Here is a 54676-nt window from a genome sequence, read left to right on the forward strand (position 1 = left end):
CGTAACTGCACCGGCCCGGACGCCACCGGCACCCGCCTGACACCGAGGTCGCCGTCACCGTCGGTGGCCCGTGCCCGGCAGGTCATCACCGGTCCGCCACCGTGGGCGGGACCTGCCGGGGCGACGGGCTGGCGCACGGACGGGCTTCCTGGTCACGGTCCGGGGGTGGACATGGGGCCGGGCCAGGCGTTTGTGCCTGGCCCGGGGTGAAGCGTGGTGTCGGTCGGTTACTGGGTGGGGGTCTCCGGCGGCGTGGGGGTGTCGGTGGGAGAGCCGGTGTCCGACGAGGTCGCGGTCGGGGTCTCGGAGGGGAGGTCCGTCGGCGGCGCGCACGTCGGGAAGTCCGTCGGTGCGCCCGTGGGGACGTCCGTCGGTACGTCGGTCGGCACGTTTGTCGGGTTGTCGGTCGGGACGTCCGGCGTCGGGGTGGGGGTCGGGGTCGGGGTGTCGGTCGCCGGTGGGGCGGCCTGGGCCTGCGCCTCCGGCATCTCCGGGGTCTCCGAGACCGAGGTCGACGGCGTGGCGGTCGGCGGTTCGGGGGGCGGGAGGGTGTCCGTCGGCGGGGCAGGCTGACAGGTGAACGTCACCGTCTCGGTCGGCCCCGGCACGGTCACCGTCGGGCCGGGCACGGTCACGGTGGGACCGGGCTGGGTGACCGTGGCGGTCACCGTCGCCTGCTCGGTCACCGTGGACGTCACGGTCGCCGTCGCGCTCGGCGCGGCCGTGGCGGTCGGCGAGACCGTCACGGTGCGGGTCGGCCAGGGCAGCGGCTGGACCTTGACGGCCGGCTTGCCCCTCGCCTTGTACGTGCCCTTGCCCAGCTTCTTCGTGGTCGCCCCGGCCCCGGTGGTGACGGGGACCTGGGCGGTGGCGCTCTTGCAGGACTTGCTCCTGCACACCTTCTGCTTCACGGTGAAGCGGGCCGCACCCTCGTACTTGACGGATACATTCAAGTACGAGACGCCCTTCTTCTTGACCACCTTCGTCGTGGCGGTGTAATCCCCGACCGTGGGCGTCGCCGTGGGTGTCGCCGTCGGTGTTGCCGTCGGGGTCGCGGCGACGGGTAACGCCACCTGCGCGCCGGAGGGAGAATCGGTGGATCGTAGGGGATCGGTGGCTGATGTCTGGGTGATCGCGACTCCGCCGGCTCCGGCCAGTGCAACGGTGCCGAGCAGCGCGCCCAGGATGGAAAATCTCATAATCCTGCTCTTGTGGGAGATTTCAGGACGCAGATCATTATTCCGACTTGTCAAGATTGGTCAAGACTGAGACGCATGAACAGGCGCTATCGGTTCCGGCGGGTGGTGAACTATCTGAACCTCGCCACCCCGCTCGGCCTACTGATCTCGATCGTCGGCGGCGCGGCCCGCCAACCCGGCCCCGACGGGCTCATCCTCGCCTTCGGCTACCGCTACCGCTTCCCCGTCGCGGGCGCGTTCACGGTGGGGAACGTCGTCCTGACCAGGCACAACTGGCTGGACGACCGGCTCATCCGGCACGAAGGACGGCACGCCACCCAGTGGGCCTGCTGCGTCGGGCTGCCGATGCTCCCGCTCTACATGCTGGCCATGCTGATGTCGGTGGTCGTGTGCGGGCATCAGGCGTCGTACAACGTGTTCGAGCGGCTGGCCGACCTCGACGACGGTGGATACCCGCGTGCCCCCGTGTGGTGGCGGAGGGCGCGACGGCATAACGGCTGACCCAATCCCGCGTCCTCAAAGTTTCTCCTGGGGGAGGCCGGGTCTGAGCCGGCCCAGGGCGATCGCGACGATGGCGAGACCCGAGATCGCGCCGGCGGACGACACCGACGCCGTGGACGGCCCCACGACCGCGACCCCGGCCACGGCCAGGCCGGACACCAGCGCGGCCACTGCGACGTACGCCCAGGTGGCCAGGCGTACGGCCCTCAGCCGCGCGCCCTCGGACGGGAGCGTGCGGGACAGCAGCCAGGACAGGGCCGGCAGGAGGAGCACCCCGTGCATGAGCACGGCGTGGGCCGGTTTGAGCGCGGTGGCCACCGTGTAGGCGAGCTGCTGGTTGCCCGTCACCACCTCGACCACGCCACGGGCGATCATGATTCCGCCGAACACCATGGACGCCAGCAGCGTGGCGAAACCGGCCCGCACGGCCAGCCGGGTGCTCGGGGCGACCTCCGGAGCCGGGCGGAAGGCGGCGATCGTCATGGTGATCGCGATGACGATGAGCGTGACGCCGAACGCGGCCAGCGTGCGGGCGATGGCCGTGTCGAGGGGGGTCTCCATGTTGAAGTGGGACGGCACCCCGCGCCACGCCTGAAGGGTGATCAGGGCCACCTCGACCGTGGAGGCCACCGCGAACGCCCCGAGGACGAGGGGACGGGCGCGCAGCCGTAACCACTGGGACACCCAGGTCAGGGTCAGCACGCTCAACCCGAACGACACCCCGAACGTGAACGGCTTGCGCCACGACACGGCCCCCTCCCACGGACCGCCCGCCACGACGAGCACGCCCAGGTGTGCCAGGCCCACGAGCAGGAGGAAGACCCCGACGGAGTACCAGAGGCGATCGGAGTACCGGAGGCGAGTCATGCGGCCATGCTGACAGCGGCGGGTTCGCCTGCGCGTCGGACCACGGTCTGGCCTTCGACTACAACCACGGTCGTACATCGGACGCGCCGACCGGAACTCGCGCCCCCGGACGCACGAGCGGGGTGCCGACACTCAGGCGCGGCCCAGGGTTTCGGTCCCGCCGCCCGGAACTCGCGGTCGGGAGGCGCGGCTCGCGGAACTCGGGCGGGAAATGGGTGCCGGCCCCGGGGCGGGGGCCGGCGCGGTGGGTCAGGGGGTGAGGGTGAGGGTGTGGGTGGCGGCGTTCTTGACGGACTCGGGCTTGGAGTACATCGGGAGGAGGTCGCCTCGGGCCCAGGATTCGGCCTGGTCCCAGTAGTTGTCGTGGAAGGCGTGTCCCGAGGCGCCCGTCAGGTTGATCCAGCGGGACTTGTCCAGGTCCGACAGGTCCACGACCATGCGCATCGACGGCACCGCGGTGACCCCGTACCCCTTCTGCACGTTCCACCCGGTCGCGTTCACCGCGTCCTTGTTGCCCGGGACGGCGAACGGGCCGCGGTTGAACAGCGCCTCCACCGGCGCGAGGCCCGAGGTGCCGAGCGTGCCGTTGACCAGTTCGAGCTGGTGCAGATCGCCCCACTTCCAGGACTTGACGTCCGTGCCGAACAGCTCGGACAGCTCCTGGTACGCCGAGGCCATCGCCTGCCGCAGCATGTCGTCGCGGGTCTCGGTGAGGTTCTTGGTGGTCACGTCGTCCCAGAAGGGGTCCTCGGGGGCGGTGAGGAGGTTGGCGACGACGTCGTACCAGCGGTCGCCGCCGGCGGGCCACACCTGCTCGGGAAGGTCGTCGTCGAACGTGAGCATGAGCAGGTGCCGCCACACCGCGTTGTAGTAGGCGGCGGGCGCGGAGTCGAGCCCCTGGGAGTGGTCCCAGTTCCGGAGCAGCTCGCGGGCCTGGCGGGCGGACCCGGCCAGGTCCACCTGCAGCAGCGCGGGCACCAGCGTCTCGGCGAACTCGTTGGAGGTGTCCTGCTGGATGTCCGACATCGTCCCGGCGTCGATCTTGCCCTTCGCGATCGCGTTCTCGACGAGCTCGCGGATGCGCTGGGAGCGGTAGCCGTAGGACCAGTCCTTGGTCAGCAGCGGCTTGTAGCGGCGGGGGTCGATGACGGCGTTGTTGGCCGTGACGATGAACCCGTCGGCCGGGTCCTCCAGCGTGGGGAGCTGGTCGTAGGGGATGGGCTCGGCCTTCCAGTCGTACTCGCCCGTCCAGCCGGGCACCGGCCAGGTGCCGTCGCCCTTCTCCCGTACGGGGATGCGCCCGGGCGCCTGGTAGCCGATCTTGCCGCTGGTGTCGGCGTAGATCAGGTTCTGGGACGGCACCTCGAACAGCGCCGCCGCCGACCGGAACTCGGGCCAGTCGCCCGCCTTGTTGAGCGCGAAGATCGCGTCCACGGTCCTGCCAGGGGTGAGCGCGGTCCATTGGAGCGCCACGGCGTTCGCCTCGCCGCTGGGCCGGGCGTCCTCCATCACCTCGTTGATCAGCGGACCGTGCCGGGTGCTCTTCACGGTGATCGTGACGGGGTCGCCGCCCGCCACCTTGATCTGCTCCTGCCTGGTCTCCAGCTTGACCTGCTCGCCCTTGTACAGGTACGTGTCGCCGTCCACCTTCTCCAGGAAGAGGTCGGCCACGTCGGGACCGAGGTTCGTGAACCCCCACGAGATCTTGTCGTTGTGCCCGATGATCACGCCGGGCACGCCGGAGAAGGTGAACCCGGTGACGTCGTACGGGCACTTCGCGGACAGCGTCCTGCAGTGCAGCCCGGCCTGGTACCAGACGGACGGCATCTGCGGCGACAGGTGCGGGTCGTTGGCCAGCAGCGGCTTGCCGCCGGTGGTGTGCCGGCCGGAGACCACCCAGGAGTTGGACCCGATGCCCTCGCGCTCCTCGCTGCTCATCGTGCTCGGCACGGCGTCCAGCGTCGCGGCGGCCTGGGAGAGCGCGCGCACGCCGCCGGTCTGCGGCTCGGCCCGCTGGTCGTAGCGGCCCTGGGAGAGCGCGCCCTCGCCGACGATCGGGGCGTGCCGGTCGTACGGGTAGCCGGGGTAGAGCTGGTCGACGCGCTCCTTGGGCAGCTTGGTCAGCGCCAGGGCGCGGTCGATCTCGTCCTCCATGTTGGAACGCAGGTCCCAGGCCATGGCCTTGAGCCAGGCGACGGAGTCGACCGCGGTCCACTTCTCCGGCCGGTAGTCGCCGTTCTGCAGCTTGAGCACCGAGTATTCGAGGCTGCGGTCGGAGGCGTTGGGGTTGGCGTCCAGCCAGGCGTTCACGCCCTTGGCGTACGCGGCCAGGAAGTCCTGGGTCTGCCGGTCGAGGCCGGGCAGCTCCTGCTCGGCCACCCGGCGCCAGCCCATGGTCCGCAGCGCCTTGTCGTTGCCGAGCGTGGCCTTGCCGAACAGCTCGGAGAGGCGTCCGGCGGTGGTGTGGCGGCGGAAGTCCATCTCGAAGAACCGGTCCTGGGCGTGGACGAAACCCTGCGCCATGAACAGGTCCGCCGAAGTGTCGGCGTAGATGTGCGGAATCCCCGATTTATCGCGATAAATCTCTACTTTGCCGGTTAGGCCGGGCAACCGCAGCGTCCCGTCCAGCTGTGGGAATGATTTCCGTACGGTGTACACCAGGACCCCGGCCAGCACGATCGCCAGCGCGAGAAGCACGGTCAACACCCGGGCGAACCACCGCAAAGGCCACGGCATCCACGCAAAGGGTCTCACCGATACCTCCATCTTGCCGAACTGGAACAAGTCTGGCAGTACCGGCTCACTGCTCCGGCCGTTTCAGGTGGTCGGAGCGCCTTGGGCGGAGTTGCTCCCGATCAGAGGGCCCAGCTCTGCCCCTCGGGCGTGTCGGTGACGCGGACCCCCAGCTCGGCCAGCTCGTCCCGCAGCAGGTCGGCCGCCGCCCAGTCGTTCGCCTCCAGCGCGCGGTCGCGCCGCTCCAGCAGCTCACCGGCCCCGGCGGGCAGCCCCCGGGGCTTGCCGATCTCCGTGGACAGGTCGAGCGCCAGCACCTGGTCCAGGTGCAGGAACGTCTCGAACTTCGACCCGGGCGCCACCGACTCGTCCCGCTCCAGCTCCCGCAGGATCCGCAGCGCCGCCGGGGTGTCCAGGTCGTCGTCGAAGGCGGACTCGACGCGCTCGGCGTACGAGGAGGCCATGGGCGCGCTGGGCGACTCCGACCACTCGGCCACCCGCGCCCGCCACCGCCGGACCGTGCGGTCGGCGGCCCGCAGGACGTCCCAGGTGAGGTCGAGCCGCTGCCGGTAGTGGTGCTCCAGGAACGCCAGGCGCGCCGCCAGCGGGTCGAGCCCGGCCGCCACCACGTCCGGCAGCAGCACCACGTTCCCCGTGGACCCGGCCGGCTCGCGCCCGTCGAACAGCAGGCTCCCGCCGTGCACCCAATGGCGCACCACCTCGTGGCCGGTCGCCGCGTCCGACTGGGCGCGTACGTCCTCGTGGTGCGGGAAGCGCAGGCCGGCGTCGCCGAGGTGGAGGTCGATCCGTTCGCCGAGGTGGCGCAGCGACATGGCCGAGCACTCCACGTGCGGGCCGGGCAGGCCACGCCCCCAGGGTGCGTCCCGGCCCTGGTCGTCGTCTGCGGGTAGCCACAGGGCCCAGCCGGACGGCTCGCCGGGCTTGACGTCGTCCAGACGCTTGCCGGAGATCTCCCCGTACGTCGGGAACGTCCGTACGTCGAAGTTCACCGAGCCGTCCGGCGCCGCGTACGCGTGCCCCCGCTCGACGAGCCTGACGATCAGCTCGATCATCGCGTCGACGGTCTCGCTGGAACGCGGGCTGTGCTCCGGCGGCCGGAGGTTGAGCGCGGCGGTGTCGCTCCTGAAGTCGTCCTCGTGGCGGCGGACCAGGTCGGGCCCAGGACCTTCCCCGGCGAGCGGCCAGAGGTCGGTGACGTTGCGGCACGCCACGACCCGCGTACGCCGCCGCTCCAGCACCCTCCTGACCAGGTCGGACAGCACGTACGTGCGCAGGTCGCCCAGATGGGCGCGGCGGCCGGGCGCCGGCCCGCACGTGTACATGCGCACCGCCCGCCCGCCCGCGAGCTCCTCGACCTGCCTGGCCCGGGTGTCGTGGATCCGCAACATCACCCGAGCCTAGCCCTCACCCGCCGAGGAAGCCGAGGATGTCCCTGTCCCCGCGCTCGCGGAGCCTGGCCAGCACCTCCTCGCGGGTGGCCGTGTCGGGCATGCCGATGCGGGCCCCGATCAGCCGCAGGCCCTCCATCTCCGAGTGCACCGGAGCGGTGTAGCCGATGAGGTAGAGCGCCCGGTTCAGCGGCGGCATCGCCACGGCGGCCGCGGGCAGGTAGCGGGTCAGCAGCTCGCCGCCGTCGGAGACGGTCAGGAACACGTGGTCGCCCTCGCTCGCCTTGAAGTCGGCCAGCACGTTGCGGATCGACCCCATGGTCGGCTGGTTGTGCCAGCTGATCACCACGTCGCCCGACGGCGTCGAGGCGGTCAGCGAACCGCCGGGAGCCATGCCCAGGTAGGCGGCGAACCCCGTCGGCAGGGGCGAGCCCGAACCGCGCAGGTGCTCGGCGTTGACGTCCACGCGGTGCCACCAGCGGCCGTCGCGGGAGCGGAAGCTGCGCCGCGTCTCGGAGACGTCCTTGCGCGGCTGGTACGGCTCCGACTCCCCGGTGGGCGACGTGCCGGCCACCCTGATCCAGCCCCGCTGCGTGCGCTCGAACCCCGGGCCGCCCGAGTAGGCGCGCACCGAGCTCTCGCTCACGTCGTAGCGGGAGGTCAGGTTCGTCACGATCGTGCTCACCGAGGCCTCGCCGCCGGCCCGCTCGATCTCCCTGGCGATCATCTCCCTGATGCCCAGGTACTCGTCGCCGCCCCACCTGGTCAGCCCGTACTTGTTCCGGTCCACCCGGCGGAAGCGCTCGTCGGCGGTGAGCTGGTTGCGGATGCCGACCAGGCTGTAGTCCTCGCCGATGCGTTCCTGGATCTCCTCGGGCGCCAGCGGCGTGCCCGCCACCGCCAGCACCGCCTCGGCCTTCTCGTTGATGCTGCGCGGCCAGGGCACCACGTGCCGGCCCAGCACGCGAAGCTGCGGCACGGCCAGGATCCACCGCTCGGCGACGTCTTCACGGACGCCGAGCTGGGCCACCATGGACACCGCCTCGCCGAGCGGACGCGGCCCGTCGGCGAAGAGCTGCCGCGTCTTCTCCCGCAGTTCGTCGGCCCCGCCGGAGACCAGCCATCCGTCGGCCTGCTCGTAGCCGGTCAGCAGCGTACGGACGAACCGCCACGCGGGGATGCCCAGCGTGCGCAGGTCGCCGCGGTGCCACGGGACGGCGGCCGCGAGGTCGTCGGCCGGGACCGCGGACCCCAGCCTGCCCCTCAGCCACGCCACGTGCGCCACCAGCGCCGCCGCCTCCGGCGAGCCCAGCCACGCCTCCACGTGGTCGCGCAGGTCACGCTCGATCTGCCTGATCCGCTCGCGCGTGACCGAGAAGCGCTGCGCCAGCTCGTCGAGCGTGGCGCGCTGCGCCGCGTAGAGCCGGTCGCGGGCGATGGCGCGCTGCCGCTCGTCGAGGGCCGCGAACACCGCGTCGATCAGCTCGGGCAGGGGCTTGTCGGGCCCGGACGGGGCGGGCACGGCGGCGGGCGCGGGTTCGAGCAGCCGCTCGAACACACCGCTGAACAGCTTCTGCACCACGTCCTTGCCCAGCGACTCCGGCGTGCGCTCGGCCTCGGCGGGGTCGCTGAAACGCAGCAGCGGCAGGATGTCGCCGAGCAGCAGGTGCCCCCAGCAGGCCACGGCCAGATCGGCCAGGTGACCCGCCACGGTCTGCGTCCCGACGATCGCGCACGCGCGGTCGAGGGGGATCGCCTGCCACCAGGCCTCGGGCAGCTGGGGCTCCTCCACGATCGGCGCGATCTGACCAGGGGAGGTCCAGCGCAGGGGTGGCGCGAGGTCGCTCAGGCTGAGGTTCATTGAGGTCCAACCGGCAAAGGGAAGATATCCGCAGTTCAGACTATGTGATCAGGGGGACAGAAATGGGCTCCCCCTTCCGGAATGCGAGATATAGAGCATCGTTCGGGCCCGTGTGCAGGCGACGAACAGTATGCTCCGCTCGCGTTGCAGCGCTCGGGCCCGCGCGGCGGGCTCCTCGGGCAGCGACCCGGGCACCACGCCCTCCGCCACGCCGACGAGTGCCACCCGGTCGAACTCCAGCCCCTTGAGATGCTGGAAGGTCGCCACGCGCACGTCCAGCCCGTCCAGGGCCTCGCGGGCGGCGCGGGCCAGCGTGGGGGTGCGCGCGCCGACGGCGATCTCGCCCTCCGGCACGCCGTCCGCCAGCCAGCCGCCGACCGTGGTGCGCAGCCCGGCCAGTTCGGACTCGGGCGTGTCGTAGGACCGGATCACCGGCCGCCGGCCGTTGTGCGTGGCGCGGTAGCCGTACAGCTCGGCCACGCCCTTGACCAGGCCGTTCGCCGGGCCGCCGCCGCGCAGCCGGACCACGTAGGACAGGATCTCCTGCGGCAGCCGGTAGGAGATGCGCAGGTCGTGCTGGACGGCCGGGATGCCCACCGCGCCGAGCGCCACCCGCGTGTCGGTCACCCGCTGGTGCGGGTCGCCCACCACGAAGAGGTCGTCGTGCGCGTGCGGCGCCGCCGCCCGCAGCAGCCGCCACTGCGCCGGGCTGATGTCCTGCGCCTCGTCCACCACGATGTGCCGGTACGGCTTGCGCCCCGGTTCCACGTCGTCCAGCAGGTCGCCGGTCGTGATCGACAGCAGCCTGATCGCCTCGTCGGTGAGCTGGGCCAGCGACCGGGCCCCCGGGCCGACCAGGGGAGGACGGCGTCCCTCCGCGTCGGTGACGATCCGCATGGCCAGGCGCTCGGCGTTGTCCACCTCGACGCGCTTGCGCACGCTCTCGTCGTCGATCAGCACGTCCAGCCGGCCGGACAGCTCCTCGGCCAGCCCCTGCGAGAACGTCACCAGCAGCACCGGCCCGCTGCCGCGCGCCGCCAGATAGGCCGCCCGGTGCAGGGCGATGATCGTCTTGCCGGTGCCCGCGCCGCCCACGACCAGCACCGGCTGCTCGTACCGTCCGGTCCTGGCCAGCCGGTGCTGCGTCGGATGCAGGAACGTGCACCAGTCCGGTGCCCCGAGCACCCGGTCGAGCTCCACCTTGTCGCCCGCGAACACCGCGCGGTCCGGGCTGCGCAGCAGCGCCGCGTGCAGGTCGTCGGGGTCGATCGCGCCGGGCTCCTCGTCCCGGGCGCGCCAGTTGTCCAGCTCCCGCCACGCCTCCGACAGCGTGCCGCCCCGGGCCAGCACGGCCAGCGGCGCGTGCTGCGTGGGCGGCAGCAGCGGTTCGAGCGCGGCCACGTCGGCCTCGGTGGAGATCAGCCTGACCAGGGGCAGCGCGTGCACGTCGATGCCGAGCGCGAGCAGGTCGCCGTCGCATATCTGCTCGAACAGCCGCGACGGGCGGGCCGACCTGCGTAAGGCGGGCTCGACCCGTTCCAGGGTCTCGGCGTCCCACTCCTCGACGACGCCGATCACCGGGTTGACGCCGTACCGGTGCCGCTGGGCGTACGACCAGGCCTCGGGGTCGGGACGTACGGACAGCAGCCAGTAGACGTCACGCTGCCGGACCACCACGCCGCGATGCCCGTCGGCCAGGCGCAGCGTCGCGACCTTCGCGTCCCGGCAGCCCCGCACCCGCTCGGGATGCGGGGCTCCGGACACGTTCAGCAGGAAACGGCGCAGCGCGACCACGGCGTCCCTGCGCACCGGCTGAGCCAGTGCGCCGAGCTCCCCTGGGAAGTCAGGGCCGATCGCGAGCCGCGGCACGGGCGGTCAGTCCAAGAGGGCGAGCAGGTCGCGGTCGCCGCGTTCGCGGAGCCTGGTGAGCAGGTCCGGCAGCCCGACGGGGCCGGTCAGGCCGATCCTCGTCGCGATCACCCTGGCCGCCTGGTCCCGGGTGCCGCCCGGCGCCGTGTAGCCGACCAGGCGCAGCGCCTTGGTGATGTTCTCGGCGTTCTGGGCGGCGACCGGCAGGTGACGGGCCCGCAGCACGCCCTCGTCCGACAGCGTGAGGAACAGGTGCCCGCCCTCCTTGGCGCCGACGTCCACGAGCAGGCGCTCGATGGACTCCAGCACCGGCCTGCCGTGCCAGGTCATGGTCAGCTCGCCTGCCGCGCTCCTGACCGCCCTGCTCTCGCCGGGGGACAGGCCCAGGTAGGCCGCGAAGCCCGTCGGGAGGGCACACTCGCCGCCGGCGAGCTGCTCGGCGGTCACGTCGATCCGCAGCCACCAGCGTCCGTCCGGCTGGCGGAAGCAGCGCCTGGTCTGGGAGACGTCCTTGAGCGGCTGGTACGGCTTGTTCTGCTCCCCGCCGTTGGCCTCCACGGGCGGCGGCGGGGCCGGCGTGAACGCCTGGAACTGCGGCGGGCCGGGCGGGGGCGGAGGCGGCGGCAGGGGAGGTGGCGGCTGCATCGAGCCGAACGCCGAGTGCGGCTGCTGGAACTCCGCCGGCGGGCGGGGCTGGGCGGTCTGCGCGGGCAGCGTCGCCAGCACGAACTGCCAGGCCGGGACCTCCAGCGCGCGGATCTCCCTGGCGTGCCAGTCGGCCGCGCCGATCAGCTGCTCCTTGGGGGCGGCCGGGCCCAGCGTCCTGCGCAGCTCGTCCAGGTGAGCCCGGTACGGCGCGGCCTCCTCGCTGGCCAGCCAGTGGTCGAGGCGGACGCGCAGTTCCTGCTCGGTGGCGGAGATGTCGGCCGGGGGGACGGCGAACAGCTTGGCGAGCTGGTCGACCGCCGAGGGCTCGTCGGTGAAGACCCGGTTCTGCGCCACGGCCCAGCTCTTGTCGTCGAGCCCGGCGAACGCGGCCTCGATCAGCTCAGGCAGCTCCTGCCCATCCGACCCATCGGCCTCACCCTGGGAGTCCGCCACGGCGTCCTCGCCGTGAGCCTCAGGCTCCGCGACCTCGGCGGGCTCCTCTTCCACCAGGGCTTCAGGGACCTCCAGGTGGTCGGCGGGCGCTGCGGCCTGGGCCGGCTCCTCCTCCACCAGGGCTTCAGGGACCTCCGGGTGGTCGGCGGGGACCTCGGGCTCCGCGGCCTCGGCGGGCCCCTCCTCCACCGAAGCCTCAGGGACCTCCAGGTGGTCGGCGGGCGCCGCGGCCTGGGCCGGCTCCTCTCCCACCGAAGCCTCAAGGACCTCAGGGTGGTCGGCGGGCTCGGGCCGTTCGTCGTGATCGTCCGGCGCGGTCGCCTCCACCGGCTCAGGCGCGGACTCCGGCTCGCCACCGACGCCCTCGGCCTCCAGCGCCGCCTCCAGCGCGGACGCCTCCTCGGCGGCGGCCTCGGGCGCGGGCTCATCGGCGGCGTCGAGCACGGGCTCTGGTTCGGGCCGAAGCCCCTCCTCGACGACCGGCTCGGAGTCGGCGTCGAGCACCGGCTCACCGTCGCGCCCCGCACCCTCGTCAGCGGCCCCCTCGTCAGCCAGGCCCGCGGCAGCCACGCCCTCCTCGGGCGCGTCCTCGCCGAACGGGCCCTCATGAAGCGCGGCCTCGGCAATCGCAGGCTCCGGGGCGGGGTGCTCGGCGCCGTGCGGCGCGGGCGTCCGGGGAAGGTCCGCCTCCGCGGAGGCCGGAGCCACCAGCCCCGCCGGTACGTGCGCCTCCACCTGTCGCCCACCCGCGTACGGATGCGCGAGCCGTACGAGCACCGCCCCGAACAGCGTGTTGAGCACCGGCCGAGCCTGGATGAACGGCTGGTCCACCAGCTCCCGCCCGGTCAGCGAGAGCAGCCCCACCCACGACCCGGCGCGGTCGAGCGCGATGGCGACGGCGGGTTCGTCGGCCTCGTCCGGGTCCAGGACGTGCAGAGCCGGCAGGACGTCACCGACGGCGGCGGCCGGCCAGTGCTCCAGCGCGATCTCCGTCAGCAGCTCGCCCAGCGACTCCGGGCCGATGGCCGTGAGCACCAGCGGCATGGGCAGGCTTCGCCACCACGCGTCCGGCAGATCCGGTTGCCCGGTCAGTAGCGTGATCGTCGACGCGTCGCTCCACCTCAAAGGTGGAACGAGGTCGCTCAGGCAGAAGTTCATCCCGTTCCGTTCACCAGCCCCTCACGCCGCCGGAGCGGCGCAGCCAACATCTCGCCGCCCACGGAACAGACCATAGTCCGGCAAAACAGCCCTACGCATCATGCACTACGCATCAGCGCCGAACAGCGGCAAAGCGTAGACGCACGTAGTCGGCCATCCAGCCCGTCTCCCTGCGCAGCGCGGGCGCGGCCAGCTCGTTGACCCGCCCCAGCAGGGGCTCCACGATCTCCGGCGGCAGCCCTTCGAGCACGGACGAGGCGAACATGCGCACCCAGTCGGCGGCCCCGCCGGGGCACTCGTCGAGCGGGGTCGGCCGGTCGAAGTACTCCAGCAGCCGGACCACGAAGCCCTCCTGCTCCAGCCGTCGCGCGTACTCGGCGGGCGTGGGGAAATACCAGGGCAAATCGGGCTCGCGTAGGCCGTACTCGCGCCAGGCGGTCAGCATCGCGGCGGTCAGCTCCGCGCAGTTGCCCGCGCCGCCCATCTCCGCGACGAACCGGCCGCCCGGCTTCAGCGCCTCGCGGACGTTGGCGATCACGGTGGCGGGGTCGCGGCTCATCCAGTGGAGCGCCGCGTTGGAGAAGACGGCGTCGTACGGGTCGACCACGGTGAAGTCGTGGCCGTCGCCGATGATGAAGTCGATCCCCGGGTACTGGGCCAGCGCCTTCTCGATCATCGCGGCGGAACCGTCGATGCCCAGGACGTCCGCGCCCCTGAAGGCGATCTGCGCGGTCAGCACCCCGGTGCCGCACCCGAGGTCGAGCACGCGCTCCCCGGGCTGCGGGTCGAGCAGGTCGACCAGCGGCGCGCCCTGGGTGGAGACGTACCCGAAGCTGCTGTCGTAGGCGCGACTGTTCCACCGCTCCAAGCTCGGTGCGTCGTATCGCAAGACGATCAGCTCACATTCGTCAGACATCGGGCCCCCGTGGCCGTGCTGTCCGTTCACTTTAGAGCCTGATCGCCTCTACGACATATCAAGTCACAACGGACTCATCCCACGCTCTTGCTCCATTCCCGCTTGAGGTACGCCTTTGCCGCGTCCGTCTGCGGGATCGTCATGAGCACGGGAGGCCCGGCGGCCTTGGGCAGCCGGGCGGCCTGCTCGGCGTCGAGCTTGCCCTTCATGAGCATGGCCTCGCCGCGCGCCGGACGGGCGTAGCCCTTCTGGAGCAGGTTCTGGCCCTCGTCGGAGAACAGGAACTCCTGCCACAGCCGCGCGGCGGCCGGATGCGGAGCGGTCTTGCTGATCGCCTGGACGTGGTACCCGCCGAACGGCGCGTCCCGCGGGATCGTCACCTCCCAGGAGTCGGCGTGGTCGGCGCTGCGGGTCGCGTTGAGGTGGTCCCAGTCGATGATCACGTTCGCCTTGGCCGGTTCGACGAGCTGCCCGGCCTGCTTGAGCTTGGCGAACAGGTCCACCCCCTGCCGGGCGTCCGGCGCGGACCCGGCCTTCATGGACGCGGCCATCACGCCGCCGAACGCCGCCGCCGAACGCAGCGGGTCGCCGTCGAGCGCGACGCGGTAGCCGGGCTTGAGCAGGTCGGCGAAGGAGGCCGGGGCCTTGACCTCGCGCGGGTCGTAGCCGATGGACATGTAGCTGCCGTAGGCGCCGTACCAGGCGCCCTTGGGGTCCTTGACGTGGTCGGGCAGGTCCTGCCAGCCCGTCACCTTGTACGGGGCGAACTGGTCGGCCCCGTAGACGGCCATGTCCAGGGTGAGATCGAACACGTCCGGCTTGAGCTGGGCGGCGGCGTCGAGCTCACGCTTGCTGCTCGCGCCCGGTTCCAGCTCGTTGACCTTGATGCCGTACTTGTCGGAGAAGGTGTCGAGGATCTCGCCGTAGTTCACCCAGTCGTGCGGCAGGGCGATCACGGTGAGCTGGCCCTCGTGCTTGGCGGCCTCGGCCAGGCGTTCCATCGTGCCGAAGCCCTGCTTCAGCGAGACGGCCCGGACGTTGAGCGGCGGCAGGTCCTTGGCCCCCGCGGACGTGGACTGGGACGTTGACGCGCCGCATCCGGCGCTGGCGAGAATGGCTGCTACGGCGGCGCAGATACGAACGGTCACACAATGAATACTTACCGTTACTTCGCCTGAGGTCGAGGAGGCGCGACCGGAACGACCTTGGCCGCGACCAGCGATTCCTCGTCGATGTCCACCAAAGTGCCGTCCCGCTTGCGAACGCGCAACACGCCGCCGGTCCACGATTCGAGTACGCCCACAGCGTCCCGGAAGCCTCCGGGAACCCGTCTGCGCGTGGTGATCCGTGCGCCTATGTCCTGAGTTGTGATCGCGACGACGAGGCGTGCGGCCATGAGTTTGCCACCCTCCGTTTCGGCCAGCTGGCAAGCACGGCAATACTAGGGCGTAGCAAACCGCGGTCAGAGTCGGTGCCATGGTGCGGAGAAAAAGGAGCTCGAGGTGACCTACGTCATCGCGCAGCCTTGCGTGGACGTCCTGGACAAGGCGTGCATCGAGGAGTGCCCCGTCGATTGCATCTACGAGGGCGAGCGCATGCTTTACATCCACCCCGACGAGTGCGTGGACTGCGGCGCGTGCGAGCCTGTGTGCCCCGTCGAGGCCATCTTCTACGAGGACGACCTTCCCGAGCAGTGGAAGGACTTCTACAAGGCGAACGTGGACTTCTTCGAGGACCTCGGCTCGCCCGGAGGCGCCTCGAAGGTCGGCAAGATCGAGAAGGACCACCCGGTGGTGGCCGCGCTGCCGCCGCAGGGCGAGGACCACTAGCGAGTCGCGTGCGCCGGGGCCGTCCACATCGGGCGGGCCCCGTGCGCCCGCGTGCGCGACAGGCGTGTACGGCCACGAGCGACCCTGGAGAACCGTGAACAAGCTGCCCGACTTCCCCTGGGACCGGCTCGAACCGTACAAGGAACGCGCCCTCGCGCACTCCGACGGCATCGTCGACCTCTCGGTCGGCACGCCCGTCGACCCGGTGCCCGAGGCCGTCCAGCAGGCTCTGCGCGAGTCGGCGAACAGCCCCGGCTACCCGCTGACCCACGGCACGCCGGCCCTGCGCGAGGCCGCCGCGGGCTGGCTGCGTCGCCGCCACGGCGTCACCGTCGACCAGCAGGACGTGCTCCCGCTGATCGGCTCCAAGGAGTTCGTCGCCTGGCTGCCCACCTATCTGGGCGCCCGGCGGGTGGTCTTCCCCGAGCTGGCCTACCCCACCTACGACGTGGGCGCCCGGCTCGCCGGCGCGACCGCCACCGCCTCCGACAGCACCCTGTCGGTCGGCCCCGAACACGTCGACCTGCTGTGGATCAACTCCCCGGGCAACCCGACCGGGCGCGTGCTGCCCGCCGAGCACCTGCGCAAGGTGGTCTCCTGGGCGCGCGAGCGCGGCACGGTCGTGGCCTCCGACGAGTGCTACATCGAGCTCGGCTGGGAAGAGCGGCCGGTCTCCATCCTCCATCCCGACGTCTGCGGGGGCTCCCACGAGGGGCTGCTCGCCGTCCACTCGCTCTCCAAGCGCTCCAACCTGGCCGGCTACCGGGCGGGGTTCGTGACGGGCGACCCCGTCCTGGTCAAGCGGCTGCTGGAGACCCGCAAGCACGCCGGCATGCTCATGCCGAAGCCCGTCCAGGACGCGATGACGGTCGCGCTCGGCGACGACGCGCACGCCGAACGCCAGCGCGAGCTGTACGCGGCCCGGCGCGCCGCGTTGCGTCCCGCGCTGGAGCGGGCGGGGTGGACGATCGACCATTCGACCGCCGGTCTGTACCTATGGGCGTCGAATGGGCAGAACGCCTGGGATCAAGTGAGTAAGCTTTCCGAAATCGGGATTTTGGTCGCGCCGGGAGACTTCTACGGATCGGCTGGTGAACGGCACATCCGCGTCGCGGTCACCGCGACCGACGAACGCATCAGTGCGGCCGTGCGCCGCCTCCAGTAGGATCGCCCGTCGTAGCGCACGGACAAATTGAAAAAGGCGTCTGCCGAGACAGACCGCGAGTGGAGCGAGCTATTCGATGAGCATGACCTCCATGGTCGTACTCGGGCTGAGCATCGCCACCGTCCTGTTGCTGCTGGGGGCGTTCCTGGCCACCATGCGGCAGGACAGGAGGGGCCGGGCGAGCGCGCCGCCGCCGGTCGAGGTCGCCCCGGTCGAGACCCCGCTGCCGGCGCCGGTCGAGGCCCCCGGGCATGCCGGCACCGACTACGCCGACCCTCGCACCATTCAGGTCGCCGACCGGATCGAGGTGCACGGCACCCCCTACCGCGTGCTCGGCGCGATGTACGTCTCCTGGCAGGGCCACCAGTGGATCGAGTACCTGCTGCGCGACGTCGCCCGCCGCCGCCTGTGGCTCTCGGTCGAGGTGCGCGAGGGCAAGACCGCGGGCGAGGCGTCCCACCTTGAGGTGCTGCTCTGGACCGAGGTGCCCACGCAGGGCATGGTCCCGGCGAAGAGCATGCTGATCATGGAGGGCGTCGAGTTCTTCCCGGTGCAGCGCGGCACCGCGGCCTTCAGGGGCGAGGGCGAGACCGGCAACCCCGAACGCGGCCTGCTCGACTTCGCCGACTACCACGCCTCCGACGGCCGCCTGCTCTCCTTCGAGCGCATCCAGGGCCACCCCTGGAGCGCCAGCTACGCCCAGCCCCTGCCGCCGGGCTCGATCACCATCGTCACCCGCGCCACCTGACGTCCCCGTGACGGGAGGTCACGACAGCTCGACCTCCCCGTCGCCGGCCTTGCCGCCCTGCTTCCAGCCGTCCGCGTCGACGTCGTTGACCCAGGTCGCGCCGCTGTAGCCGACGCGCCGCAACTGGTACTTCTCCGCGTAGGCCACCGACCAGGACGCCACCAGCCAGCCCCGCTTCTTCGTCGTGATCGCCGTGTCGCCGAGCGCCCTGGCGAGCTGCTTGCGCGCCTCGGCCGTCCTGGCCTGCGGCGCGGGCGTCTTCTTGGCCGGCGGGTACCAGCAGTGGACGGCCTTGGGCACCCGGCCGGTGAAGGCGGCGGCCAGGAGCTTGGCGTCCTGCTCGTGCTGCGCGTACGCGTAGCCGCCCGCCGAGCGCTGCACCTCCTGGGCCGCCTCGGCCAGCGGCAGCTTGCGGTAGTTCTTGACCTTGACCAGCGCGGCGAAGAACTTGTTGCTGGCGTAGACGGGGTCCATGAGCTGCTTCTTGCGCCCCCAGCCCTGCGACTCGCGCTGCTGGAACACGCCCACCGAGTCGCGGTCGCCCCAGTTGAGGTTGCGCAGCTTCGACTCCTGCAGCGCGGTGCCGTACGCGATCACGACGGCCCGCTCGGGCAGGCGGCGGCGGGCCGCGACGGCGGCGATGGTGGCCGAGACCTGCGCCTGCTCCGGATCGAGGGTCAGAACGCCCTCGGGGGTGCGCACCATGCAGTACGCCTCCGGGAGGACCAGCGGCGTGGCCCGCCTGAGCAGGAGGTAGAGCCCCACGGAGACGCCGACGGCGAGGATCACGACGATGATCGCTATGGTCAGGACTCCACGGGAGAAGCGCAGGCGCACCCTGAAGAACCTACCTGGCCGGATAAGCTCCGTGGCCATGAGTCACGTGATGTCCCCGGTGGTGGACGAGCTGTGGGAACGACGCGCGGAGCTGTCCCCGGCCGACGTGGAGGCGCGCATCGAGGTGGTCGGCGCCGTCGACCTGCTGGACAAGGGCGAGGCGAGGGTCGCGCGCCTGGTGGGCGGCGAGGTGGTGGTCGACGAGCGGGCCAAGCGCGCCATCCTGCTCAGCTTCCGGCTGCTGGGCATGGCACGTTCCCAGGTGGGCGACTTCCAGCACCACGACAGGGTGCCGCTCAAGACGTCCTTCGAGGGTGTGCGGGTGGTGCCGGGAGCCATCGCGCGCTGGGGCTCGTACCTGGCGCCGGGGGTGGTGCTGATGCCGTCGTTCACGAACATCGGCGCGTACGTGGACTCGGGGACCATGGTCGACACGTGGGCCACGGTGGGCTCATGCGCCCAGATCGGCAAGAACGTGCACCTGTCGGGCGGAGTGGGCATCGGCGGCGTCCTGGAGCCGCCCGGCGCGGTGCCGGTCGTCGTGGAGGACGACGCGTTCATCGGCAGCCGCTCGATGATCGTCGAAGGCGCGCGGGTGGGCCGCGGCGCGGTGATCGGCGCGGGCACGATCCTGTCCGGCACGATCCCCGTGATCGACGTGCAGACGGGCGAGGAGCTGGCCCGGGGCAGGGTGCCCGACTGGTGCGTGGCGGTCGGCGGCACCCGGCAGAAGGAGTTCCCCGGCGGCACGTTCGGGCTGCCGTGCGTGCTGGTGATCAAGCGTCTGGAGCCCGAGCAGCGGCACGACAAGGCGGCACTCAACGAGGTGCTGCGCGAACATGGAGTGAACACCTGATGCTGGACCTGACACAGGACGTACGCGCGCTGACCGCCGCGATCGTGGACATCGAGTCGGTGAGCGGCGGCGAGAAAGCCCTGGCCGACGCGGTCGAGCAGGCGCTCACCGCGCTGCCGCACCTGACGGTCGACCGCTCCGGCGAGTCCGTCGTCGCCCGCACGAACCTGGGCCGGGCCGAGCGGGTGCTGATCGCGGGCCACCTCGACACGGTCCCGGTCGCGGCCAACCTGCCCAGCCGGGTGGAGGGCGACCTGCTCTACGGCTGCGGCACCTCCGACATGAAGGCGGGCGTGGCGGTCGCGCTGCGGCTGGCGGCCACCGTCCCGGCCCCCAACCGCGACGTGACGTACGTCTTCTACGACTGCGAGGAGATCGAGGCCGAGCGCAACGGCCTGACCAGGGTCGCCAGGGATCACCCCGAGTGGCTGGCGGCCGACTTCGCGGTGCTGATGGAGCCGACCGACGGCATGATCGAGGGCGGCTGCCAGGGCACCCTGCGCGCCGACGTCACCGTCACCGGCAAGCGCGCCCACAGCGCGCGGTCGTGGTTCGGCGTCAACGCCGTCCACGGCATCGAGCCGGTGCTGGCCAGGCTCAACGCCTACGAGGCGCGGCTGCCGACGGTCGACGGGCTGGAATACCACGAGGGGCTCAACGCGGTCGCGGTGCGCGGCGGCGTGGCGGGCAACGTCATCCCCGACGAGTGCGTGGTCACGGTCAACTACCGCTTCGCCCCCGACCTGACGATCGAGCAGGCCGAGCAGCACGTGCGCGAGGTGTTCGAGGGCTACCGGGTCAGCTTCCTCGACGCGGCGCCCGGGGCCAGGCCGGGCCTGACGCATCCCGTGGCCGCCGCCTTCACCGCCGCCGTCGGCGGCACGCCGCGCGCCAAACTGGGCTGGACGGACGTCTCCCGCTTCTCCGCGCTCGGCGTCCCGGCCGTGAACTACGGTCCCGGCGACCCCAACCTGGCGCACCAGCAGGGCGAGTACGTGTCGCTGCCGAAGATCGTCGAGAGCGAGCGGGCCCTGCTGAACTGGCTGACCAAATGAAAGTGGCTTTCCTCGCCGGCCATTTGGCGGGGAAAGCCACTTTCAGTCCCGAGCAGCACCCTCGGCAGTTAGACGCAGGGGGGTCGAAATTCGGTTCCCTGCTTTTCCCAAGTTTTTTTCGGCGCCTTCATCTGGCCTTCGACCTGGGCGTTCATCCTCGAAGTGCGCTCTTCGGGGGGCGCGGCCGGAGGCGAGAACGACGCCGCGGGCCGGTACGGAGAGGACTAGCGTGACCAGCATGGAACACAAGCAACGAGCCGAACGCCGTCAGGGGCAGGCGGTCGTGCGCGGGAGTCTCGTCCCCAGCTCCACCCACGACCAGCGGCTGCTCGACCGGCAGGGCCCGTCCGACTGGGTGCACATGGACCCGTGGCGGGTGCTGCGCATCCAGGCCGAGTTCGTGGAGGGGTTCGGCCAGCTCGCCGAGCTGCCCGCGGCGATCACGGTCTTCGGCTCGGCCCGCACCCCCGAGGGCACCCCCGAATACCAGATGGGCCGGCGGCTCGGCCGGGCGCTGGCCGAGTCCGGCTACGCGGTGATCACGGGCGGCGGGCCGGGCGTCATGGAGGCGGCCAACCGGGGCGCCTCCGAGGTCGAGGGCGCGGTCTCGGTCGGGCTCGGCATCGAGCTGCCGTTCGAGCAGAGCATGAACGACTACGTCGACCTCGGCATCGAGTTCCGCTACTTCTTCGTGCGCAAGACGATGTTCGTCAAGTACTCGCGCGGCTTCATCGCCCTGCCCGGCGGCTTCGGCACGCTCGACGAGCTCTTCGAGGCGCTGACGCTGGTCCAGACCCACAAGGTCACCTCGTTCCCGGTCGTGCTGATGGGCTCGGAGTTCTGGGGCGGCCTGCTCGACTGGATCAAGAGCACCCTGCTCGGCACCGGCAAGATCGCCGCCCAGGACCTCGACCTGATCTCCGTCACCGACGACCCCGACGAGGCCGTGCGGATCATCGCCGACTCCGACCGGGCCCGCTCCCGCCACCGGGAGGAGGAGCTGGAGGCCGCCGCCGCCCAGACCGCGGAGCCGCAATAGGCTGTCGGCCCGTGAACATCTGCGTCTTCTGCGCCTCCAGCCTCCGCATCGACAGGAAGTACGTCGACCTGGCCGCGGAGGTGGGCGCCGAGCTCGCCAGGCGTGGCCACACGCTGGTGAGCGGCGGCGCCACGGTCTCGTGCATGGGCGCGGTCACCTCCGCCGCCCGTGCCGCAGGCGGGGTCACGGTCGGCGTGATCCCGCAGGTGCTGGTGGACGTCGAGGTGGCCGACACCGACTCCGACGAGCTGATCGTCACCGCCGGGATGCGCGAGCGCAAGGGCGTCATGGACGCCCGCTCCGACGCCTTCCTCGTGCTGCCCGGCGGCATCGGCACCCTGGAGGAGCTGTTCGAGATCTGGACGGCGCGGGTGCTCGGCATCCACGACCGTCCCCTGGTCATCCTCGACCCCTGGGGCCTGTACGAGCCGCTGCGGCAGCTCGTCTCCGGCATGCACGCCGAGGGCTTCACCCGGGCCGACGTCTTCGACGCGATCTCCTGGACCACCACGGTCGAGGAGGCGTTCGCGCACCTCGAAGCGCGTCCCCAGCCGGTCCGTCCGAGCATCGCCGAGCTGGGGGAGGCCACCGGCTGACCAGCGTGCCCCGATTACCCACACTTGTGGTAGATCGCTGAACGCGCTCCACCATATGAGTACGATGCCAATGTGCTGGTCATACTCGCCATCGCCGCGATCGCCATCCTGGCCTGCGTGGTCCTGGTCTCCCTCGGCAGAGGCGGGGAGCTGACCGAGTTCCCGCCGGACGTCCCGCCGCTCGACCTGCCCGAGGCCGGACAGCTCACGGCGGTCGACTTCATGGCGCTCCAACTGCCGGTCAACCTGGTCGGCTACCACACGCAGAGCGTCGACGAGACCCTGCGCCGGGCCGCCCAGGCCATCAGCGCCCGCGACACCAGGATCGCCGTGCTGGAGCAGCGGGTGTCGGAGCTGCTGTCCAGTCGGCTGCACGCGCGCCAGGAGATCTACGCCGCGCCGGGGGCCGGGCTGCGCACCGACCACGAGCCGGAGGCGCCGACCATGCCCAGGGAGCTGCCGGAGTCCGGCGACCCGGTCACGTCGAGCGGCGCGTCGGTGGAGTGGGAGGGCGAGCCGGAGCTGCGCGACCCGTCCGAGGAGCCGGAGTGGCGCGTCCCGGAGAAGAAGGACGAGCCCGAGCACGACGAGCCCGAGAAGGACGAGTCCGAGAAGGACGAGTCCGAGCAGGACGACGACAAGTCCGTGCCCGCCACGCTGAGCAAGGACGAAGACAAGGACGAGCGCCCGTGACCGAGCTCATCCGCTGCACCTGGCCGGGCATGGCCGACCCGCTGTACATCACCTACCACGACGAGGAGTGGGGCCGCCCGGTCAAGGGCGACGACGAGGTCTTCGAGCGTGTGGCGCTGGAGGCGTTCCAGTCGGGCCTGTCGTGGCTGACGATCCTGCGCAAACGGGAGAACTTCCGCGCCGCCTTCGACGGCTTCTCCACCGTGAAGGTGGCCGCCTACACCGAGCACGACGTCGAACGGCTGCTCGGCGACCCCGGCATCGTCCGCAACCGGGCCAAGATCGAGGCCGTGATCGGCAACGCCAGGGCCGCGCTCGACCTGCCCGAGGGCCTGTCGGAGCTGGTGTGGCGCTTCGCCGACCCCGACTCGCCGGTGCCCCGGACGATGGCCGACGTGCCCGCGATCACCCCTGGCTCCAAGGCCCTGGCCAAGGAACTGCGCAGGCACGGGTTCAAGTTCGTCGGCCCGACCACCGCGTACGCGCTGATGCAGGCGATCGGGTTGGTCAACGACCACATCGAGGGCTGCCTGGCCCGCTGAGCAGCACCAGACCGTCCCATGACGCCCCGGCTGACCGGGCCGCCTGCCCGCGCGCCTCTCAGGGAGTCTCAGCGGCCCCTGAACACCGGCCGCTCCTTGGCCAGGAAGGCGCGGGTGGCGTCCTGGTGGTCCTGGGTGGCCACGCACGCGTCCTGGAGATCGGCCTCCAGCGCCAGGGAGTCGGCCAGCGCGTGCGTGGCGGAGTGGGCCAGCGCGCGCTTGGTGGCGGCGTAGGCCGCGGTCGGCCCGGCGGCCAGGCGTACGGCCAGCTCGTGGGCGGTCTTCGGCAGGTCGTCGGCGGGGACCACGCGGGTGACCAGGCCCAGGCCGAGCGCGGTGGCCGCGTCGATCGGCTCGCCGAGCAGCAGCAGCTCGGCCGCGCGGCCCCGGCCGACCAGGCGCTGCAACGTCCAGGACGCGCCGGAGTCGGGGGCCAGCCCGATGCCCGCGAACGCCAGCGCGAACTTGGCCTTGTCGGAGGCGATCCGCAGGTCGCAGGCGAAGGCCAGGGCCGCGCCCGCGCCTGCCGCGACGCCGTTGACCGCCGCCACGACCGGTTTGGGCATGGTCGCGATCAGCTCGACGATCGGGTTGTAGTGCTCGCGCACGGTGTCGGCCAGGCCGCGGCCGGCGGCCAGGTTGTCGGCGTGCTCGCGCAGGTCCTGGCCGGCGCAGAAGGCCCGGCCCGAGCCGGTGAGCAGCACCGCCCTGACCTCGGGGTCGGCCGCCGCCCTGCCCACCGCCTCCAGCAGCGCGGCCTTGGTCTCGGCCGTGAGCGAGTTCATCGACTCCGGCCGGTCGAGGGTGACGGTGGCGACGGCGTCGGCCATGTCGTAACGGATCACATGAGCTCCCTGTCGACGAACGCGGCGGCTGCGGGCAGCAGCCTGGTGGCCTCCTGCTCGAAGAACGTGCGGGCCTTCTCGCCCGGCCAGCCCGGAGGCAACAGCTCGGCCGGCAGCCCGGGGTCCTGGAACAGGAAGTTACGCCAACCGTGCACGAGTCTGCTCCTGGTGGCGAACACCCGGTCGGGAGGGGCGTCCCCGGGCAGCGCGCTGATCAGCGTGACAGCTTCGGCATGCCAGTGCTCGTACGCCTCGCCGATGGCCCGCAGATCCCAGGCCCGCGCCACCAGCTCGCGCGGGTCGCCCTCCAGCGCCGCGTCGAACCGGTCGGCCCGCACGCCCTCGCCCTCCAGCAGGTTGTCCAGCTCGATGGAGGAGCGCGGCCCGATCCACGTCGTCTCCGACAGGCAGGCGTAGCCGAGGAAGGTGAGGTCGGCCCTGATCCGCTCGCGGCGCTGGCGCTCCCTGACCGGCTCCAAGACGATCACGTGCCAGCGGCCGTGCCAGACGAGTGTCCCTGATCGGTAAATTCTCAGCGCTGCCTCGTCCAGGCGCCTGACACACTTCGGGGTGAGGCCGTACCCGGCTCCCTGAGGCAGCCGCAGAGGCCGCAGCCAGCCCTGCCGGACCATCCGCGAGACCGCCGTCCGGACGGCCGGAGCCGCTATTTCCAGGGGCTTCATGAGCCGTACGAGCGCGGCCACGGTCGCCTGTCCGCCGCGCGAGCGCAGGTGGTCTCCGTACAGGTCGAAGAGAGCGGCGCGAGCGTGCACGAAGTCCAGTTTGGACGCCATCGCCAGCCTCGACAACGCATTCTGGGAGGAGATCGTTACCCATGAGGGCTCTCGATGCGGGAGAATAGGACATCACAGAAGACGTGAATGCGCCGACCACCCCCTCGGGCGGTCGGAAATCGCGGGCCGCGGGAGCCCAAGGCAGGAAGGGATGCACGCATGGCGGCGATGAAGCCGCGGACCGGCGATGGTCCGCTCGAGGTCACCAAGGAAGGGCGCGGCATAGTCATGCGGGTCCCTCTCGAAGGTGGCGGCCGGCTCGTCGTGGAGATCTCCGCCGACGAGGCAAAGGCGCTCGGCGAGGCGTTGAAGAACGTCGTCGGCTGAGAGCTCCCGAGACAACCTGATCCTCCGACCCTGGCGTAAGTCCGGCGCCAGGGTCGCCGACGTTTGGAGGGTTCCGTGCCCATCGAGACCACCGCCGCCGCGGTCGCCGAGGTCCCTGAGGGTGCCGAGCTGCTGGCCGTGCCCTACGCCTCCGACCTGCGCCCCGCGGTCGAGCCCCACGCCGAGCTGCACCTGCCTGTCGCCGGCCTGCTGGCCCACTACGAGGCCAAGGGAGAGGCGGGCGAGATCGTCGAGGTGCCGGTGGCACGGGCCGGCGGGGTCGGGCGCGTCCTGCTCTACGGCGTGGGCGACGGCTCGCCACGGGCACTGCGCAGGGCGGGCGCCGCGCTGGCGCGCAAGGTCAAGGGCCGCGACACGCTGACCGTGGTGCCGCCCGAGGGCGACGTCGCGGCGTTCGCCGAAGCCGCGCTGCTGGCCGGGTACACCTTCAAGATCGGCAAAGAGGGCAGGAAGGGCGTGCGGGCGATCGAGCTCGCCGGCGCCGACGAGGAGCAGGTCCGGCGGGCCGGGGTCGTGGCGGAGGCCGTCGCGCTGGCCCGCGACCTGGCCAACATGCCCTCCTCGGTCAAGCATCCCGCCTGGCTCGCCGAGCGCGCCGCCGAGCAGGGCCTGCCGGTGCGGGTGTGGGACGAGGAGCAGCTCCAGGCCGAGGGGTTCGGCGGCATCCTGGCCGTCGGGCGCGGCTCGGTCCGGCCGCCCCGGCTCATCCAGCTCTCCTACGTCCCCGAGCAGCCAGCCGAGCGGCACGTCGTGCTGGTGGGCAAGGGCATCACGTTCGACTCGGGCGGCCTGTCGCTCAAGCCGACCGAGAACATGAAGACCCAGAAGACCGACATGGCGGGCGGCGCGGTGGTGATCGCCGTGCTCGCCGCGCTGGCCAGGCTGGGCGCCCCCGTACGCGTGACGGGCCTGATCGCCGCCGCCGAGAACATGCCGTCCGGCACCGCCCAGCGTCCCAGCGACGTCATCAGGCACTACGGCGGCCGCACGGTCGAGGTCCTGAACACCGACGCCGAGGGCCGGCTCGTGCTGGCCGACGCCCTGGCCTACGCCGACGCCGAGCTCGACCCCGACGCGGTCGTGGACATCGCCACCCTGACCGGGGCCATCTCGGTGGCCCTCGGCCGGAACGTCGGCGCCGTCTACGCCTCCGACGAAGACCTGGCCGCCCAGCTCGTGGCGGCCGGGCAGGCCAGCGACGACCGGCTCTGGCGCATGCCGCTGATCGACGACTACGCCCCGGCCCTCGACTCGTCGATCGCCGACCTGGCCAACGTCGAGAGCGGGTCCCGCTACGGCGCGGGTTCGATCACGGCGGCGCTGTTCCTGCGTGAGTTCGCGGGCAAGCGTCCGTGGGCGCACCTCGACATCGCCGGGGTCGGCCGCAGCACGGTCGACGAGGGCGTCCTGACCAAGGGCGCGACCGGGTTCGGCGTGCGCGTGTTGCTGGAGTGGCTGACCCGGGGCTACTGAGCGATCTTGACGGCGGCCAGCAGGCCGTCGCCCAGAGGCATCAGCACCGAGCGCAGCCGGTCGTCGCCCTGCACCAGCTTGCCGAGCTCGCGCAGCGAGACCGTGTCGGGGTCGCGCCGCGTGGGGTCGGCGACCCGGTCGTGCCACAGCGCGTTGTCGAAGGCCACCACGCCGCCCACGCGCAGCAGGCGGACCGCCTCGGCGAGGTAGTCGACGTACTCCTGCTTGGCGCCGTCGGCGAAGACCATGTCGTAGCCGCCGTCGGACAGCCGGGGCAGCACGTCGAGCGCCCGGCCCGAGATCAGCCGCACCCGCCCGCCGGAGAAGCCCGCCTCCGCGAACGCCTGCCGGGCCAGCCGCTGGTGCTCGGGCTCGACGTCGACGCTGGTCAGCGTGCCGTCGCCACGCATGCCGCGCAGCAGCCACAGCCCCGAGACGCCGCAGCCGGTGCCGATCTCGACGACCGACTTGGCGTTGACGACGGTGGCGAGGAAGCAGAGCGCGGCCCCGCCCCCGGGAAGGATGGGCACCGCACCCATCTCCAGCCCGCGCTGACGCGCCGCGTGCAGGAGCTCGTCCTCGTGATGGAACTGCTCCGCATAGGCCAGAGTGGCCTCCGCTGGACTGGTCATCGGCCTCCTCCCCCCGCTTTCGTGCGATTGGTCACCGATCGCAGCCTAGGGGAGTCACGCCGGGACGGGAACTCAGGACGGTCCGAAGGCGTTGCAGGTTTAAACGGGCTTTGCCGGTCCGGAAGGCAGGCAGTGCGCACGAAGGGACGAAACCAGGCACTATGACGGTAGCGGTGGTCCCAGAGAGAGGAGTGCTGGTGGACGAAAGCGACCACCAGGCGGATACTCCCGTGTCGTCTGATTGGACGCCTCCCACATGGGAGGAAGTGGTGCGGACTCACTCCGCACGTGTGTACCGGCTGGCGTACCGGCTTACCGGCAATGTCCACGATGCCGAGGACCTCACGCAGGAGGTCTTCGTCAGGGTCTTCAGGTCGCTGTCGAGCTACACCCCCGGCACGTTCGAGGGATGGCTGCACCGGATCACGACGAACCTGTTCCTCGACATGGCGCGGCGCAAGCAGCGCATCCGGTTCGAGGGGCTGGCCGACGACGCCGCCGAGCGGCTGCGCGGCCGTGAGCCGTCGCCGGCGCAGGCGTTCGACGACGCCCACCTGGAGCCCGATATCCAAGCCGCCCTCGACGCGCTCGCCCCCGAGTTCCGGGCCGCGATCGTGCTGTGTGACATCGAGGGTCTGTCCTACGAGGAGATCGCGGCCACGCTCGGCGTCAAGCTGGGGACGGTCCGAAGCCGTATTCACCGTGGCCGGGCGCAGTTGCGGGAGGCGCTCGACCATCGGGCCCCCCGTACTACCCAACTCCCCCCGACCGTGATCAGTGGGGAGGAAGTCTGATATGGCTCATCTTGGAGAGCGCGTTTCCGCGCTCGTGGACGGAGAGCTGAACCACACCGAGCGCGATCGCGCGCTCGCCCACCTGACCTTCTGTGCTGACTGCCGGCGCGAGGTCGAGTCGATGCGGGCGCTGAAGTCGCGCCTGCGGTCGCTCGACGGCCCGGCGATGCCGGCCGATCTGACCATGTCGCTGCTGCGCATGGCGGAGCCCGGTGGGCCGCTGCCGCCGAGGGAGCGCCCTTTCCCTACCCGTACGTTCGGGGGAGTGCCCATTCCTGGGCCCCACAGCATCGCGCCCCTGGACAACCGCCCGCGCAGGGACGCCACCGGTGGGGCCTCGGGCCCTGGTCGGGGCGGTAGGCGGCGCGGGGCCTACGTCGCGGTGGGCATGGTGTCCGCCGCCGTGGCGCTCGGCACGTTCTTCGCGGTCTCGGGCACGGGGAGCCACACCCCGTCGCCGCCGGTCGAGCTCTGGCGGGTCCAGCAGTCGCCGGCCACCAGCGCGCCGCCCACCGCCACGCCCTGAACCGGGGGCTCGCCTGGAATACTCGGGTGGCGTAGTCGACGATGCTTGGGGCATACGATCTGGGTTCGGGATTTGTCGCAAACAAAGCCTTTTATGACCCTCGTATGCCGCAAGAGCGAAGATTGCGGCGGCCGAGCAAGGAGTGGTGAGACGTAGATGACCGACGAGACGCGTTCGGGCGAAGGACGCACGACGTCGGACTTCCCCGAACCACAGGGGCGGCCGGAGTTCCTGCCCGCCGACGAGCCGGGCGAGCGGGCCGAGCAGGCCGAGCCGACCGAGCCGCGGTCGGACCCGCCCGCCTCGTTCGGCGCGTCCTGGGGCGACCCGTCGGGCCGCTCCGAGAGCGCGGGCGTGCCGCCGTACGAGCCGTCGGGTCGCTCCGAGGGTGTGCCGCCGTACCAGCCGTCGGGTCGCTCCGAGGGTGTGCCGCCCTATGAGGGGGGCACGCGGGTCTACGAGGGGCCGTCCTTCGAGAGTCCCGGCGGGCCGCGCGGGTTCGAGAGCCCCGGCGGCACGCGGGTCTACGAGAACCCGTCCTTCGGGCCGGCCGAAACCGGGCCGCGGCCGATGCAACCGCCACCCTTCATGGGCGCGTACGGCGGTCACCAGCCGCCGCCGCCTCGTCAGGCCCTGGGCATGGGCCCGGGATGGGCGCCGCCGCCGGCCGGGCCCGGCGCGGGCGCGCTGCCCAGGCGCGGGCTCAACCCCGGCGCGCTGATCGCGATCGCCGTGGCCATCGCCCTGGTCGCCTCCGTGCTCGGCAGCCTTGGAACGTACCTGCTGACCAGGTCGGGCAGCAGCGGCACCGACCCCTCCTACAGCCTCGGCCCCGCCCCGACGGGCGCGACCAACAGGGCGCCCGACTCGGTGGCCGGTGTGGCCGCGCGGGTGCTGCCGAGCGTCGTCTCGCTGGAGGTGGGCAACGGTGCCAACACCGAGGGCGCCTCCGGCTCCGGGTTCCTGATCAAGAACGGCTACGTGGTGACCAACAACCACGTGGTCGCCATGGCCGCCAAGGGCGGCGAGATCAAGATCATGTTCAATAACCGCAAGACCACCGCGGGCCGCATCGTCGGCCGCGACCCCGGCTCCGACCTGGCCGTGGTCAAGCCCGAGGAGACCTTTGGCACGCCGGAGATCACCCTCGGCAACTCCGACCAGGTCGTGGTGGGCGACCCGGTGATCGCCATCGGCTCGCCGCTCGGCCTCAGCGGCACGGTCACCACGGGCATCGTCAGCTCGCTCAACCGTCCGGTCATCGCCGGCGACGAGACGGGCGCCGCCACCGAGGAGCCCGCCTACATCAGCGCCATCCAGACCGACGCCGCCATCAACCCCGGCAACTCCGGCGGCCCGCTGGTGAACGGCCGGGGCGAGGTGGTCGGGGTGAACTCGGCCATCGCCACCCTCAGCCGTTCGGTGAACAGCCAGAGCGGCAGCATCGGCCTGGGCTTCGCGATCCCGGTGAACCAGACGCGGCGCGTGGCCGAGGAACTGATCACCACGGGCAAGGCCAAGCGTCCGAAGATCGGGATCGTGCTGGACAAGGACTACAAGGGCCAGGGCGTGCGCATCGCCTCCGAGCCCGCCGAGGGCCGCCAGCCGGTCGACGCCAACGGTCCCGCCGACAAGGCCGGGCTGAAGGCGGGCGACGTCATCCTGGAGGTCGACGGGCTGGCGTTGCAGGACGGCAACGAGCTGATCGCCCTGATCCGCAGCAAGGCGCCGGGCGCCAAGCTCACCGTCAAGTACCAGCGTGCCGGCCAGGAGCGCACCGCCACCCTCACCATCGTCGCCGACGACCTGCCGGCCCCCACCCCGTCCTGAGTGATATGACCCAGGGGGGACGGTCCGGCCACGGGCTGGAGCCCTTAGTCTGTGGAGAGGATTGTGGACTGCGGGTAGGAGCGTACGGTGTTCGGACTCGGGTGGATGGAGGTCGGAGCGCTGATCGTCATCGCGCTCCTGGTCTTCGGTCCTGACAAGTTGCCGCAGGCCGCCTCGCAGGCGGGCAAGACACTGCGCAACCTGCGGCGCATGGCCAACAACGCGCGCGACGACCTGAGGGCGGGTCTCGGGCCGGAGTTCCAGAACTTCGACCCCGCCGACCTCAACCCGAAGAACTTCGTCCGCAAGCACCTTCTCGACGACCTTGAGGACGACTGGAACGGCCGGTCCAAAGACCTGGAGCCGGCCGGTGTGGGGGCCTACGACGCGCCTGAGCCGCCGTCGGAGCTCGCCGTTGGCGAGTTGCCCCCCTACGACTCCGAGGCCACCTGACACACCCTGCAGACGCGGGACGGGCCCGTTCAGCTTTCGCTGAGCGGGCCCGCCGGCGTTCTGGGTCAGGAGCGGTTGGGCGAGAGGCCGAGCTGCATGCCCTTGATGCTGGAGGAGCGCTTGCTCAGACCGGCGGCGATCTTCCGCAGCTCCGCGGCGGCGGGCGAGTCGGGGTCGGTCAGCACCAGCGGCTTGCCCTCGTCGCCGCCCTCGCGCAGGCGCAGGTCGATCGGCACCTGGCCGAGCAGCGGGACGCGGGCGCCCAGCGTACGGGTCAGGGCGTCGGCGACGGTCTGGCCGCCGCCCTCGCCGAACACGGCCACCCGCTCGTCGCAGTGGGGGCAGGGCAGCCACGACATGTTCTCGATGACGCCGGCGATCTGCTGGTGGGTCTGGGCGGCGATCGAACCGGCCCGCTCGGCCACCTCGGCGGCGGCCTGCTGCGGCGTGGTCACCACCAGGATCTCCGCCGACGGCAGCCGCTGCGCCACCGAGATGGCGATGTCGCCGGTGCCCGGCGGCAGGTCGAGCAGCAGGACGTCGAGGTCGCCCCAGTAGACGTCGGCCAGAAACTGGTGGAGCGCCCGGTCGAGCATCGGCCCGCGCCACACGACCGGCGTGTTGCCCTCGGGCTTGAACATGCCGACCGAGATGACCTTGATGTCATGCGCCGACGGCGGCATGATCATGTCCTCGACCTTGGTGGGCCGCTCGGCGGCGCCCAGCATGCGAGGGATGCTGTGACCGTAGATGTCGGCGTCGACGATGCCGACCTTGAGGCCGCTGGAGGCCATCGCGGCGGCCAGGTTGACGGTGACCGACGACTTGCCCACGCCGCCCTTGCCGCTCGCGACGGCGAAGACGCGGGTCAGCGAGCCGGGCTGGTTGAAGGGGATCTCCTTCTCCGGCCCCCGGTCGCCCCTCAGCTTGGTCTGGAGGGTCTTGCGCTGCTCGGTGCTCATGACGTCGAGCTCGATCTGGACGTCCGTCACGCCGCCGACCTTGCCGACCGCCGTCTTCACGTCGCGGGTGATGGTGTCCTTCATCGGACAGCCTGACACGGTGAGGTAGACGCCCACCCGGACCGCGCCGTCGGGGGCGATCTCGATGTTCTTGACCATGTCGAGGTCCGTGATCGGGCGACGGATCTCGGGGTCGATGACGGTGGCGAGGGCGGCCGTCACCTGTTCCTGGGTTGGTGCCATCGAAGTCTCGGCACGAGGGAGTGCCGTCCCTCCTTAGTCGGTCTATGTGTGACAGGCGCTGGGAGCCAGCGGAAATGCCCCTCCATGGTATGAACCCGGGGAGCCGCTGAGTTAATCCGCGCTGTTTGGGTGGCTGTTAGATGTCTGTGCAACAACGTCTAAGGTTACTGCGTGACTCTTCTGCGCGACGAGGGGCTCACCGCCGAGGAACTGGCGGTCTGGCGGATGTTGCAGCGGGCCCAGGTGCGCATCGCCCGCCGCCTGGAGTCCGAGCTGCTCGTGGCCCACGGGCTGCCGCTGGCGTCGTACGAGGTGCTGGCGCAGCTGGCCGAGGCGCCGGGGCGGCGGCTGCGGATGAACGACCTGGCCGACCGCGTCCTGCTCACGCGCAGCGGGCTGACCAGGCTGATCGACCGGTTGCAGCGGCACGGGCTGGTCGGCCGGGAGGCGTGCTCCGACGACGCCCGCGGGCTGTTCGCGGTGCTGACCGAGCCGGGCGCCGCGCGGCTGGCCGAGGCCACGCCCACCTACCTGCGCGGGGTCAAGAGCCAGTTCCTCGACCTGCTGGGCGGGGGCGACGTCGGCGAGGTGCGGGCGCTGCTGGCCCGGCTCGACGTCACTGACGCTTGTTGAGCTCCTCCAGCAGCCGGCCGAGCTCGGCGCGCAGGTAGTCGCGGGTGGCGACCTCGTTCAGGGCCAGGCGCAGGCCGGCGATCTCGCGGGTGAGGTACTCGATCTCGGCCTGGTTGCGGTCGGCGGCCTCGCGGTCCTGCTCGTACTGGATGCGGTCGCGGTCGTCCTGGCGGTTCTGGGCGAGCAGGATGAGCGGCGCGGCGTAGCTGGCCTGGAGCGACAACATCAGCGTGAGGAAGATGAACGGGTACGGGTCCCACTTGAGCGCCGGAGGGGCGGCGACGTTCCAGATCACCCAGATCGCCACGAACACCGTCATGTAGACGATGAACCGGGCCGTGCCGAGGAAGCGGGCGATGCGCTCGGACAGGCGTCCGAACGCCTCGGGGTCGTAGTGCGGGCGCAGCGATCGGCGCAGCGCCCGCGGCTGGTCGAGCCGGTCAATGGTCACGGTGGTCCCCCTCGCGCCAGTCGTCGGGAAGCAGGTGGTCGAGGACGTCGTCGACGGTCACCGAGCCGACCAGCCTGCCCAGCTCGTCCACGACCGGGGCGGCGACCAGGTTGTAGTTGGCGAGGAAGGCGTGGACCTGGCGCAGGGTGAAGTCGGGCCTGATCGGGTCGAGCGAGGGGTCGAGCACGCGGCCGAGCAGCGTCGAGGGCGGCTCGCGCAGCAGCCGCTGGAAGTGCGAGACCCCCAGGTACGTGCCGGTCGGCGTCTCGGTGGGCGGCCTGGTCACGTAGACCTGGGCGGCGACGGCGGGCGGCAGGTCCTGCTGGCGGATGTGGGCCAGCGCCTCGGCCACCGTCGCGTTGGGCGGCAGGATGACCGGCTCGCTGGTCATCACGCCGCCCGCGGTGTCGTCGGCGTAGGTCAGCAGCCGCCGCACCGGGGCCGCCTCGCCGGGCTCCATGAGTGCCAGCAGCCTGGCCGCCTGGTCCTCGGGCAGGTCGTGCAGCAGGTCGGCGGCGTCGTCGGGGCTCATCTCCTCCAGGACGTCGGCGGCCCGCTCGGGTTCGAGGGTGCCGAGGATGCCGATCTGGTCGTCGGACGGCAGCTCCTCCAGCACGTCGGCCAGGCGGTCGTCGGCGAGCTCGCGGGCGATCTCGATGCGCCGCTTGCTGGGCAGCTCGTGCAGGGCGCTGGCCATGTCGGCGGCGCGCAGCGATTCGAACGCGGCGATCAGGCCGGCCGCGCCCTGGTCCTTCTGCAGGGTGTCGAAGCCGGACACCTCGTTCCAGTCGACCGTCCTGGGCTCGCGCCGGCGGCCCTTGAAGAGCGCGACCTTGGTGATCTCCCAGCGGGAGGGCAGGGGCTCCTCCATGGCGACGTCGTAGACGGTCATGGGCTCGTCGCCGACGCTCACGGACAGGTCGAGCATCTCGCCGATGACCAGGGTCTCGGTGGCGCGCTGCTCGAACCTGCGCATGTTCAGCCGTCCGGTGAAGACGACCGCGCCCGCCTCGATGCGGCGCACGCGAGTGATCGGCAGGAACACCCGGCGGCGCGGCTGCACCTCGACGACCATCCCGTGGACCTGGGGATTCCCGGTGAGGCGCAGGCCCACCACGACGTCGCGCACCCGGCCGATCTGATCGCCCGTGGGGTCGAAGACGGGGGTCCCCGCCAGCCGGGCCACGAAGATCTTCACGTGGGCCAGGCTAACAGTGAGACGCCGTTGCGCCCCGGTTGCCTGGCATGTCAGTATCAAACGCATTTAACGCTGATTACTGCACGTAGAGGTGAACCATGAGGCTGACGGGGCTCGCACTGGCATTCGTGTCGTCGTGTTGTTTCGCGTTCTCCGGGCCGATGGCCAAGTACCTCATCACCGCCGGGCTGGCGCCGGTCGAGGCCGTCTGGACGCGGATGGCGGGCGCCGGGCTGCTGCTGGTCGCGGTGCTCGTGGTGGTCAAGCCGCGGGCGCTGCGCATCCCGCGCGCCCGGCTGCCGTTCCTCGGGCTGTACATCGTGATGGCCGTGGCGGGCGTGCAGTCGCTCTACTTCGTCGCGATCACCCGGCTGCCGGTGGGGATCGCGCTGCTGCTGGAGTTCATGGCCCCGGTGATGGTGGTGGCCTGGGTCAGGCTCGTCCGCAAGGTCCGCCTGGCCAAGGCCGCGTACGTGGGCGCGGTGATCGCGTTCGCCGGCCTGGCGATCGTCGTCGAGGCGTGGCAGGGCATGCGGCTGGACGCGTTCGGCCTGCTCCTCGGGCTGCTGGCCGGGGCGTGCTGCGCCGGGTACTTCCTGATGGGCGACAGCATGGGCCCCGACATCGACCTGCTCGGCCTGGTCACCTGGGGCATGATCGGCTCGGCCGTCGTGCTGGTCCCGTTCGCGCAGCCCTGGAACATCCCCTGGGAGGCCTTCACCCTCTCCGTCGCCCCGCAGGGCGGCACGACGCTGCCGGTGCTGGGGGCGTACCTGTGGCTGGTGCTGGTGGCGACGGCGCTGGCGTACATCCTGAGCATGAACATGGTGAAGCGGCTGTCGGCGGCGGTGGGCGCGACGGTCGCCTCGCTGGAGGTCATCGGCGGCGCGGTGGTCGCGTGGGCGCTGGTCGGCGAGACGCTGGGGGTGTTCCAGATCGTCGGCGGGCTGATCGTGCTCAGTGGCGCGCTGCTGGCCCAGACGGCCACCGCGGGCGCCCAGCCCGACCCCGTCCCGGACCGGCCCGTCGAGGTCACCGCCCAGGTCTGAACCCGGCGTTCCCGGGTCAGCGTTCCGGGGTGAGGCGCAGGACGGTGGAGTCGCGGGCCCAGCGCTCGGGCAGGTGCTCGCTGTCGGGGGCGTTGAGCCGCTCCTTGGCCAGCACCGCCACGGCGTCGGCCGCCGCGGCCTGATCGACCACCGAGACCGCCGCGTCGAACTCCACCAGCCGCGCGCCGTTGTCCTTGCTGCGCAGCGTCACGCGCACCCGGTCCAGCGCGCCGAGCCCCGGCAGGTCCTGCTCGCCGCCGCCGGTCACGAGGTAGATGGCGCCGTCGTGCCAGGCGTGCCAGGCCAGGCGCGGGCGGTCGAGGGTGAGCCAGAGGATGCCGGACTTCTTGGCGCCCTCCTCAATGGCCGCGATGTCGTCGCTCACGCTCAGACTGTAACCCTCGCAGGCGTACGTGGCGGAAGTGCATGCGTTGACGGTCGGGACCGGCCCATCGTCAGCCCGCGACCTTGGGGTTTCGCGAGCCTGCTGGGCCGGACCCGAAACGTTCAGGCATTCACGGCTGGAACCGTCGGGCCGACACGCCCGTCATTCGGTGTCGATCTCGGCGTCGGCCGCGAACGCGGGCGGTGGCACGGCGCCGATGGAATCGATGAACGACCGTTCGCGACGGGCCAGCTCGGCCGCACGAAGGTCGATGAAGGCGTCGTCGTCGCCGGCCGACAGCCGTGCGTACGCCTCCTGCGACACGCCGAGGTCGCCGTGCTCGGACGATGACACATCGAGCATGCTCAGAAGATAGGCCCGTGCCGTGACACCGGAGTCGACCTCGAGGATCACACGGTTCGCCGGATTCGAGCCGTTGGCCAATCCGGTCTTGCCGGAGACCCTGCGAAATGCCGCCGTGTCGAGGCGACGGATCGTGTCCACAACTTGATAGGACTGCCCGTCCGTGGACTTCCGCAGAGGGAACTCCTTCAGCTCCCAGAGGAGATAGGCGCGCACTCGCGCACTGCGTAGGTCGAATCTCTCCGGAAACGGCCGGGCCCTTTGATCGGCGAAGTCGAACATGCCCTGCCCGCCCTCGAAGTCACGGAGCCTTTTTCGTCCGGTGGCGAACGCGCGCATGTCCTGGATGGACTGTCTGCTGGTCGTCGAGTTCACGCTCGCGAAGTGCCCCGCCCACGAGGTGATCCAGAACCACCTGATGAGCACCTCGATCTGTTCGTCGGACGGATCGGGGCGCAGATGGAAAAAGAGAGTGAGCAACATCAGCTGGTTGTTGTACGGAATCAGCCGAGCGAGCGGAACCCCGATGTCGCCGCGAAGAAATTCCACCGCCCGGGACAACGCCACGTCGGTGTCCTGGACCGCCTGCGAGACTTTTCCTTCCATGCGCCTCGCCAGGACATCCCAATGCGCGCCGGTCACCTCTTCCTCGCCGGCGACGGCCAGCAGCGCACGGAAGCCGATGGTCGAGTTGATCTCGCCGAAACCTTCGGCCGCGACGCCGTCGAGGATGGCTGCGATGCTGTTGGCCAGACTCTCCTCGCCTTGCCCCTTGTAGGTCAGAGCCGACACCATTTGGTCAGGGCTCATGGACTGGCCCTTGCTGTTGACCCGTGAGAAGACCTCGACTGCCTGAGCGAGGCTTCCACCCAGAAGCGTCACCACCGACACCTTGTACGACTTGATGCGCTGGGCGACCTGCTCGGCTTCCTCGATCAACTCGTCGAAATAGGCGCCGTCGCCGATGCTCTTGGCCAGGTCGCGAGCGTAGGCGAGAAAGTCAAGGGTTCTGAGCACCGAACGAACAGGGAGGTAGTTCGCCGGCGGCGGCCCCGGCTTCTTCCAATGCACGTACCGGTTGATCCGGCTGTCGCCCTGACCGAGCACCCGATAGACGTGCCAGATCCAGTCGCCCGAATCGCTCGAGTACGCCGTGTCATGCCTGTAAAGAGTCGCATACAGCGTGGACAGGCGCTGGTGGCCGTCGAGGATGTACGTGACGCTCCTGCCCGGTGACACATCAGGAATCATCAAGTCGCCGACTATGCTGAGGCTCTCCAGTTCCGCCGACGTTTCCCAGAGCAACATGCTGCCGATGGGATAGCCACGTTCGATGCTGTCGAACAGGTCGAGCATCTGGTCGGGCCGCCAGACGAAGGGGCGCTGGAATTTGGGAATGCGTAGTTCGCCCTTGCGGACGTGGTCGAGGAGGGTCTCCAGCAGATTGACGTCGGGGCGTACGCCGATCTCGTCGGTGGCCGCCGGGTACTCCGGGGGGCCGTCCAGTCCGTGTTCGTCTTGCCTGCCAACCATGTCTCGTTCCTAGATGATGTCCCGTACCAGTGCGAGCAGCGATTGCAGTTCCTCGCACACGTCGGGGCCGAGGGCGTCGAAATCAGACCTCTTGAGCTTGCCCGCCTTGGCCTCCTGCTCGAGGATCAGCGTAAGTCCTTCGCCGAAGCCGTGTCGCAGGCCCACCCGCACGCGGTCGGGCAGTGAGTGGAAGAGTTCCGCCTGAACCTCGGGCACGCGCGCACATTCCAGCCTCCGGTCCCAGAAGCCGTTCTTGAAGTCGAAGTATCCTCGCTGCTCGACGGACAGGGCCTTCAAACAGTCGATCTTGGCTGTGAGTTCCGGCTGGGAGGCGCGAACAGCGGCTAAGACTCCGTTGGGCAGGTAGTTCTCGGCCTCGCGGAAGCGCAGAATGTGCCCCGTCACCCCTAACTCGGCCAGCCTCGCCAGCGCGCCCTGATGCCTGGAAGGCTCTTCGGGCGTCAACCGGTCGCTGTCCAGCAGGAAAGCCACACGCTTGACGCGGCGAAAGGCTTCGCCTTCGGTCTTGACGACCTTGGGCACCTCGCCGCTGCCGCCCCCTTGGACGAACTCCAACCAGTTCTTCGTCCAAGCCTTGACGATCTCATCGGTGCCGAAGACGTAGGCGAGGGCCAGAATGAACGCCCTGTCACCCTCTTGGTTCTCCACGACGAACCGTGCCGGTCTACCGAGGTCCGAAACGTGATCGGAAAGACTCTCACCGCTGATGCGCACGGTTCGGGAGGGGCTGGCCGTACTGCCGGCCCAGGCCTGGCTGACCATGCCCTTCTCTGCCATGAGCGCGTATGCCTGGGCCTTCTTCGGCGCGTACTGCCGGAAATAGGCATTGACGTGGCCGAGCTGCTCCGGCGCGACCACCCAGTCATGGCGGCTCTCGATGAAATGCCGCATCAGCTCGATGATCAGCTCGAAGGCCTCGTCCGTGAACGCCTCGCTGGTCAGCTCAATCTTCATTGTTCCCGCGGGTGAATTGCGCCTCGGCCAGCTTCTTCGTCTCCTCGAAATCCTCGGAGAAGACTCCCGCAGGCCAATAGTCCAGATTGCCGAAGTCATCGATCTCAATGCGCCGCACCCTAGAGGACCCCGCCCCGTGGTGCACGAAGTACACCGCCACGTCGCGTGGCGATATCTGTCCTTCCGCGATGCGGCGACGCAGCCTGAGCAACATGGTCTCGCTGTGGGTCTCGATGAGAAGACCGCCCGTGCCCTGCCGGGCGCCCGCGATGAAAAGGTCCGCCAGGAGTGCGTGGAAGGCTGGGTGCAGGTGGAGTTCGGGCTCCTCGATCACATGAAGAGTCCGCCGCTGGCCTGCTTCCTTGTGGACCATCTCGTACGCCCGCTGTACGAGCAGCGGCAAGACCTGTGCGACCCCGGTGCCTGAGTCGAGAAGATTGACACTGAGATCCGGAGTGGCCAGGGAGCGGAGATTGATCGAGTAGAGGCGCCCCTGTGGCTCGATCTCCAGCCGCCAGCCCTCCAGGTTGTCCCCGATCAGACGATTGACCTGATCAAGGAGTACGCGGTCGCCGCGAACGTGGTCGTTCACCAGCATGCCGGCCGCGTGCTCACCCGCTGAGCCGACATCGTCGGCGTGTCGTGACGGCAGGCGCGTCAACCGGGAGGGACGCTGCCTGTAGGCGCTCAGATACCGGATGCCGTCGAAACACCGAGGAACGTCGTACCTGAGGTCGTTGAACCAGTGTCCTGAGGGACGGTTCGGGTCGGGGGCACTTGTCAGGACCGGGACGAGGCCACGCCATTCCACCGCCACCTCCACCGACGGCTCGTTGTCCAGGGTCATCACGTAGGACTGGCCAGGGTCGCTGGCGAGCCACTCCAACCGCAGGTGATGGCGTCCGTCGACGACGTCCAGTTCGCTGACGAACTGGATCTGCCGCTCCGCTATGTTCTGGATCTTCGCCTTCACCTCGACCGACCTCTTCGCCCGACCGGCCACGAACTCCAGACGTAGAGCGCGGTGCACGTTACGGCCATGGACCAGGTCCAGATAGTCGGGCGGATCGTCGCCGAGGGCGTCAAGGTCAAGAGGGAGAGACGAGGTGGTGTGAATTCCGGTCTGAAGCAGGAGTGGGAGACGTGTTATCGCGCTTTTGCCGGAATTGTTTTTGCCAAGTACCACCGTGATGGGAGCGAGGTCGATTTCCTGCCGCTCCTTGAAGCAACGATAGTTCTCGACCGCCATGCGCAGCAGGGCCATGGCGCAACCTTAGCCTGAACAGAGTTGCGGACGCGGCATTCTTCACGAGTCCGCCCTTCTGTGCTGACAGTGCGATCGGCGCCTTCCGTAGTCGACCCTTGGCATACTCGCTGCCTTTTCATGGTCTCCGGTGGACGCCGGGACGGGGAGAACCATATTCATGGGGATCGTCTCGCGCGGCTTCGCCGGAAAGCACTTCCGGCGGCCGCGGCCGGAGCTGGCCGGGCGGGTGCCGCCGGGGCAGTATCTGGCGGAGGGGTTCCCGGTGCTCACGGCGGGGGCGACGCAGCACATCCGGACCGAGCGGTGGTCGTTCACCGTCAGGGGCGGCGCGGGCGAGCCCACCTGGACGTGGACGGACCTGCTGTCGCTGCCCGCCGAGCAGTTCACCGTGGACATCCACTGCGTCACCCACTGGAGCAAGCTCGACACCACCTGGACGGGCGTGTCCCTCGACCGGCTGCTGACCGGGGCCGACCGGGCGGCGGGGTACGCGCTGGCCGTCAGCTACGGCGGCTACGCGACCAACCTGCCGGTCGAGGAGATCGTGGACGGCAAGGCGTGGCTGGTCTACGCCTACGAGGGCGCGCCGATCCCGCCCGAGCACGGCGGCCCGGTACGGATGCTGGTGCCCGCCCACTACCTGTGGAAGAGCGCCAAGTGGATCCACGAGCTGTGGCTCATGGACGAGGACCGCCCCGGCTTCTGGGAGCGGTCCGGCTATCACAACTTCGGGGACCCATGGCGGGAACAGCGGTACTACGACGACTGACCTGGCAGCCGGCCACGATCGCCGAGGTCGTCCCGGAGACCGACCAGACGCGTACGCTGCTGCTCGACGTGCCTGGCTGGCCGGGACACCGCGCCGGTCAGCACGTGGACGTGCGGCTGACGGCCGACGACGGCTACCAGGCGACCCGGGCGTACTCGCTGGCCGGCGCGCCCGGCGAGCGGCCCGCGCTCACCGTGGCCAGGGTGGCGGGCGGCGAGGTGTCGCCGTACCTGGTGGACGTGGCCGAGGCCGGTGACCAGGTGGAGGTGCGCGGCCCGATCGGCGGCTACTTCGTGTGGGAGCCGGCGCCGGACCGGCGGCCGCTGCTGCTGGTCGCGGGCGGGTCCGGCGTGGTGCCGCTGCGCTCGATGCTGCGTCACCGCGCCCGGCTGGGCGACGGCACCCCGGTACGGCTGATCTACTCCGTGCGCGACCCCGGCCAGGTGATCTACCGCGACGAGCTGGAGTCCGCCGACGGCGAGGTGAGCTTCGTCTACACCCGCTCGGCCCCGACGGACTGGCCCGAGCCCGTGGGCCGCGTGGACCGCTCGCAACTGGCCCGGCTGGCCTGGCCGCCCGCGCACGAGCCGCTGGCCTACGTCTGCGGCCCGACCGCGTTCGTCGAGCACGTCGCCGAGATCCTCACCACCCTGGGCTACCCGCCCACCGACGTCCGCACCGAGCGGTACGGCTAGGAGAGACACCATGCAACAACCCGTGGACGGCAACGCGGCGGCAGGCCCGCTGGCCCAGTTCTTCGGCCGGGACATGACGGCGGCCCAGGGCGTCTGCGCGCAGTGCGGCATGAACGGCCCGCTGGGGGAGGCCACCGTGTACGGCCCCGCCCCCGGCACCGTGCTGCGCTGCCCGAACTGCGACAACGTGCTCATGACCCTGGTGGAGGCGCCGGGCCGGATGATGGCCGCGATGCCGGGCCTGAGCATGCTGGAGACGTCCGTGCAGGGAGGGCGGTGACCGTGGCCGTCGTCTCCAAGGGCTTCAAGGGGCGTGGCGGGCACGACGACCGGCTGCCGCCCGGCCAGTACCTCACGACCGGCTTCCCCGTCCTGTCGGCGGGCCCGACGCCCCGCCTCGACACCGCGGACTGGACGTTCACCCTGGTCACCGAGGCCGGCCGGGAACGCACCTGGACCTGGGACGAGCTGCTGGACCTGCCCCAGAGCGCCCCGCACACCGACATCCACTGCGTCACCGGCTGGTCGAAGTTCGACACCGACTGGCAGGGCGTGTCGCTCGACGTCCTGCTCGACGACGTGGACACCGGGGCGGAGTTCGCGGAGGCGTACTGCCACGGCGGCTACACCACCAACCTGCCGCTGGCGGACCTGCGCGACGGAAAGGCGTGGATCGCCCACACCTTCGACGGCGACCCGCTGACCGCCGAGCACGGCGGCCCGGCCCGCCTGCTGGTCCCGCACCTGTACTTCTGGAAGTCCGCCAAGTGGGTGAAGGGCCTGCGCCTGCTCGACCGCGACCGGCCCGGCTTCTGGGAACGGGCCGGCTACCACAACTACGGCGACCCGTGGCGCGAGCAGCGCTACTGGAACAGCTGATCGTCCCCATAGACGGGGGACGCCTGCCGGAGGCGCCCCCGCAGCCGTTAGCGTGGGCGCATGCGCTCACGTCGTTCCGTGCTCTCCGTGCCGGGCAGCAACCCCCGCTTCCTGGAGAAGGCCCAGACCCTGCCCGCCGACGAGGTCTTCCTCGACCTTGAGGACTCCGTCGCGCCCCTGGCCAAGGACGAGGCCCGCAAGAACGTCGTGACCGCGCTGCGCGAGGGCGACTGGACCGGCAAGACCCGCGTGGTCAGGGTCAACGACCTCACCACGATGTGGACGTACCGGGACGTCATCGAGGTCGTGGAGGGCGCGGGGGAGTTCCTCGACTGCCTGATCCTGCCCAAGGTCCAGGACCCGACCGAGGTCGTCTGGCTCGACACCCTGCTGACCCAGATCGAGCGGTCGATGGGCTACGAGGTCGGCCGCATCGGCATCGAGGCCCAGATCGAGAACGCCCGCGGCCTGGTCAACGTCGACGCCATCGCCGGGTCGTCCAGAAGGCTGGAGGCCCTGGTGTTCGGGCCGGCCGACTTCATGGCCTCGATCAACATGCGCACCCTCGTGGTCGGCGAGCAGCCGCCCGGCTACGACGAGGGCGACGCCTACCACTACATCCTCATGCGCCTGCTGATGGCCGCCAGGATGCACGACCTCCAGGTGATCGACGGCCCCTACCTCCAGATCAAGGACGTCGAGGGCTACCGGAGGGTCGCCCGCCGGGCCGCCGCCCTCGGGTTCGACGGCAAGTGGGTGCTGCACCCCTTGCAGGTGGAGGCGGCCAACGAGGTGTTCTCACCCAGCCAGGAGGACTACGACCACGCCGAGCTGATCCTGGAGGCGTACGAGCACTACACCACCGTGGAGCGGCGCGGCGCGGTCATGCTGGGCGACGAGATGATCGACGAGGCGTCCCGCAAGATGGCGCTCGTCGTGGCCGCCAAGGGCCGGGCGGCCGGTCTGAGCAGGACGAAGTCGTTCACACCTTGACGCCGACCGCCGTGAAGAACCAGAACGACGAGGTCAGCCAGAGCCCGATCAGCGCCGTGAACGCCAGGCCGCCGAGCACGGGCAGCGTCCAGCCCGGTGCGCCGCGCCTGGGCAGCGCCAGCATCTTCGCCGTGAACAGGCCGTAGAAGAAGCAGCCGAGCAGCGAGTGGGCCAGCACGCGCGGCACGTCGTACTGGAGGCCCAGGGCGTACAGGCAGTGGAAGGCGACGGGGATCGTCAGGAGGAACGCGAGCCGCCCCGACCAGCGGTGGACGCCGGCCGGGATCTCGACGCCGAGCCTGCCCCACATCGACAGCGCCGAGACCACCTGGACGACCGCCAGCGCGAACGCCCCCGTCGTCAGCCACGCCTTCATCGGCAGCGCGCCGGAGAACCCGGCAGGGCCGACCGCGAACCCGGTGGGCGTGTGCGCCCGGCCGTAGACGCCGAGCGCCACCGCCACCAGGCCGCCGGCCAGCAGCGGGACCAGGAGCACGGCGGCCGTGCGGTGCGACGGCTGCTGGATGGCGGTCATTGCATCTCCTCGATGAAGTCGTCGACGTCCTGCGGACGGACCGTGGCGCCGGCGACGGTCACGGGGGTGGTCGGCCGCCCGGCGTCCAGCGGGGGGATCCGCACCTGGTCCTGGCCCACGAACGCGGCGCCGACCTGGTCGTAGCCGCCGCCCGGACGCGGGACGCGGATCCAGCCGGCCCGCAGCCTGGCACCTCTGACCTGCGCGGTCGCCCGGTACAGCCCGGACGGCCGGACCACCGCGGGCGCGCTGAAGCTCCACCTGGCGCCGCCGACGGTCAGGCTGCCCCTGGCCCGTCCGCCGCCGAGCGTGGCCGTCACGCGGGCCGTGCCCGGGCCCTTCAGCACGACCCTGCCGCCGGCCTCGCCACCCTTGAACCAGGCTTCGGCCTTGCCGTCGCAGAAGTAGCCGACGGCCGTGCCGTCGCGGACGGAGATCGCTATCAGGCCGCCGTTGCCCTTGACGTACCCGCCGTAGTCGGCCTTGGGGATCTTCTCGGCCTCCGTCCGCGCGGGCGACGGCGACGAAGTCGGGGACGAGCTGAGGGACGGGGGCGGGGTCGGCGCGGCGGCGGCTGCGGTGTCGGGCGCCGGTGTCGCGGTGATGCTGGCGACACTCAGCCCCGCGGCGAGGACTGCGCCCGCCGCCAGGGTGATGAAAGGTCCCAGCCTTGACATGGACTGCTCCCAGGGTCGGAATGCCGTACGAATCCGAGCATCCGCCCAGAGAGGTGAGCCGTCTGTGAACTAATGCTCACCCGGCAGACAGAATGTATGGATGCAGGAGAACCCTGGACCGAATTCGCCATATGGCAGTCAGCCGCCTGGGCCGCCCGTCTATCCTTATGCGCCGCCGCCCGTGCCGCACCAGCGGTCCTGGTTCCTGCCGACGCCGCAGGGTGCGCGTTACGACCATCTCGCCCGCACTCCGGCGAACGAGCCGTGGCGGGCCGTCGTCGGCACGATCGTCGTCGGCCTCGGGTTCTTCGTCATCGGCACCGGCGTGCTGCTCGTGGGCAAGGCGATCGAGTGGATCCTCGGCCTGCCCGTGCCGACCGACCCCGGGCAGATCTTCGGCGATCCGGTGTTCGGGCTGGTCATGGTGCTGCTGTCGATCGCGGCCGTGCTGCCCCTCGTCTTCGGTACGGCCGCGCTCGTCCAGCGCCGCCGGCCGGGCACGTTGTCGTCGGTCGCGGGACGGCTGCGCTGGTCGTGGCTGCTGCGCTGTCTCGGCCTGGCCGTGCTCGCCCTGATGCTGGGGCAGATCGCGCAGGTCACGGCCCTGTCGTTGTCCGGCGAGGAGTACTCCGACCTGTTCGGCTGGGTCGGCTGGGGGCGGTTCCTGCCCGCCCTCGTGGTGATCGTGCTGCTGGTGCCGTTCCAGGCGGCGACCGAGGAGTACATCTTCCGCGGCTGGTTCGTCCAGGCGGTCGGGGTGCACGTGCGGAATCCGGTGTGGGCGATCGTTCTCGGGTCGTTGTTGTTCGCGTCCCTGCACGGTTATTCGTGGGTGGGGCTGCTCGACGTGTTCGCCTTCGGGGCGGTGATGGGCTGGCTGGCCGTACGGACCGGGGGGCTGGAGGCGCCGATCGCCCTGCACGTGATCAACAACATGCTGGCCTTCGGGCTCAGCGCCGCCTCGGGCAGCCTCCAGGACGCGCTGGACCAGGGCAAGACGGCGATCCCGTGGCAGGCGTTGTCGGGAACGGTGGTGCAGCTCGGGGTGTATGCGATTGGTGTGTTGTATATATCCAAAAAGCGGTCAGTCGGTGCTATTTCTGGATAAATCAGGCGAGAGGTGCGGGAAATCTCGCTAGAGAGGTCTCGCCAATCCGGCTCAGGCATGCTGGTCTGGTTCCTGTGGGCCAGGCGAGGGTGTCACGGAGGTGATCGTTTTGGTGGGACTGGGTAGAAAATAGGCGCATAAGGTGGGACAGGATTTGTGGAACGGTCCGCCACAAACGGCCCGTCCACTCACCGTTTCTCCCGCGCAACCCGGTTGACCAGGTCCGATTAGACGGGTTCCACCTGTACGACGAGTTCGACTAGGAGGTGCGGCGCGTGGCCTCCGGCCCCAGCGATCCGCCACGGCGACCGCCGGACGACGACGACCCGCGTCCTGAGGACGCCTCGGAGCCCCCCTCTGCCGAGGAGCCCAGGATCCGCCACTCCCCGCCCGGTCCCACCGACGATCGGGCCCGGGGCTTACCCCTGACCTCCCCTTGGGGCATGCCGCCGTTCGCGTCCCCGATCCCGGAGGAATCCCCGCAGGAGCCGCCCAAGGGGCGCAGGCCCTACAGCTCGCCGACGGCCGAGCCCGAGGTCGAGCCGCGCCGCCGTCCTCGGCGCGTGGTCAACCGCCCGGACAAGCTCGTCGCCGGCGGTCCGCCGCGCCAGGAGCCGCCCGCCGAGCCGCCGTCCCCGCCCGCCGAGGAGCCGCCCGCCGAGGAGCCGGGGGAGAGCACCGCCCCCGTCAGACCCCACCGCGAGCCGCCGTACCACCTGCCGCTCCCCGCCGACGAGGCCCCCGAACCCGCTGCGGAAGAGCCAGCTCCGCAGTCCGAGGTCCCCGAACCCGCATCCGACGTGGCCGGGCAGGACGATCCCGAGGTCAGGCGGGTCGGCCGCCCTCCCGGCGGGCGTCCCACCAGACCCGACCTCCTGGTCGCCACCGGCCCGCCGCGTCCCGGCGGGGCAGGCGGCAGGCACCACAGGGGCCCTGCCCCCGCCGCCGTACGCAGGTCCAGCCCCGTGCACCGGGGCAGCAGAGCGGCCCCGATCGCCCTCACCATGGCCCTGGCGCTCCTGGTGGCCGCCGGGGTGCTCGTATGGCGCTGGAGCGACACCGACCCCACAGGGCTGCGCCTGGAGGCCGGCACCGGCCGTTCGGGGGACGACCTCTTCACCGTCCCCGCCGCCGGCGTCGGCACCGACCAGAAGCTCAACGACCTGGTCTCCGTCGGCCGCGCGGTGGTCGCGGTCGGCAGCGACACCACCAGCCCGACCCCGCGCCCGCTCTTCCTGTTCTCGCCCGACGCGGGCCGGCACTGGCAGCTCGGCCAGGTGAGCGGCGCCTCCACGCCCACCGTCCAGCGCGTGGTCGGCGGCGACGGACGGTGGCTGGCCAGCGGCGGCGACGGCCCGTCCGGCGAGCGCGGCCTGTGGACCAGCACCGACGGCTTCAGCTGGACGACCGTCGACCCGGCCGGCATGGCCGCGTTCCGGCCCGGCGACCAGGTCCACGACATCGCCAGGACGGCCTCGGGCTTCGTCGCCGTCGGCGCCACGGCGGGCGAGGGCGGCACCGGCCCGGCGGCCTGGCGCTCGTCCGACGGCCGGTCCTGGGAGCGTGTGGAGACCAGGGGGCTGGACGTCCAGGAGCTCAGGGCGGTCGTCGCCAAGGGCGACACGGTCGTGGCCGTCGGCCGCCCGGCCGACGGGGGCGGCTCGCGGGTGCTGCGCTCCTCCGACGGCGGCGGCCGGTGGCAGGCGACCGGCTTCCAGCTCCCCGAGGCCGAGCCGCGTACGGGCACGGTGGCCGTGCTGCCCGAACGGTTCGTCCTGGTGCCGACCAGGCAGCGTACGGTCGACGGCGACGTCCGCGTCTACTGCTCGCCCACCGGCGCCCAGTGGTCGCAGTGCGGTTCCATCGGCGGCCTGAGCGGCGAGAGCCCGGGGGTGGAGTCGCTGGTCTCCTACCGGTCCGGCGTGGCCGCGATCTACCAGGCCACCTTGGGCAAGTACTCGGTCCTGACCAGCGCCGACGGGCGCGGCTGGGCCAAGCGGGCCGACCTCGGCGACCTGTCGGGCGCCACGCTGCGCGGGTTCACGATCTCCGACGGCGGAACCCTGTTCGCCGGCGGCGACCAGGCCGCCTCCGACGTCGACAACCAGCTCGTGCTGATGACCGCGCCGCCGCGCGGCGCCGCCTCCCGCGTCCAGCTCGGCCAGGTGGAGGGGCTGACCAGGGTCTCGCGCGAGACCACCAGGCTGGCCGCCGCCGGCGGCCGGTACGTCGCGGTCGGCTCCGCCTCGGGCGACGCCGGCCTGTGGACGATCAGGAACTGGCAGCGCTGGAAGTCGATGAGCCTCGGCGGCCCCGGCAGGCAGATCCTGGAGGACGTCGCCCACGGCGGGCGCGGCTGGCTGGCGGCCGGCAGCACCCAGACGAACCTGGCCGTCACCGATCCCCTGCTCGTCACCTCCGAGGACGGCGAGACCTGGCGGCGCGTGCCGGTCTCCGGCGACCTGGCCCGCGACCGCGACCAGCCCTACCTGGACACCCACGCCGTCGCGGCGGGCAAGAAGGGCTACGTGCTGGCCGGCGAGTCCCACGACCAGGCGGGCTCGGCGGCCGCCGCCATGTGGTTCACGCCCGACCTGCGCAAGTTCACCCGGTCCAAGAAGCTGCCCCAGGGCGGCTCGGGCGTACGCGTCCACGACGTGATCGCGACCCAGGGCGGGTACGTCGCGGTCGGCGGGTCCGGATCCGGCGACCGGGAGAGCAGCGTGGTCTGGTTCTCCGACGACGGCGTGAACTGGACCGCCCGCAAGCGCCTCACCCCGCCGGACGCCACGTCGGCCGGGCTGCGGCAGGTCACGACGTACCACGACAAGCTCGTCGCCATCGGTACGGCCGTGACGAACGGCTCACGCCGCGCCTTCTCCGCCGTGTCCGACGACGACGGCGAGAGCTGGACGACGGCGTGGCTGCCCGCCGACCAGGCGGCGGCGGTGCACGACCTGGCCGCGGCCGACCAGGGCCTGGTGGCGGTCGGCTGGCACGGCACGCCTGGTGAGGGCGACAGCGCGGCCTGGGTGTCCCAGGACGGCCTGTCGTGGAACCGCATGTCCCTGACCAGGGACCGGCTCGCCGGCCCCGGCATGCAGGCCCTGACGGCGGTGGCGGTCAGCGGCACGGAGGTGGTGGCGCTCGGCAGGTCCACGACGTACGACACCGACCACCTGATCCTGTGGACCTCCAGCCTCACCGTGGACCGGTGAGCACGTCCCAGTCGGTCAGGCAGCCGAGCAGCCCTTCGGTGAGCGGGAGCAGCGCCAGCTCACCGGGGGCGCACCACCGCACGTCGGCGGCGTCGTCACCGGCGACGGGCACGCCGCCGTCCGAGGTGGCCAGGTAGTCGCGGATCACGTACGTGACGCCGCCCGGCCCGGGACGCTCCACCGCGCCCGCCAGGCGGCCCACCGCGACGCGCAGCCCGGTCTCCTCCATGACCTCGCGGCGCACGCCCTCCGCGTCGGTCTCGCCGGGCTCCAGCCGCCCGCCGGGCAGCGACCACAGGCCCTTGCCCGGCGGACGGCCGCGCCGGACGAGAAGAAGCCGGTCAGAGGCGTCGAAAATGATCGCGCCGACACAATTTACGCGCACATGGCCAAGATTACGACGGGATAACAGATGCCGGTCTTGACGCGGCCGTGCCGGAGGAAGCACCGTGGGTAGCTGTGAGAGCGGCTCCTACCTGTCCAAGGTGCTTCGGCCCGCTTCACGGGTCGAGCGGCCTGTCCGGTGTGTTCCATTGCGACACACACGGCGATGTCCTGCCGTACCAGCCTCCGAGAGCGCCTACCGGCGAATCGCTGGAGGTCATGCGGAAACGCTCGGTGGTGCCCGTGTGGCTGCCCTGGCCATTGCCGCCCGGCTGGACGGTGACCGGGTTCGGTGAGGCCGGCGACGAACGTACCGGCTCGCGGGCCAGCGTCGTCGCGCTCAGCGGGCCCTCGCCGATCGAGGGGCCGGCCGACCTGCTGGTCATCGCCGAGGAGCCGGGCGTGGGGCTCGGCGCGACGTTCGCGGGGCTCGACGGGCCCGACCCCGGTGAGGGGTTCGACTCCGGGCCGCCCAACGCCAAGATCGAGGTGATGGGGCATCCCACGGCGATGTGGTGCCTGGGCGGCATCGACGACCGCGCCGTCTACGCCGGTGAGGCGCTCGGCAACTGGTTGTGGACCATCGCCTGGCCCGCCGAGGCCGGCTGCATGATCGCGATGGCCGAGCTGTCCCTCCAGGACGCCCGCGACCGCGACTTCGAGGTGCCGTTCGGCGGCTTCTCGCCGCGGCTGGAGGACTGAGCGGGCGCAGTGCAGGGCTGAGCACGGTCTGGAGCACAGAGTCGAGCGCAGGGCTGAGTGCAGGGCTGAGCACAAGGATCGCCTCCCCCGGGCGGCCGGTTGGGGGAGCGGTGTCCGGGGTCAGGTTCTTCGTCGAGGCGTTCGTGACGATGTTCGTGATCATGGACCCGCCGGGCGTCATCCCGCTCTTCCTCGCCTACACCTTCGGCCGCACCCCGGCCGAGCGCAGGCGCATCGCCTGGCAGGCCGCGGTGACGGCGTTCTGCCTGGTGGTGGTGTTCGCGGTGTTCGGACGGGCCATCCTGTCGTACCTGCACGTCGAGGTGCCCGCCATGCAGATCGCGGGCGGGCTGCTGCTCCTGCTGGTGGCCCTGGAACTGCTGCGCGGCGCGGCCGAGCCGCGTACCGACACCGTGCGCTCGAACGTGAACGTGGCCCTGGTCCCGCTCGGCACGCCGCTGCTGGCCGGGCCAGGCGCGATCGTGGCGACCATCGTCTTCGCCCAGCAGGCCGAGGGACGCGCCGACGGGCTGGCCGCGCTGATGCTGGCCATCGCGGCCGTGCACATCCTGCTGTGGCTGTTCATGCGCTTCTCGGTCAGCATCATCCGGGTCATCAAGGAGAACGGCGTGGAGCTGGTCACCAGGATCGCCGGCCTGCTGCTCTCGGCGCTCGCGGTGCAACTCATCATCAACGCGATTCGCGCTCTCATGCAGACGGGCTAAAGTTCGGAAGCGTGACAGCGCGTATCGAGCGAGTGGTGACCGAGGGCGTCGTCGACATCGACGGCACCGAGCACAAGGTCGAGAACAACACCTGGATCATCGGTGACGACGACGAAGTCATCGTCATCGACGCGGCGCGTGACGCCGAGAAGATCCTCGAGCAGGTGGGCGAGCGTGAGGTGCTGGCCGTCATCTGCACCGCGGGCCTGCCCGACCACGTCGGCGCGGCCATCGAGGTGGCCAGCAGAGACGAGGCGGTCGTCGCCCTGCACCCCAAGGACAAGCCGCTGTGGCGGGAGACCTGGCGGGAGACCTGGCCCGACATCGACATGGAGGACGACGGCGTCTTCGGCGTCGCCGACGTCCAGCTCGACGTCATGGAGACGCCCGGGGTCTCGCCCGGCGGCATCTCGCTCTACTGCGAGGCGCTCGGGGCCGTCTTCACCGGCAAGGCCCTGCAGGCCGACGGGCCGGGCAAGCTCGGCGGCGAATACCCGGCGCTGGCCGACCAGCTCACCTCGATCGGCGGCCGGCTGTTCACGCTCCCGGCCGACACGCGGGTGCTGGCCAACCACGGCGACGAGGTCACCGTCGGCGACCTTGAGCCGCACTTCGACGACTGGGTGTCGGGTTCGCTGACCCGCGACCCGGCCGCCCCCCGCGACGACGAGGGCCCGCTGACCGACGGCACCAGGATCTCCGGCATCAAGCTCGGCCCCGGCGACGAATAGGTGTACGACCAGCTTCCGCTGGACGGGATGCCGCGGCGGCTCTACGCGTGCACGCCGTCGCGGTTGAACACCTGGCTCGACTGCCGCCGCCGCTACCGGTTCACCTACCTGGACCGGCCGCAGCCCTCCAAGGGGCCCGCCTGGGCGCACAACAGCGTCGGCGCCAGCGTGCACAACGCGCTGGCGGCGTGGTGGCGTGAGCCGTACGAGCGGCGCACGCCGCTGACGGCCGCCGTCCTGCTCACGAACGGGTGGATCACCGAGGGCTTCAGGGACGCCGAGCAGTCGGGGGAGTGGCTGAGCCGGGCCCGCGACCTCGTGTCCGGATATGTCACGACCTTAGATCCGGCCGACGATCCGGTCGGCGTCGAGCGCACGGTCGCCACCCGTACCAAGGTGATCGCGCTGTCCGGGCGCATCGACCGGCTCGACCGGCGCGGCGACGAGCTGGTCGTGGTCGACTACAAGACCGGCCGCCGCCCGCTGACCCAGGACGACGCCCGCTCGTCCCTCGCCCTGGCCACGTACGCGATCGCGGCCTCCACGATGATGCGCACGCCGTGCCGGGCGGTCGAGCTGCACCACCTGCCCACCGGCGAGGTCGTCGAGTGGCGCCACACCGACGAGTCGCTGGGCCGGCACCTGCGCCGCGCCGAGGAGATCGGGGTCGAGGCCGCCACCGCCGACGACCGCTACCGCGCCGTCATGGGCGCCCCCACCTCGGCCAAGCGGCCCGCCTCGGCGGCCGGGCGGGGGGCGGGAGAGCGTCCCGTCGTCGGCCCGGCCCGGGTTCCCGCCGAGCTCGACACGGTGTTCGCGCCCAGCCCTGGCCCGCTCTGCTCGTGGTGCGACTTCCGCCGCCACTGCCCCGAGGGTCAGACCGCCGGATCCGACCGCAATCCCTGGGACGGCCTCGCCGACTGACCCACGGGAACGTCCGTCCCCGTCGCCGGCCAGCGGCGGGGGTCGGTCAGGCCCTTGAGCCCCTTGCTCACGTCGTAGCCGGCCGCGCCGAGCCGGGCCCGCGCGCCGGCCAGCATCGCCCGCGTGGACGGCATGAACGCCCGGTCGTGCACCGGCTCGGGCAGCGCGTTCATGCCCAGCCGGAAGGCCCTCAGCGCCGCGCTGACCGCCGCCGGGGGCACCTCGGGCAGGACGCCGTACATGCGGCGGGCCCATTCGGGGAGCGTGTAGTAGCAGAGCGCGCCGAAGGGGAAGTAGGCCGGTTTGCCCGGCGACAACCTGCGCAGCTCCTTCGGCAGCCGGGGCCACAGCAGGAACCGCACGGTCGCCGACGCCTCCTCGGTGACCCGCAGGGCGGGCCGGACCTGCTTGAAGTAGGCGTCCATCTCGGCGCACGAGCCGGGGACGTCCTCCGGGTGCAGCCCGACGTAGGAGGCGCTCCTGCGCTGCTCGCGCAGGTAGCGGTCGGCCTGCCGCTCGTTCAGCCCGAGCCCGCCGCGCCTGGCCACCTCCAGGTACGACGACACCTCCGCGCAGTGGACCCACAGCAGCAGCTCGGGATCGTCGACCCGGTGCGTGCGCCCGGTAAGCGGATCGGTGATGCGCAGCGCCCTGTGGATGCCGCGCACCCGCCGGCCGATCTCGTCGGCCTCCGCCGGGCTGCCGAACGTCACCCGGCCCACGAAGTCGGCGGTGCGCCGCAGGCGGCCGAACGGGTCGTCCTGAAAGTTGGAGTTCTGCCAGACGCCGAGCATGGCCAGGGGATGCAACGCCTGCAACATGAGGCCGCGTACGCCGCCCACCCACATCGAGCGGTCGAGATGCACCTGCCAGGTCGCGCTCCGAGGCGCCTGGACGACGAGTTCGTCCGTCATAGCAGGTGCATGATTACATCACATTGGACCTTGTGTCCAAATAGTGCTTCTCGGCCGCGTTCCAGAACCTGACCAGCGCCGCGGCCGTCGTCTCCGGCGCCTCGACGGCGGGGGAGTGGACCGCGCCGGGTACGACCACGCACTCGGCGCCGAGCCGGGCGGCCGTCTCCGACTGGGTCTCGGGCGACCAGCCGTCGTCGTGCTCGCCGTAGAGGACCAGGGTGGGGATCTCGATCTGACGCAGCTCATCGGTGCGGTCGTGCATGTGCAGGACCTGCTCGGCCATCTGGGCCAGGCCGGTGGGGGAGTTGGTCAGCAGCCGCTTGCGCAGGAACGCCATGATCTCGTCGGAGACGTCGGCGGCCAGCGCCTCGGGCTCCATCCGGTGGTGCCAGAGGTGTTCGAGCCCCTGGGACGGGATCTCCTCCATGATCTCCCGGCCGTTGCGCGCCCGCCTGCCCTCGATGGCCGCGGGGCCGGAGCTCATCAGCGTGAACGAGGCGAACCGGGTGCGCCCGTCGATCACGGCCTCGCGCGCGACCAGGCCGCCGAAGGAGTGGCCCACCAGGTGGACGGGGTCGCCGCCGCCGATGGCCTGGGCGAGCAGGTCGACGTCGGCCCCCAGGGCGGCGCAGGTGTAGGCGGCGGGGTCGTCGGGGCCCGGGGTCTCGTACTGGCCGCGCAGGTCGACGGCCACCACCCGGCGGCCGGACTGCGCCAGGGTCATCAGGACCGCGATGAAGTCCTCCTTGCTGCCGGTCAGGCCGGGGACCAGGAGGGCGGGCCAGCGCTCGACCACTCCGCTGACCGGAAGCGCCTCCAGAGCCGCGAACGCACCCTGGGGCGTTTCGAGCTTCTGCGGCGTCACACCGGGCGGCAGGTCGAGGAATCGCGGCGTACTCACGTGGGGCAACAATACCCAGAGGTCAGCGCCTCGACACCGGCAAACGGACTACGCTGATGCGAGTTCTGGGGAGTTGTGAGCTATGCGTGATCTCGATGTCCGCCCGGCGACCTCGTGGGCGGACGTGCTCACCGTCTTCGGGCCGCGTGGTGCCTGCGCCGACTGCTGGTGCATGTGGTTCAGGGTGGGCGGGGCGCAATTCCGGGCCATGGAGGCCGCTGAGCGCCGTGACCGCCTCCAGGGGCTCGTGGAGGGCCCTGGGGCGGCTCCAGGGGTCCTGGCCTACCTGGAGGGCACACCTGTCGGCTGGTGCGCCGTGGGGCCGCGTGAGGAGCACGTACGGCTCGTCCGCTCGCCCGTCACCAAGCCCGCCGACCCGGAGGAGACCGGTGTGTGGTCGGTGACCTGCTTCTACGTGACCCGCGCCGGACGCGGCCAGGGGGTCACCGCCGCCCTGCTGGCCGGCGCGGTCTCGTACGCGGCCGAGCAGGGGGCGCGGGCGGTCGAGGGATACCCCACGGACTCCGGCAGGAGCCTCCAGGCCAGTGAGCTCTACCACGGCTGGCTCTCGCTCTTCGAGGACGCCGGCTTCAAGGAGACCGGACGCCGGTCGCCGACGCGTCCGGTCATGCGGCTGGGCCTGGCATAGGCCCGTACAAGCCATCCGTACAGACGAGAAGGCGCGCGCCCCGCGAACGGGACGCGCGGCGTGTGGAGGTTGTGGGCATGCCGGGCGGGGGGCGGTGGCGCCGCCCCCCCCGCCCCGGGGCAGGGGGGGCTGGGGCGTTCG

56 protein-coding genes are annotated in these 54676 nt (G+C 71.1%); 30 read left to right on the top strand and 26 right to left on the bottom strand.

All coding sequences use genetic code 11. The features are described from left to right. Positions 1-227: 227 nt before the first annotated feature. The gene (locus AB0J97_RS39210) at positions 228-1199 is read right to left on the bottom strand and encodes a hypothetical protein (protein WP_364098682.1); all 972 of its coding nucleotides are present in this window, start codon (positions 1197-1199) and stop codon (positions 228-230) included. A 75-nt stretch (positions 1200-1274) separates the two neighbouring features. Between AB0J97_RS39210 and AB0J97_RS39215 the strand changes: the two genes are divergently transcribed. Continuing rightward, the gene (locus AB0J97_RS39215; RefSeq protein WP_364098684.1) at positions 1275-1700 is read left to right on the top strand and encodes a hypothetical protein; all 426 of its coding nucleotides are present in this window, start codon (positions 1275-1277) and stop codon (positions 1698-1700) included. Positions 1701-1715: 15 nt separating this feature from the next. Here AB0J97_RS39215 and AB0J97_RS39220 read toward each other — a convergent pair whose 3' ends face one another. From AB0J97_RS39220 to AB0J97_RS39260, 9 genes are all read right to left on the bottom strand, one after another. Next, the gene (locus AB0J97_RS39220) at positions 1716-2567 is read right to left on the bottom strand and encodes a hypothetical protein (protein WP_364098687.1); all 852 of its coding nucleotides are present in this window, start codon (positions 2565-2567) and stop codon (positions 1716-1718) included. Positions 2568-2816: 249 nt separating this feature from the next. Beyond that, on the bottom strand, positions 2817-5303 hold the full coding sequence (locus tag AB0J97_RS39225; protein ID WP_364098690.1) for a penicillin acylase family protein: 2487 nt from the start codon (positions 5301-5303) through the stop codon (positions 2817-2819). 119 nt (positions 5304-5422) lie between these two features. Continuing rightward, positions 5423-6709, bottom strand: coding sequence for a cysteine--tRNA ligase (locus tag AB0J97_RS39230; RefSeq protein ID WP_364098693.1), 1287 nt, complete (start codon positions 6707-6709; stop codon positions 5423-5425). A 16-nt stretch (positions 6710-6725) separates the two neighbouring features. Beyond that, positions 6726-8570, bottom strand: coding sequence for a sigma factor-like helix-turn-helix DNA-binding protein (locus AB0J97_RS39235; protein WP_364098696.1), 1845 nt, complete (start codon positions 8568-8570; stop codon positions 6726-6728). Positions 8571-8618: 48 nt separating this feature from the next. After that, positions 8619-10439 (bottom strand): UvrD-helicase domain-containing protein, encoded by a 1821-nt coding sequence (locus AB0J97_RS39240; RefSeq protein WP_364098699.1) that lies wholly within the window; start codon positions 10437-10439, stop codon positions 8619-8621. A gap of 6 nt (positions 10440-10445) precedes the next feature. Then, complete coding sequence (locus AB0J97_RS39245) at positions 10446-12584, bottom strand: hypothetical protein (protein WP_364098702.1); 2139 nt, start codon at positions 12582-12584, stop codon at positions 10446-10448. A 226-nt stretch (positions 12585-12810) separates the two neighbouring features. After that, positions 12811-13587, bottom strand: coding sequence for a methyltransferase domain-containing protein (locus AB0J97_RS39250; protein WP_357704243.1), 777 nt, complete (start codon positions 13585-13587; stop codon positions 12811-12813). A gap of 101 nt (positions 13588-13688) precedes the next feature. Beyond that, positions 13689-14762 (bottom strand): extracellular solute-binding protein, encoded by a 1074-nt coding sequence (locus AB0J97_RS39255; protein ID WP_357704245.1) that lies wholly within the window; start codon positions 14760-14762, stop codon positions 13689-13691. Positions 14763-14779: 17 nt separating this feature from the next. Further along, positions 14780-15010: a hypothetical protein gene (locus AB0J97_RS39260; RefSeq protein WP_364098706.1), complete on the bottom strand. Its 231-nt coding sequence runs from the start codon at positions 15008-15010 to the stop codon at positions 14780-14782. A gap of 106 nt (positions 15011-15116) precedes the next feature. Between AB0J97_RS39260 and fdxA the strand changes: the two genes are divergently transcribed. The 3 genes from fdxA (at position 15117) to AB0J97_RS39275 (ending at position 17356) form a co-directional block, all read left to right on the top strand. Next, positions 15117-15443: a ferredoxin gene (gene fdxA / locus AB0J97_RS39265; RefSeq protein WP_106240826.1), complete on the top strand. Its 327-nt coding sequence runs from the start codon at positions 15117-15119 to the stop codon at positions 15441-15443. 94 nt (positions 15444-15537) lie between these two features. Further along, entirely contained in the window at positions 15538-16608 is a 1071-nt protein-coding gene (gene dapC / locus AB0J97_RS39270) for a succinyldiaminopimelate transaminase (protein ID WP_357704249.1), read from the top strand. A gap of 76 nt (positions 16609-16684) precedes the next feature. After that, positions 16685-17356 carry a DUF4178 domain-containing protein gene (locus tag AB0J97_RS39275; RefSeq protein WP_357704251.1) on the top strand — a complete coding sequence of 224 codons (672 nt, stop codon included), beginning with the start codon at positions 16685-16687 and terminating at the stop codon, positions 17354-17356. Between the two features lie 18 nt (positions 17357-17374). Here the strand turns inward: AB0J97_RS39275 and AB0J97_RS39280 are convergent, their stop codons facing one another. Beyond that, positions 17375-18232, bottom strand: a complete 858-nt coding sequence (locus tag AB0J97_RS39280) for a hypothetical protein (protein WP_364098711.1) — start codon at positions 18230-18232, stop codon at positions 17375-17377. Between AB0J97_RS39280 and AB0J97_RS39285 the strand changes: the two genes are divergently transcribed. The 6 genes from AB0J97_RS39285 (at position 18231) to AB0J97_RS39310 (ending at position 22974) form a co-directional block, all read left to right on the top strand. Next, positions 18231-19049 carry a 2,3,4,5-tetrahydropyridine-2,6-dicarboxylate N-succinyltransferase gene (locus tag AB0J97_RS39285; RefSeq protein ID WP_357704255.1) on the top strand — a complete coding sequence of 273 codons (819 nt, stop codon included), beginning with the start codon at positions 18231-18233 and terminating at the stop codon, positions 19047-19049. The genes AB0J97_RS39280 and AB0J97_RS39285 overlap by 2 nt on opposite strands. Next, the gene (gene dapE / locus AB0J97_RS39290; RefSeq protein ID WP_364098714.1) at positions 19049-20104 is read left to right on the top strand and encodes a succinyl-diaminopimelate desuccinylase; all 1056 of its coding nucleotides are present in this window, start codon (positions 19049-19051) and stop codon (positions 20102-20104) included. Before AB0J97_RS39285 ends, dapE begins: the two co-directional genes overlap by 1 nt. Before the next feature lie 238 nt (positions 20105-20342). After that, positions 20343-21143: a TIGR00730 family Rossman fold protein gene (locus AB0J97_RS39295; RefSeq protein ID WP_364098717.1), complete on the top strand. Its 801-nt coding sequence runs from the start codon at positions 20343-20345 to the stop codon at positions 21141-21143. Between the two features lie 11 nt (positions 21144-21154). Continuing rightward, entirely contained in the window at positions 21155-21739 is a 585-nt protein-coding gene (locus tag AB0J97_RS39300; RefSeq protein WP_364098720.1) for a TIGR00730 family Rossman fold protein, read from the top strand. Between the two features lie 72 nt (positions 21740-21811). After that, positions 21812-22432 (top strand): hypothetical protein, encoded by a 621-nt coding sequence (locus AB0J97_RS39305; protein ID WP_364098723.1) that lies wholly within the window; start codon positions 21812-21814, stop codon positions 22430-22432. Continuing rightward, positions 22429-22974: a DNA-3-methyladenine glycosylase I gene (locus tag AB0J97_RS39310; RefSeq protein ID WP_357704264.1), complete on the top strand. Its 546-nt coding sequence runs from the start codon at positions 22429-22431 to the stop codon at positions 22972-22974. Before AB0J97_RS39305 ends, AB0J97_RS39310 begins: the two co-directional genes overlap by 4 nt. Positions 22975-23042: 68 nt before the next feature. Here AB0J97_RS39310 and AB0J97_RS39315 read toward each other — a convergent pair whose 3' ends face one another. Both AB0J97_RS39315 and AB0J97_RS39320 read right to left on the bottom strand, forming a co-directional pair. Next, entirely contained in the window at positions 23043-23804 is a 762-nt protein-coding gene (locus AB0J97_RS39315; RefSeq protein ID WP_364098796.1) for an enoyl-CoA hydratase-related protein, read from the bottom strand. 11 nt (positions 23805-23815) lie between these two features. After that, positions 23816-24613 carry a PaaX family transcriptional regulator C-terminal domain-containing protein gene (locus AB0J97_RS39320; RefSeq protein ID WP_364098726.1) on the bottom strand — a complete coding sequence of 266 codons (798 nt, stop codon included), beginning with the start codon at positions 24611-24613 and terminating at the stop codon, positions 23816-23818. Between the two features lie 159 nt (positions 24614-24772). Here AB0J97_RS39320 and AB0J97_RS39325 point away from each other — a divergent pair, with 159 nt between their 5' ends. Together AB0J97_RS39325 and AB0J97_RS39330 are read left to right on the top strand one after the other, a co-directional pair. Next, positions 24773-24940, top strand: a complete 168-nt coding sequence (locus tag AB0J97_RS39325) for a DUF3117 domain-containing protein (protein ID WP_020545024.1) — start codon at positions 24773-24775, stop codon at positions 24938-24940. 75 nt (positions 24941-25015) lie between these two features. Continuing rightward, a complete protein-coding gene (locus tag AB0J97_RS39330) occupies positions 25016-26434 on the top strand; it encodes a leucyl aminopeptidase (protein ID WP_357704268.1) in 1419 nt (472 codons plus the stop codon). On the opposite strand, the gene AB0J97_RS39335 is transcribed toward AB0J97_RS39330, so the two are convergent. Continuing rightward, positions 26428-27066: an O-methyltransferase gene (locus AB0J97_RS39335; RefSeq protein WP_357704270.1), complete on the bottom strand. Its 639-nt coding sequence runs from the start codon at positions 27064-27066 to the stop codon at positions 26428-26430. The genes AB0J97_RS39330 and AB0J97_RS39335 overlap by 7 nt on opposite strands. Positions 27067-27227: 161 nt before the next feature. On the opposite strand from AB0J97_RS39335, the gene sigE reads away from it, so the two are divergent. From sigE to AB0J97_RS39355, 4 genes are all read left to right on the top strand, one after another. Next, a complete protein-coding gene (gene sigE, locus AB0J97_RS39340; RefSeq protein WP_352325382.1) occupies positions 27228-27860 on the top strand; it encodes an RNA polymerase sigma factor SigE in 633 nt (210 codons plus the stop codon). A 1-nt stretch (position 27861) separates the two neighbouring features. After that, positions 27862-28386 (top strand): anti-sigma factor, encoded by a 525-nt coding sequence (locus AB0J97_RS39345; RefSeq protein WP_364098731.1) that lies wholly within the window; start codon positions 27862-27864, stop codon positions 28384-28386. A gap of 156 nt (positions 28387-28542) precedes the next feature. Then, positions 28543-30216 (top strand): trypsin-like peptidase domain-containing protein, encoded by a 1674-nt coding sequence (locus tag AB0J97_RS39350; protein ID WP_364098734.1) that lies wholly within the window; start codon positions 28543-28545, stop codon positions 30214-30216. Between the two features lie 87 nt (positions 30217-30303). Then, positions 30304-30669, top strand: a complete 366-nt coding sequence (locus AB0J97_RS39355; RefSeq protein ID WP_357704278.1) for a sec-independent translocase — start codon at positions 30304-30306, stop codon at positions 30667-30669. 65 nt (positions 30670-30734) lie between these two features. Here AB0J97_RS39355 and AB0J97_RS39360 read toward each other — a convergent pair whose 3' ends face one another. Then, the gene (locus tag AB0J97_RS39360; protein ID WP_357704280.1) at positions 30735-31874 is read right to left on the bottom strand and encodes an Mrp/NBP35 family ATP-binding protein; all 1140 of its coding nucleotides are present in this window, start codon (positions 31872-31874) and stop codon (positions 30735-30737) included. A gap of 171 nt (positions 31875-32045) precedes the next feature. Between AB0J97_RS39360 and AB0J97_RS39365 the strand changes: the two genes are divergently transcribed. Further along, complete coding sequence (locus AB0J97_RS39365; RefSeq protein WP_364098739.1) at positions 32046-32507, top strand: MarR family transcriptional regulator; 462 nt, start codon at positions 32046-32048, stop codon at positions 32505-32507. Here AB0J97_RS39365 and AB0J97_RS39370 read toward each other — a convergent pair. Both AB0J97_RS39370 and AB0J97_RS39375 read right to left on the bottom strand, forming a co-directional pair. Next, entirely contained in the window at positions 32491-32958 is a 468-nt protein-coding gene (locus AB0J97_RS39370) for a DUF1003 domain-containing protein (RefSeq protein WP_364098742.1), read from the bottom strand. The two genes, AB0J97_RS39365 and AB0J97_RS39370, sit on opposite strands and share 17 nt — an antisense overlap. Beyond that, positions 32948-34150, bottom strand: a complete 1203-nt coding sequence (locus AB0J97_RS39375) for a CBS domain-containing protein (protein ID WP_364098799.1) — start codon at positions 34148-34150, stop codon at positions 32948-32950. Before AB0J97_RS39375 ends, AB0J97_RS39370 begins: the two co-directional genes overlap by 11 nt. A gap of 167 nt (positions 34151-34317) precedes the next feature. Between AB0J97_RS39375 and AB0J97_RS39380 the strand changes: the two genes are divergently transcribed. Next, on the top strand, positions 34318-35205 hold the full coding sequence (locus tag AB0J97_RS39380) for an EamA family transporter (RefSeq protein WP_364098745.1): 888 nt from the start codon (positions 34318-34320) through the stop codon (positions 35203-35205). Between the two features lie 16 nt (positions 35206-35221). Here AB0J97_RS39380 and AB0J97_RS39385 read toward each other — a convergent pair whose 3' ends face one another. From AB0J97_RS39385 to AB0J97_RS39400, 4 genes are all read right to left on the bottom strand, one after another. Then, complete coding sequence (locus AB0J97_RS39385; protein WP_357704288.1) at positions 35222-35590, bottom strand: hypothetical protein; 369 nt, start codon at positions 35588-35590, stop codon at positions 35222-35224. Positions 35591-35752: 162 nt separating this feature from the next. Then, positions 35753-37486, bottom strand: coding sequence for a DUF262 domain-containing protein (locus tag AB0J97_RS39390; RefSeq protein WP_364098748.1), 1734 nt, complete (start codon positions 37484-37486; stop codon positions 35753-35755). 9 nt (positions 37487-37495) lie between these two features. Beyond that, positions 37496-38461, bottom strand: coding sequence for a hypothetical protein (locus AB0J97_RS39395; RefSeq protein ID WP_364098751.1), 966 nt, complete (start codon positions 38459-38461; stop codon positions 37496-37498). Continuing rightward, positions 38451-39725 carry a DUF3696 domain-containing protein gene (locus tag AB0J97_RS39400; RefSeq protein ID WP_364098754.1) on the bottom strand — a complete coding sequence of 425 codons (1275 nt, stop codon included), beginning with the start codon at positions 39723-39725 and terminating at the stop codon, positions 38451-38453. The genes AB0J97_RS39395 and AB0J97_RS39400 overlap by 11 nt, the downstream gene beginning before the upstream one ends. Before the next feature lie 160 nt (positions 39726-39885). Between AB0J97_RS39400 and AB0J97_RS39405 the strand changes: the two genes are divergently transcribed. Genes AB0J97_RS39405 through AB0J97_RS39425 form a run of 5 tightly spaced genes read left to right on the top strand, consistent with a single transcriptional unit; the run spans position 39886 to position 43064 of the window. After that, the gene (locus AB0J97_RS39405; protein WP_357704296.1) at positions 39886-40497 is read left to right on the top strand and encodes a molybdopterin-dependent oxidoreductase; all 612 of its coding nucleotides are present in this window, start codon (positions 39886-39888) and stop codon (positions 40495-40497) included. Further along, positions 40467-41192 carry a ferredoxin reductase gene (locus AB0J97_RS39410; protein WP_364098757.1) on the top strand — a complete coding sequence of 242 codons (726 nt, stop codon included), beginning with the start codon at positions 40467-40469 and terminating at the stop codon, positions 41190-41192. The genes AB0J97_RS39405 and AB0J97_RS39410 overlap by 31 nt, the downstream gene beginning before the upstream one ends. 10 nt (positions 41193-41202) lie before the next feature. Then, positions 41203-41472: a DUF6510 family protein gene (locus tag AB0J97_RS39415; RefSeq protein ID WP_364098760.1), complete on the top strand. Its 270-nt coding sequence runs from the start codon at positions 41203-41205 to the stop codon at positions 41470-41472. Between the two features lie 2 nt (positions 41473-41474). Continuing rightward, the gene (locus AB0J97_RS39420; RefSeq protein ID WP_364098802.1) at positions 41475-42071 is read left to right on the top strand and encodes a sulfite oxidase-like oxidoreductase; all 597 of its coding nucleotides are present in this window, start codon (positions 41475-41477) and stop codon (positions 42069-42071) included. A 60-nt stretch (positions 42072-42131) separates the two neighbouring features. Beyond that, positions 42132-43064, top strand: a complete 933-nt coding sequence (locus tag AB0J97_RS39425; RefSeq protein ID WP_357704301.1) for a CoA ester lyase — start codon at positions 42132-42134, stop codon at positions 43062-43064. Here AB0J97_RS39425 and AB0J97_RS39430 read toward each other — a convergent pair. Further along, positions 43054-43599 (bottom strand): DUF6529 family protein, encoded by a 546-nt coding sequence (locus tag AB0J97_RS39430; protein ID WP_364098764.1) that lies wholly within the window; start codon positions 43597-43599, stop codon positions 43054-43056. The two genes, AB0J97_RS39425 and AB0J97_RS39430, sit on opposite strands and share 11 nt — an antisense overlap. After that, complete coding sequence (locus tag AB0J97_RS39435) at positions 43596-44276, bottom strand: hypothetical protein (protein ID WP_364098767.1); 681 nt, start codon at positions 44274-44276, stop codon at positions 43596-43598. The genes AB0J97_RS39430 and AB0J97_RS39435 overlap by 4 nt, the downstream gene beginning before the upstream one ends. Before the next feature lie 181 nt (positions 44277-44457). Between AB0J97_RS39435 and AB0J97_RS39440 the strand changes: the two genes are divergently transcribed. Beyond that, positions 44458-45384 carry a CPBP family intramembrane glutamic endopeptidase gene (locus AB0J97_RS39440; RefSeq protein WP_364098770.1) on the top strand — a complete coding sequence of 309 codons (927 nt, stop codon included), beginning with the start codon at positions 44458-44460 and terminating at the stop codon, positions 45382-45384. Between the two features lie 443 nt (positions 45385-45827). Then, positions 45828-48602, top strand: coding sequence for a hypothetical protein (locus AB0J97_RS39445; RefSeq protein WP_364098773.1), 2775 nt, complete (start codon positions 45828-45830; stop codon positions 48600-48602). Here the strand turns inward: AB0J97_RS39445 and AB0J97_RS39450 are convergent. Further along, entirely contained in the window at positions 48586-48987 is a 402-nt protein-coding gene (locus tag AB0J97_RS39450) for an NUDIX hydrolase (RefSeq protein ID WP_357704311.1), read from the bottom strand. The genes AB0J97_RS39445 and AB0J97_RS39450 overlap by 17 nt on opposite strands. A 74-nt stretch (positions 48988-49061) precedes the next feature. On the opposite strand from AB0J97_RS39450, the gene AB0J97_RS39455 reads away from it, so the two are divergent. From AB0J97_RS39455 to AB0J97_RS39470, 4 genes are all read left to right on the top strand, one after another. Further along, entirely contained in the window at positions 49062-49688 is a 627-nt protein-coding gene (locus AB0J97_RS39455; RefSeq protein WP_364098776.1) for a DUF6758 family protein, read from the top strand. Between the two features lie 110 nt (positions 49689-49798). Then, the gene (locus tag AB0J97_RS39460) at positions 49799-50413 is read left to right on the top strand and encodes a MarC family protein (RefSeq protein WP_357704315.1); all 615 of its coding nucleotides are present in this window, start codon (positions 49799-49801) and stop codon (positions 50411-50413) included. A gap of 11 nt (positions 50414-50424) precedes the next feature. Continuing rightward, a complete protein-coding gene (locus AB0J97_RS39465) occupies positions 50425-51144 on the top strand; it encodes an MBL fold metallo-hydrolase (protein WP_364098779.1) in 720 nt (239 codons plus the stop codon). Next, positions 51145-52068 (top strand): PD-(D/E)XK nuclease family protein, encoded by a 924-nt coding sequence (locus tag AB0J97_RS39470; RefSeq protein ID WP_364098782.1) that lies wholly within the window; start codon positions 51145-51147, stop codon positions 52066-52068. It begins immediately after the preceding gene. Here AB0J97_RS39470 and AB0J97_RS39475 read toward each other — a convergent pair. Continuing rightward, positions 52020-52982, bottom strand: coding sequence for an oxygenase MpaB family protein (locus tag AB0J97_RS39475; protein ID WP_364098785.1), 963 nt, complete (start codon positions 52980-52982; stop codon positions 52020-52022). The genes AB0J97_RS39470 and AB0J97_RS39475 overlap by 49 nt on opposite strands. Before the next feature lie 13 nt (positions 52983-52995). Continuing rightward, positions 52996-53886 (bottom strand): alpha/beta hydrolase, encoded by an 891-nt coding sequence (locus AB0J97_RS39480; protein WP_364098788.1) that lies wholly within the window; start codon positions 53884-53886, stop codon positions 52996-52998. 82 nt (positions 53887-53968) lie between these two features. On the opposite strand from AB0J97_RS39480, the gene AB0J97_RS39485 reads away from it, so the two are divergent. Next, positions 53969-54535 (top strand): GNAT family N-acetyltransferase, encoded by a 567-nt coding sequence (locus tag AB0J97_RS39485; protein WP_364098791.1) that lies wholly within the window; start codon positions 53969-53971, stop codon positions 54533-54535. Positions 54536-54676 lie beyond the last annotated feature (141 nt).

Origin of the sequence: Nonomuraea sp. NPDC049607 (assembly GCF_040675375.1) — a bacterium.
GTDB lineage: Bacteria > Actinomycetota > Actinomycetes > Streptosporangiales > Streptosporangiaceae > Nonomuraea.

Coding starts and splice junctions, on each gene's coding strand:
- AB0J97_RS39210 (WP_364098682.1), bottom strand. CDS start 1,199: ATGAGATTTTCCATCCTGGGCGCGCTGCTCGGCACCGTTGCACTGGCC.
- AB0J97_RS39215 (WP_364098684.1), top strand. CDS start 1,275: ATGAACAGGCGCTATCGGTTCCGGCGGGTGGTGAACTATCTGAACCTC.
- AB0J97_RS39220 (WP_364098687.1), bottom strand. CDS start 2,567: ATGACTCGCCTCCGGTACTCCGATCGCCTCTGGTACTCCGTCGGGGTC.
- AB0J97_RS39225 (WP_364098690.1), bottom strand. CDS start 5,303: ATGCCGTGGCCTTTGCGGTGGTTCGCCCGGGTGTTGACCGTGCTTCTC.
- AB0J97_RS39230 (WP_364098693.1), bottom strand. CDS start 6,709: ATGTTGCGGATCCACGACACCCGGGCCAGGCAGGTCGAGGAGCTCGCG.
- AB0J97_RS39235 (WP_364098696.1), bottom strand. CDS start 8,570: ATGAACCTCAGCCTGAGCGACCTCGCGCCACCCCTGCGCTGGACCTCC.
- AB0J97_RS39245 (WP_364098702.1), bottom strand. CDS start 12,584: ATGCCGCTGGTGCTCACGGCCATCGGCCCGGAGTCGCTGGGCGAGCTG.
- AB0J97_RS39260 (WP_364098706.1), bottom strand. CDS start 15,010: ATGGCCGCACGCCTCGTCGTCGCGATCACAACTCAGGACATAGGCGCA.
- AB0J97_RS39275 (WP_357704251.1), top strand. CDS start 16,685: ATGAGCATGACCTCCATGGTCGTACTCGGGCTGAGCATCGCCACCGTC.
- AB0J97_RS39285 (WP_357704255.1), top strand. CDS start 18,231: ATGAGTCACGTGATGTCCCCGGTGGTGGACGAGCTGTGGGAACGACGC.
- AB0J97_RS39280 (WP_364098711.1), bottom strand. CDS start 18,232: ATGGCCACGGAGCTTATCCGGCCAGGTAGGTTCTTCAGGGTGCGCCTG.
- dapE (WP_364098714.1), top strand. CDS start 19,049: ATGCTGGACCTGACACAGGACGTACGCGCGCTGACCGCCGCGATCGTG.
- AB0J97_RS39295 (WP_364098717.1), top strand. CDS start 20,343: ATGGAACACAAGCAACGAGCCGAACGCCGTCAGGGGCAGGCGGTCGTG.
- AB0J97_RS39315 (WP_364098796.1), bottom strand. CDS start 23,804: ATGGCCGACGCCGTCGCCACCGTCACCCTCGACCGGCCGGAGTCGATG.
- AB0J97_RS39320 (WP_364098726.1), bottom strand. CDS start 24,613: ATGGCGTCCAAACTGGACTTCGTGCACGCTCGCGCCGCTCTCTTCGAC.
- AB0J97_RS39325 (WP_020545024.1), top strand. CDS start 24,773: ATGGCGGCGATGAAGCCGCGGACCGGCGATGGTCCGCTCGAGGTCACC.
- AB0J97_RS39335 (WP_357704270.1), bottom strand. CDS start 27,066: ATGACCAGTCCAGCGGAGGCCACTCTGGCCTATGCGGAGCAGTTCCAT.
- sigE (WP_352325382.1), top strand. CDS start 27,228: ATGACGGTAGCGGTGGTCCCAGAGAGAGGAGTGCTGGTGGACGAAAGC.
- AB0J97_RS39345 (WP_364098731.1), top strand. CDS start 27,862: ATGGCTCATCTTGGAGAGCGCGTTTCCGCGCTCGTGGACGGAGAGCTG.
- AB0J97_RS39350 (WP_364098734.1), top strand. CDS start 28,543: ATGACCGACGAGACGCGTTCGGGCGAAGGACGCACGACGTCGGACTTC.
- AB0J97_RS39360 (WP_357704280.1), bottom strand. CDS start 31,874: ATGGCACCAACCCAGGAACAGGTGACGGCCGCCCTCGCCACCGTCATC.
- AB0J97_RS39380 (WP_364098745.1), top strand. CDS start 34,318: ATGGCCAAGTACCTCATCACCGCCGGGCTGGCGCCGGTCGAGGCCGTC.
- AB0J97_RS39390 (WP_364098748.1), bottom strand. CDS start 37,486: ATGGTTGGCAGGCAAGACGAACACGGACTGGACGGCCCCCCGGAGTAC.
- AB0J97_RS39395 (WP_364098751.1), bottom strand. CDS start 38,461: ATGAAGATTGAGCTGACCAGCGAGGCGTTCACGGACGAGGCCTTCGAG.
- AB0J97_RS39400 (WP_364098754.1), bottom strand. CDS start 39,725: ATGGCCCTGCTGCGCATGGCGGTCGAGAACTATCGTTGCTTCAAGGAG.
- AB0J97_RS39405 (WP_357704296.1), top strand. CDS start 39,886: ATGGGGATCGTCTCGCGCGGCTTCGCCGGAAAGCACTTCCGGCGGCCG.
- AB0J97_RS39410 (WP_364098757.1), top strand. CDS start 40,467: ATGGCGGGAACAGCGGTACTACGACGACTGACCTGGCAGCCGGCCACG.
- AB0J97_RS39415 (WP_364098760.1), top strand. CDS start 41,203: ATGCAACAACCCGTGGACGGCAACGCGGCGGCAGGCCCGCTGGCCCAG.
- AB0J97_RS39425 (WP_357704301.1), top strand. CDS start 42,132: ATGCGCTCACGTCGTTCCGTGCTCTCCGTGCCGGGCAGCAACCCCCGC.
- AB0J97_RS39430 (WP_364098764.1), bottom strand. CDS start 43,599: ATGACCGCCATCCAGCAGCCGTCGCACCGCACGGCCGCCGTGCTCCTG.
- AB0J97_RS39435 (WP_364098767.1), bottom strand. CDS start 44,276: ATGTCAAGGCTGGGACCTTTCATCACCCTGGCGGCGGGCGCAGTCCTC.
- AB0J97_RS39445 (WP_364098773.1), top strand. CDS start 45,828: ATGCCGCCGTTCGCGTCCCCGATCCCGGAGGAATCCCCGCAGGAGCCG.
- AB0J97_RS39475 (WP_364098785.1), bottom strand. CDS start 52,982: ATGACGGACGAACTCGTCGTCCAGGCGCCTCGGAGCGCGACCTGGCAG.
- AB0J97_RS39485 (WP_364098791.1), top strand. CDS start 53,969: ATGCGTGATCTCGATGTCCGCCCGGCGACCTCGTGGGCGGACGTGCTC.